Raw genomic sequence first — 56,438 nt, forward strand, 5'->3', positions numbered from 1 at the left:
TCATCATCCGCACGTGGCAGACCGCCGACAAGATGAAGCGCCAGCGCGGTGCGCTCCCCGGCGATGCCACCGGCACGGACAATCTGCGCGCGCGGCGCTACGTGGCGAAATACACGATCAATCCCGCCATCGCTCACGGGATCTCGAAGCACATCGGCTCCGTGGAGCCGGGCAAGCTTGCCGATCTCGTCCTGTGGACGCCGGCCTTTTTCGGGGTGAAGCCCGATCTCGTCCTGAAGGGCGGCAGCATCGCGGCGGCGCCGATGGGCGATCCCAACGCTTCGATCCCGACGCCCCAGCCGGTGCATTACCGCCCGATGTTCGGCGCCTACGGCCGTGCCCCCTTCGCAACCGCCCTCACCTTCGTGTCCGGGGCCGCCGTCGCGGACGGCCTTAGGGAGCGCCTGGGCGTCCAGAAGGAACTGGTGGCGGTCGAGAATGTCCGGGGCGGCATCTCGAAGGCCAGCATGGTGCTGAACGACGCCACGCCGGTCATCGAGGTCGATCCGGAGACCTACGATGTCCGCGCCGATGGCGAACTCTTGGTCTGCGAACCCGCCGAGGTGCTGCCGATGGCGCAGCGCTACTTCCTGTTTTGACGTCGCATCAGGCCGCATGACAGGGGGTTTGACATGACCAAGGCCGCAATCAAACCAGCGCGTGTCCGGAGCAGGTCCCAGATCGACCTATGCAGCTGGGCTTACCAACAGGCTCAGCGTCTGCGTGGGACGAGGTCCCTGGCGCGATGATCCGCGCCACCAAGGTTCTACGCCGCGAGTGCCTCGCGGGCGGCGACATCATCGATCGGGTCGTCCTCGACCATGGCGACCGCCATCGGCGGCGGGTGGCCATGCGGGGCATCGGTGGGCTCCGGTTCCTGCTCGACCTGCCCGAACCCACCGTCCTCGAGGATGGCGACGCCCTCATACTCGAGGATGGCCGCCTGGTCTGGGTCGAGGCGGCCGCGGAGCATCTGCTGGAAATCCGGGCGCCGAACGACCACGCCCTCAAGCGCCTGATCTGGCACATCGGCAATCGGCACATCCCGGCTGAGATCGGAGCAGACACCATCTGGATCGCCGACGATCATGTCCTCGCCGCGATGGTCAGGGGCCTCGGCGGCACTGCGACAGAGGTGAAACGGCCGTTCCAGCCCGAGGGCGGGGCTTATTCGGGCGGCCACGATCATGCCCACGGCCATCATCATTCCCATGCCGCCGGCTGAAGTCCCGGATGCACTCCGGCTGATGGCATGGCTGTCGCCCGGCTATCCGGTTGGCAGCTACGCATATTCGCACGGCCTGGAATGGGCTGTCGAAGCCGGTGACATCCGCGACGAGGTGAGTCTCTTGGACTGGCTTGGGGATGTCTGCGCGCATGGCTCGCTGCGCAACGACCTGATCCTGGTCCGCCATGGCCATCAAGCCGCGCAGATCGAGGATGGGGAGGGGCTGGCTGCGCTGAACGCGCTCGCTCTGGCGCTAGCCCCTTCGCGCGAACTGCACCTTGAGACGAGCCAGCAGGGCCGCAGCTTTCTGGACGCCACGCTGGGCGCCTGGCCCTGCGCGACGCTCTCAGCCCTCGCGCCGCATCTGCCCGGCCCGGTCGCCTATCCCGTGGCGGTCGGCGCCTCGGCCGGGGCACACGGCCTGGCGCCCGGGCCGACGCTCGCGGCCTATGGGCTCGCCTTCGTGCAGAACCTCGTCTCGGCCGCGCTGCGGGCGGCGCCGGTGGGCCAAGCGGCCGGTACGCGGGTCATCGCCGCCCTCGCGCCACGGCTCACGAGGCTTGCGGCTGACGCCGAAGACGCGAGCCTTGAGGCCCTCGGCGCGGCGACTTTCCGTCTCGATCTCGGCTCGTTCCGGCACGAGACCCAGTATTCCCGCATCTTCCGATCCTGAAGGCGCAGCATGACCTCATCGAATGGCCCACTCCGCGTCGGTATTGGCGGACCTGTCGGATCCGGCAAGACGGCCCTGATGGAGCAGCTCTGCAAGCGTTTCCGGGACCGCTACGAGATCTGCGCAATCACCAACGACATCTACACCAAGGAGGACGCGCGGATCCTGACCGTGGCCGGTGCGCTTCCTGAAGAGCGCATCCTCGGTGTCGAGACTGGCGGCTGTCCGCATACAGCGATCCGCGAGGACGCCTCGATCAACCTCGCGGCCGTGGCCGAGATGAGCCGCCGCTTCCCGAAGCTCGATCTGGTGCTGATCGAATCCGGCGGCGACAACCTCGCCGCAACCTTCTCGCCCGAACTCGCCGACATCACCCTGTATGTAATCGATGTCGCCGGGGGTGAGAAGATCCCCCGCAAGGGCGGCCCAGGCATCACCCGATCGGACCTGCTGATCGTCAACAAGACCGACCTCGCGCCGCTGGTCGGGGCGGATCTGTCGGTCATGGAGGCGGACACGCAGCGGATGCGCGGCGTGCGTCCTTACGTCTTCGCGTCCCTGCGCGACGGCGCCGGCGCCGACACCGTGGCGCGGTTCATCGAGGAGGCGGGAGGCCTGGGATCCGGCCGCTAGCGGCCGGCATCGGCGGAGCGCGACCGGAGGGGTACAATGCGCGGCACGCCCATCAAAGCGTCCAGCCGATTCATCCGGGCGTTAAAGTCGCGGAGTGCGGTGTCGCGTGTCTTGAGGGCGGCGTTGAGCGGAGGCTTCGCGGGTGCTCTGGCCGGTCGGGCCTCGGCAACCGGGACAGCCAGAAAAGCGGCCAGGGACAGCAGGGTCAGCGTTCGGGCCATGGGTGAAATGCCTCACCATCTGCCGTATCTGTGACGGTCCTCACCGTCATAGGATCGGCCGAGCCTTAGCCGTGTGCGGCAACGCACGATTCGGTGATCGATACGGCCGCCGGTCTGCGACCGACAGCCGGGCAAGACGGACTCCAGCCGAAGTCATGCAGGCCTCTGGGTCGTGAAGCGCCGTGGCAACGGCACAAGCCGTTCCAGACGGACGCGACGGTAATCCACCTGCGGCTTCCAGGCCGCGTTCCGTTGACGCTGCATGGGCCCGTGGAATCGCCGGTGCCCCGCTGAGATCCCTCAGCACCGTGAAGTCCCTTCGGCTTGCATGTTCGCCGAAGACGGCGTCACCCTTTTTGCCGACGCGCCGTCAGCCAGGAGGCGACCAGCACCGCTACGCTCACGAGCCCGACCAGCAGCGTTGAGGCGGCGTTGATCTCGGGATTCACGCCCAGACGGACGCGGCTGTAGAGGCGCATCGGCAACGTGGTCGAGCCCGGCCCCGAGACGAAGCTCGCGATCACCAGATCGTCGAGCGACAGGGTGAAGGCGAGGAGCGCGCCGGCAACGACAGCCGGGGCGAGCAGCGGCAACGTGATGGTCGTCAGCACCCGGATCGGTGCGGCGCCGAGATCGGCGGCGGCTTCCTCCAGCGAGCGGTCGAGCCCGCGCAGGCGGGCAGCCACCACCACGGCCACGAAGCCGGTGCAGAAGGTGGCGTGCGCGATCACGATGGTGAGCAGGCTGCGGTCGAGGCCGATACCGATGAACATCAGCAGCAGCGATAGGCCAATCATCACCTCCGGCATCACCATCGGGCCGAGCACGAGGCCGGTGAAGAGCGCCCGGCCCCGGAAGCGGCGTTGCCGCTCCAGCACCAGCGCCGCCAGCGTGCCCAGCACCGTCGCGATCAGGCTGGTCAGAACCGCGACCTTCAGCGAGACCCAGGCGGAGGCGAGCAGGGGCGCGTCAGCCAGCAGGGCCCCGTACCATTGGGTCGAGAACCCGCCCCAGACGGTGACCAGCGGCGAGGCGTTGAAGGAGTAGCCGATCAACACGAGGATCGGCGCGTAGAGGAAGGCAAGCCCGGCGACCAGGGCGGTGCGTGTCACCCAGGTCACGGTCGTTCCTCGCCGGTCTGCAAGCTGTCGCGGAACAGCACGACCGGGACGATGACGATGGCGAGGATCAGGACGGCGACCGCCGAGGCCAGCGGCCAGTCGCGGTTCGAGAAGAACTCACTCCAGAGCACGCGGCCGAGCATCAGGGTCTCGGAGCTGCCGAGCAGATCCGGGATGATGAACTCACCGACCATCGGGATGAAGCACAGCGTAGCGCCCGCTACGATTCCCGGCAGGCTGAGCGGCAGCGTGACAGTCCAGAACACCCGCGTCGGTGAGGCGCCGAGGTCGGCGGCGGCGTCCCGCAGGGTGGGGTCGAGGCGATTCATCACCGCGTAGAGCGGCAGCACCATGAAGGGCAGGTAGGCGTAGACGAGGCCGATCATCACCGCCGCGTCGGTGTTGAGAATGTTGAGCGGCTGGGCCGTCACCCCGAGGCGGAGCAGCACGAGGTTGAGCAAGCCTTCCGGCTTCAGGATCGCGATCCAGGCGTAGACGCGGATCAGAAAGCTCGTCCAGAACGGGACCACGACGAGTGCGACCAGCGAGGGCTGCCAGCGCGTCGGTGCCCGGGCCAAGGCGTAGGCCAGCGGCGTGCCGACCGCCACGAGGATGACGCTCGCAAACGCCGCATAGCCCAACGAGCCGAGGGCGGCATCGCGGTAGAACGGGTCAGCGTACAGGGTGGCGTAGTTGTCGAGGTTCAGGGCTTCGAGGAAGCTGGACCAGCCGTCGAGGCCGCCCCGCCAGTCGAGCACCGGCAGGTAGGGCGGTATGGCGGTGGCCGGCTCGGACAGGCTGATCTTCAGCGTGATCGCGAAGGGCAGCAGGAAGAAGGCCGCCAGCCACAAGAAGGGCGGCAGGCGGATCAGCCGGTCGAACGGGGTGCGCGGCGGTCCGCTCATGCCGGCAAGATCGCGGCCGTCTCGGCTGCGAACCCGACATGGATCTGCGATCCGGCCGGTATGTCGTCGGTCGGGCGCCCACTGGCGCGCAGGATCGATCCATCGGGCAGGCGGAGCGTCCGACGCAGGCGATCACCGAGGAACGTCGTCTCTGCGACCGTGGCGGGGAGCCCCGAAGCGCCGATCACCAGATCCTCCGGCCGCACCGCCACCACCACCGGCGCCCCATCGGCCATGGCCGACGCGACGATCCCGCGAACCGGTCCGTATGCGGTCTCCACGGTGCGGATCCCGCCTGCCTCTCCCGGGTCAAGCCGCCCCGGAATGAGATTCACATCACCCAGAAGCCCCGCCACGTAGCGGTTTGCCGGCCGCCTGTAGAGTTCGGATGGCGGTCCGACCTGGACCAAGCGTCCCGCCTCCATGACACCGATCCGGTCGGCCAGCATCATCGCCTCCTCCGGATCATGGGTCACGACCACGAAGGCTGTGCCCAGGCGGCGCTGCACGGCGCGCAACTCGCCCTGCGTCTCCTCGCGCAGGCCCCGGTCGAGGGCGCCGAGGGGTTCGTCGAGGAGGAGCAGCTTCGGTTCCCGGGCGAGCGCCCGGGCCAGCGCCACGCGCTGCCGCTGACCGCCCGAGAGCGTTTCGGGTCGGCGATCACCGAATCCCTCGAGGCGCACGAGCCGGAGCAGATCCGAAACCCGCGCGGTGGCGGCCGTCTTGTCCAATCCCCTGAGACCGTAGCCAATATTTCGCGCCACACTCATGTGCGGGAACAGCGCGTAGGACTGAAACATCATGTTCACCGGCCGTCGATGCGGCGGCAATCCGGTGAGATCCTGGTCCCCGAGCTGGATCCGACCAGCGCTCGGCCGCTCGAACCCCGCGATCATGCGCAACAGGGTGCTCTTGCCGCAGCCGGACGGTCCGAGCAGGCAGAAGAACTCGCCGGGTTGGAGGTCAAGCGTCACCGCATCGACGGCGCGGTGCGTGCCATAGCTTTTGGTCAGGCCGTCGAGGCTCAGGCGCGGCGGCGTGCCCGACAAGGGATCAGGAATCCTCGCGCAGCGCCTCGGCGACGCGCGCTTCGAGGAGATCCGGACGGCGCAGGACGAGGGCACCCCGCGTCCGGTCGACCAGCCCCTCGGCCGCCATCGCGGTGAACTCCCGGGTGACCTGCTCCCGCCGGCAACCGATCCGCGCCGCGAGCACGTGGTGATAGGGCGGCGGCGAGACGACCCGCTCGCCCGAGGCGCCGGTCCGCGGCACCGAAAGGCGCAGCAACTCAGCGTAGAGGCGGTGCTTCAGATCGAGCAGTGCGTGCTCCATGAGCCGGGTGTTCAGCTCGCGCACGCGCTTGGCCAGGAGGCGGAACAGACGGTCGGCGATAGCCTCGGAGGCGAACACCATCTGCCGGAACACCGAAGCCGGCACCACGCAGACCTCGCCGCGGGTCAGCGCCGTGACGTTGGCCGAGCGTCCGATTCCGTCGATCGCGGCCAGCTCGCCGAAGAACGCGCCGCCGCGCATCTCGCCGAGGATTACTTCCTTGCCGGACTGGGTCCGGTTCAGGATCCGGACCTCGCCGGAGGCGATGAAATAGACGTCCGTGGAGATGTCGTCGAAGTCGACCAACACCTCGTTCTCGTCGAAGCGGCGCCAGTGGCAACGGGATTCGTAGGCGCTGAGCTCGATGCCCGGATCCTTGAAGAAGGGAATCGTTCCCAGCCGCGCCATCCGTACGGTTCCCTCAACGCCTCTCCGGCCTTCATACCTGCCCAACGGGGTGCCGGCCGCAGATCTGGGGACGGGGGCAGCCCGGACACCGCCTCAGCGGCGTTCCGACCTCGGGCCAGCGTGATCGTGACCGGCACGGGCTAGCCGGTCAAGCCGGGCGGGCGTGAACAGGAGTTTATTAGCGTGAATCAAGATATCTGGGCTAAACGCCGAAGCCGTCGCAGCGGGCGATTCCGATACACCACGCCTTGTCGATCACACGCCTCAATCCCGACGATACCGCCTCTGCGACGCTGCTCCAGGCCGCCCGGCTCCAGGCCACGCTGGCGATGCCGTTCGAGCGGTCCGGGCGGAGCCTTCATTCCGGTCGGCATGCCACGGTCCGCGTCTGCCCGGCGCCGGCGGATCACGGCATCGTCTTCCGCCGGCGCGTGAAGAACGCGTGCGTCATCGACGTGCCGGCCCTCTGGCAATACCGCGAATCGCAGCCCCTCTCCTCAGCGCTCCGGCACGAGGGCATTCTAGTGCGAACCATCGAGCACCTGATGGCGTCTTTGAGCGCCCTCCGGATCGACAATGCGCTCATCGAGATCGACGCCGACGAATTGCCGATTTTCGACGGCAGCGCCACGCCCTGGTGCGAGGCGATCCGGGCCGCCGGGCGCAGCGAGCAACCTTACGGCTGCCGGCTCATCCGGGTGCTGCGCGCCGTCTCGGTGACGAATGGCCGGCGGCACCTTCGGATCGAGCCCGGCGTGGGGCTTCACCTGACCGGACACATCGAGCTCGCGCATATCGGGCCGGTGGACTGGTCGGGCGCCGTCACGCCCGAGACGTTCGAGCGCGAGATCGCGCCGTCGCGCAGCTTCGGTCGTTACATGCGCGCCATGGGCGGCCGGCTCTTCGGCTACGTGACGGGGCGTGATTTCCTTCAGGGCGTCTCGCCGCGTTCGGCCGCCCTCCTCGTGCGCGATCGCGTCATCGGTGGGATGCGCGTTCCCGGCGAGCCGGTGCGCCACCGCTTGCTCGATCTGATCGGCGACCTCGCCCTGACGGGCCATCCGGTCGAGGGTCGGGTCACCGCCTTCCATACCGGGCACGAACTGAATCACGCCCTCGTGGCGGCGCTGATGCGCGACCCGACAGCCTGGGAGCTGGTCTGACCGGCGATGTCGCCGACCCGGACGTCAGGCCGTGGCGTGCCGCGGCATGTCGCAGGCGCTGGCGACGGCCGCGAAGGCACGCACGAGGTCGCCGTCGAGCTTCGGACCCATGGCCTTCAGGATCGCGTAGGCTTCCCGGGCGGGCTTCGGAGCTTTGTAGGGCCGCGCCTCGATCAGGGCCGCGAAGATGTCGGAGATCGTGATCAGCCGCACGAGGTCCGGAATCTCCTGGCCACGCAGGCCGTCGGGATAACCCGAACCGTCGAGGTATTCATGATGCGACCGCACAACCGCCAGGGTCAGCGGATCGTAATTGCCGTTTATCAGCATAGCGTGGCCGATGACGGGATGGCGATCCATCTCACGGCGTTCCTCCGGCGTGAGCGGGGCCGGCTTGTTCAGGATGGCGCGCGCGATCTTGGCCTTGCCGATGTCATGCAACAACGCGCCTTTGACGAGGTATCGTGAATCGGTCTCGTTGAGCCCGAGGGTCCGCGCGAAATCTGCGGCGAGACCGCCAACACTCAGGCAGTGGCGATGCGTGTTGTCATCGAAACTCGCGACCACGGCGAGCCAGTCGCGGATCTTGGTCTCGCGGATCGCTTGATTGACCAGCGTGGCACCGGATTCGAGGGTCGCGACATTCGGCGGTCCGTCGGCGCGGAAGATGGTGGCGAAGACCTCCCGGGCCGCCGCCGCCTGGTTGTGCAGATCGCCGCGGATCGGCGGACGCGCGGCGCCGCCCTCCTTCCGCAGACCGGCGACGACATTCAGAAGCTGGGCGTTCGCCGCGGAGGCCGGAAGAACCCGCGTGGCACCGAGGGCCGTCGCCTGGATCTCACCGCGGTCGAGACTGCCATGAATGAGGGCGAGGAACGGCGTATCGGGGCCGCGTGCGATCGCCAGGGCATGCCGCAGGCGCCGTACGGATTCCGAGGTGAGCGCGCTGACGTCGCTGATGATCAGAGCGGCGCCGGCAAGCGGGGCGTCGTCGCCGTAGAGATCGTGCAGCTGCACAGTCTCATCCGCGCCGAGATTGCGCACGAGACGTTCGCCGCGGTCCATGTCGTCGGTGAGGATCAAAGTCCGGCGCGAGACTTGGCTCATTTCAATCCCCGGCTGACGCCGTGTCGAGCATCTATAGCGCGACCAACGCCCCCGATGGGGGCAGATTGCTTTCCGGCTGCGCCCGCGGACGGGCGAAAGCCGAATCCAGTCGCTGTTGTACCAGCACGACGCCTGAAAGTGCGTCGGGAATGATGCGATTTCGTTAAAGCGCAGTCTCGCGGTGCTGCTCCAGGCGCTTGGGTCACAGGGCGGACCGTCCCAGGTGCGGCGCGCTGATCGATCGGCGCGCGACGCTTGCCTCTCGGCCTGCGGACGGCCAGAACGCCGCCATGCTCCGCGTCAACGACCTCACCTACCGCATCGGCGACCGTCTGATTCTCGATTCGGCGAACTTCACGATTCCAGAAGGCGCACGCGTCGGCCTCGTCGGTCGCAACGGCGCCGGCAAGACGACTTTGTTCAAGGCCATCCTCGGCGAGTTGCCGGTGGACGCGAAGGCGGTCTCGTTGCCCAGGGGGATGCGAATCGGCGCGGTCGCGCAGGAGGCTCCGGCCGGCCCGGAGACGCTGCACGCCGTCGTGCTCGCGGCCGATACCGAGCGCGCCCGACTGATGGCGGAGGCCGAGACCGCCGATGGTCTCCGCCGCGCCGAGATCGAGACGCGGCTGGTCGATATCGGCGCCCATTCGGCGCCGGCCCGTGCCGCCGCCATCCTGCACGGGCTCGGCTTCGACGCCGCCGCGCAGGCGCGCCCCTGCTCGGATTTTTCCGGCGGCTGGCGCATGCGGGTGGCGCTGGCCGCGGTGCTGTTCTCGGAGCCGGACCTCCTGCTCCTCGACGAGCCGACCAACTATCTCGACATCGAAGGGACGCTCTGGCTCTACGACTACCTCGAGCGGTACCCGCGCACCGCGATTATCATCAGCCACGACCGTGACCTGCTCGACACCAGCGTCGACCACATCCTGCACCTCGACCGCGGCAAGCTTGCGATCTACCGCGGCGGCTACACCAGCTTCGCCAAGCAGCTCTCCGAGAAGCGCGTTCTCCAGGCCAAGGCGAAGGCCAAGCAGGACGTCGAGCGGGCGCATCTCCAGAGCTTCATCGACCGGTTCAAGGCCAAGGCCACCAAGGCGCGCCAAGCCCAGTCGCGGATGAAGCGCCTCGCCAAGATGGAGCCAATCGCGGCCTTGCTCGAAGATGACGTGCCGGTGATCCATTTGCCGAGCCCCGAGAAGCCCCTGTCGCCGCCGATCGTCGCGATGGAGCGGGTGAAGGCCGGCTATGGCGACCGGGTCGTGTTGACGGGTCTCGATCTCAGCCTCGCCCCGGACGACCGGGTGGCGCTGCTCGGCGCCAACGGCAACGGAAAGTCGACCTTCTGCAAGCTGATCGGCGGACGCCTCGGTCCGGTTGCCGGCGAGGTGAAACGCTCCTCCAAGATGGAGGTCGCCTATTTTGCCCAGCACCAGCTCGACGAGTTGCGCCCCACAGAGAGCGCCTACGCGCATGTCCGGACCCTGATGCCCGACGTGCCCGAGGCGAAGGTCCGCGCCGCCACCGCCCGCCTCGGCTTCGGTGCCAACAAGGCCGATACGCCCGTCGAGAAACTTTCCGGCGGCGAGAAAGCGCGGTTGCTGATGGGGTTGGCGGCCTTTCACGGACCGCATCTTCTGATCCTCGACGAGCCCACCAACCACCTCGACATCGAGAGCCGGCAGGCGCTGGTCGAGGCGATCAACGACTACGAGGGCGCCGTCATCCTGGTCTCGCACGACCGCTTTCTCGTGGAGGCTTGCGCTGACCGGCTGTGGCTGGTGGCGGACGGCACGGTGAAAACCTTCGACGGCGATATGGACGATTACCGCCGGTTCGTCCTGTCCGGTCCGGACCGCGAGGCCGAGCGCGAGGCGGAGCCGTCGGGCGGCCAGAAGGCGGAGGCGCGCCGGGCCGGTGTCGAACGCCGCGCGGCCCTGGCGCCCCTGCGCAAGCGCTTGGAAGCCATCGAGGCGCGGATGGCGAAGCTGACCGCGGCCATCCAGAAAATCGACGCCGCCCTGGAGGACGGCTCCGCCTTCCGGGAGAACGCCGCCAAGGCCGGCGAGATCGCCAAGATGCGCGCCGATGCGGCGAGCGCGCTGGCCGCCGCCGAGGAGGAGTGGCTTGCCGTAAGCACCGAGATCGAGGCTGCCTGAGCGCCGCTACAGGCAGGCTTCGAGGGCGCGCTCCAGGATGTCCACGCCAAGATCGATCTCGTCAGCGGTTGCGTTGAGCGGTGGCGCGATGCGGAACACGCCGCCCATGCCGGGCAGCTGGACGATGTTCATGCTGAGGCCGAACTCCAGACACCGCCGGGTGATCGCATCCCCCAGTTCCGGCGCCGGGCTTTTCGTGGCGCGGTCGGACACGATCTCGACGCCTTGAAGCAGTCCGCGCCCGCGCAGGTCGCCGATGCAGGCAAATCGCTGCTGAAGGGCGCGTAACCGCGCGGCCAGCTGGGCGCCGCGTTCGTCGGCTTGAGCCACCAAGCCATCGCGCGCGACGATCTCCAACACCTTCAAGCCGACGGCCGCTGGAAGCGGATCGGAGACGTGCGTGGTGTAAAACAGGAACCCGCGCTCGTGGCAGCGGTCCTCGATCTCCGGCGTGGTCAGGACCGCCGCGAGCGGAAGGCCCGCGCCCAGCGTCTTCGAGAGCGTCAGGACGTCCGGGATTACCCCGTCGCGCTCGCAGGCGAACATCAGGCCCGTGCGGCCGATCCCGGTCTGCGCTTCGTCGAGGATCAGCAGCATGCCGCGCGCGACGCACTTGTCCTTCAGCGCCGCGAGGTAGCCCGGCGGCAAATCGATGATGCCGCCCGAACTCAGGATCAGCTCCGCCAGGAAGGCCGCAAGATTGCCGGTCGATTGCCGGTCAATCAGAGCGAAGGCGTAATCCAGTTCGGTCCGCCAATCTGGAACACCATCCTTCTCGAAGACCGGCCGGTAGGCGTTCGGCGCCGGAATCGCGAAGGATCCGGTCGGAGCCGGGCCATAGCCCTTCCGACCGGCACTGTAGGTCGCCGAGGCGGCCCCCGCGGTCATCCCGTGCCACGACTGGGCGAAGCTCACCACCTCCCAGCCGCCCGTAGCCAGCTTGGCCATGCGCAAGGCGGCCTCGTTGGCCTCTGCTCCGGTGGTCAGCAACAGGACCCGTTCGAGCGCACCGGGCGCGAGCCGGGCGAGTTCCGTGGCGAGGTCGACGACCGGCCGGGTCAGCATCCCGCTGAACAGGTGATCGAGTTGGCCGACATGCTGGGCGACCACCGCGGCGATCTCGGGATGGCCGTGGCCCAGGATGGCACTCATCTGGCCGGAGGTGAAATCGAGGATCTTCCGCCCGTCGGCGTCGTAGACGAAACTGCCCTCCGCGCGCTCGATGATCACCGGCGCGAACGTGCCGCCGTAGCGGATCAGATGCCGGCGTGCCCGCATCCAGAAATCCGGATCGTCGTTCCGCGTCATGGTCGCTCCAGCTCGCCGCCCGCCATGGTACGGCAGCCCTCGACCTCATGGCAGCTTATAGTTCTGAAGGGAGCCTTCAGGGATCGTGATGGCACGCAGCCTCGACATCGACCTCCTGCGAAGCTTCGCAAGCGTTGCAGAGACGGGCGCGCTCAGCCGTGCCGCGGGCCGTATCGGCCGCAGCCAAGCGGCGCTCAGCATGCAGATGAAGCGGCTAGAGAATGCGGTCGGGCAACCGCTCCTCGTGCGCACAGGCCGTGGCGTCGTCCTGACCGTGCAGGGCGAGCGCCTGCTGGTCCATGCCCGGCGGATCCTGGCCTCGCATGACGACGCCCTCGTGGAACTCTCCGGCGGGAGCCTGAGCGGAAGCCTGCGGTTTGGTTGTCCGGACGATTACGCACAGGCTTTCCTACCGACGCTGCTGCGTGGCTTCGCGCAGCATCACCCAGCGGCGGCCATCGAGGTCGTCTGCGCAGCGACGCCGCGCCTTCAGGCACAATTCGAGCGCGGCGGCCTCGATCTGGCCCTCGTGTCGGTGCCGCTCGCTGCAGAGCGCGCTATCCTGCGGCGCGAGAATCTTGTCTGGGTCGTGCCGCGCGACACAACCTCATCCTGGGCCGATCCCGTCCCTTTGGCCCTGGGCGATCCGGACACGCTCGATCATCGCGCAGCCCTTACCGCGCTCGAACGATCCCGGCGTAGCTACCGCATCGCCTATGCGAGCGGCAGCCTGTCCGGTCTCCTTGCCGTGGTTCGATCCGGCCAGGCGGTTGCCGTCCTCACCCGTTCCGCCGTCCCGGCCGACCTCCGGATCCTGACGCCTGCCAGCGGGTTGCCGGCGCTGGAACGGATCGGCGTGACCCTCCGGATCGAGCAACGCCATGCCACGCCCTTGGCGCGCGCTTTCGCACGTCATGTCGAAACAATCCTACCGGCGTTGTAGACCTGCGCCGATCACACCTTCGCGCCCGATTCGGGATCGTGACGATGCGCACTGGGTTCACCCTCTTCGTCTCGAGCCTGCTCGTTGGGCCAGAACAGCAGGGTCTCCTCATTGTCCACCGGGATCCACTTGATGTGGGTATGGGGGTGCGTCTCGCTGAAGGCTCTGTAATTGTCCGTGTTGCACACCAGATAGATATTGCTTGCCGCGAGAGGCGTACTTGCCGCTGCCAGAGTTTCACCCGTCTCCGGCCTGATATGCGTATTTGCAGGCGTGAGAGTACGGTATCTCCGCTTGGGAATATCCGGGAACGCCGCATTCCAAGCCGCGATCACCCGCGGCGTATCGTATTGAACGACCGTATCGGTCCCGACCTTCCGGGTGGGGATGTGATCCAGTCGAACATCCTCGTTCCAGGTGCGAATCGAGGCGCTGACCGCCTTCGTCGGCTCCGGCGAAACCACGGGGGCGGTCGCTACGACCGCTGCCGTCTCCGCGACGTGGGTGGCGCGAAGATACCGCGTGTCAAAGTCGGCAGCGCTGACCGCTTGCGCCTTCAGGCCTGCCAGTGAAAGCACGGCGTCGGCCGTTTCGGGTGTCAACGTGTAGATCGACCGGGGATCGAGGGCCGTCCGTTCAACCGGCGAAACGGCCTTCGACGTTGCCAGTGTCGCCGCGTCAGCATGCGGCGTTTTCTGCGCGGCTGCTGCGACCGCGGCCATCGACGGTACGTAATCCATGTCCCATTCTCCTACCGTAGAGTCGATTGGAAACCTGCAACCTCCCCACATGATGCTGTGTCGGTACTTGTTGCTACCGTCCCGATCTGAGTTCGACTGTCATGTCGCGGGCATTTTCGAAAACATAGAGATTCTATCAGTTCGCGCTGGCCAGCATGAACTTCCGCGCCAGGGCAATAATAAGTCGTCGCGCGGCAAGAAGACGTCGCGCTCGATAGAATAGTCTGACGGAACAGAGTTGGAAGTTGCTGCCGCGCAGATCTTGAGACGGACTTTTGACCGGAAGCCGAGAGGGCGGCGCTAAAGTCCCGCTGCAGATCTGCGGACGTGCATTGACGCCCTCACCCTTGGCCACCCGGCGGTCATCATGCCCGCGGGCAATGCGTCCTAGAGCTTCATGCTCTATCGGTCGTAGGATGTACGTCCGACCGCAGGCATGTCAATGATGTGCCCAGCCTAAAAAGCGCCATTCCAGCAAGAAATTGTCCGCTCAAGGATGGAATTTACTCTGTGTTGCGCCTCAATGACCGTGTCGAAGTCCCGATCACGGACGCCCATCACCGATGCGATATCAGCGCCGTAGGAATATCGTTCCTTCGATTAACGATTTAAGATGCTGCGCCGAATTCGACATCAGTTTTACGCAGGGAAAAGCGCCCAGACAAAGCTTCAGTGCCGCGCACGATTGCAGCGCGGCCCTGAGCCGTCATTGCCGCAAGCGCTGTCGCATATCCGGTCAGGCCCGGATCACCTGCGCCGGCTGCTTACGCCCGCGGCCGAGGCCGAGCACGAGCAGGCACCCCAGCCCTGAGAGGACGACCAGGGGCAGGAGCCCCAGGGGATAGCTGCCCGTGGCGTCCTTGATGACGCCGAGCAGATAGGTGCCCACGAAGCCGCCAATATTGCCGATGGCGTTGATCTGCGCGATGCCCGCCGCAGCCGTGCCGGCCGAGAGCCATTCCGTGGAGAGCGCCCAGAACGGGCCCTTCACCGTGTAGGTGGCCGTCACCGCCAAGCACAGGATCAGGATCGTCGGAACCAGCTGCGTGGTGGCGATCGAGGCGGCAAGACTCAGTGCCAGCAGTCCCAGCGGAAGCGCCGTGTGCCAGACACGTTCACGGTTCCGATCCGAGGAGCGTCCCCAGAGGATCATCAGCACGGAGGCGACGCCGAACGGGATTGAATTGAGCAGGCCCGTCTGGATGTTGGACAATCCGAAGGACTTGATGATCTGCGGCTGCCACAGGGACAGGCATTGGCTCGCGCCCGAGGCGCCCGCATAGATCAGCGAAGCGGCGAGCACGTAGCGATTCCGCATGACTTCCCAAACCGAGAGATGCCGAGCCGGTGCGGCCCCGCCCCGCACAACGGAGGCGCGTTCAGCGGCGAGCCGCTCCTGAAGCCATGCGCTCTGCTGCGGCGTCAGCCAGCGCGCCGAGCCGGGGCCATCCGGCAGAAGGAAGAACGCAGCAAAGCCGAGCAGGACGGCCGGCGCCGCTTCCAGGACGAACAACCACTGCCAGCCGCGCAATCCCATCATGCCGTCGGTGTTGAGGATCGCGGCGGAGATCGGCGAGCCGAGGAAGCTCGAGATCGGAATCGCCACCATGAAGACCGCCACGATCCGCCCCCGGTAGGCGCGCGGGAACCAGTAGGTCAGGTACAGGATCACGCCCGGGAAGAAGCCCGCCTCGGAGGCACCCAACAGCAGCCGCACCGCGTAGAAGGAATACGGCCCCACCACGAACGCCATGGCGGCCGAGACCAGCCCCCAGGTGATCATGATCCGGGCGATCCAGATCCGTGCGCCGAACCGTTCCATGGCAAGGTTGCTCGGTACCTCGCACAGCACGTACGAGACGTAGAACAGGCCGCCTCCGAGCCCGAATTGCGCCGCCGACAGCCCGATGTCATGGTTCATCTGCAGCGCCGCGAAGCCGGCATTCACCCGATCGACGAAGGCCACGAAGTAGGCCAGCATCAGGAACGGCAGGATCCACCACGTCACCCGCTGCAGCGTCGCCCGCTCGATCTCCGGGATCACTTCCGGAAGTTGCGTCGGGGCCATGCGCATTCTCCTCGCCTCGGCGTAAGGCATGAGGCAGCCGCGAGACACAGGCCAGCCATAGCGGGCGACAGCGCCGCGCGTCTGTCATTCACCGCCCCGCGTGACGGGATTAAACCTGAACTTCAGGCGCGGCGTGAGCCCTACCGCGGGTCGCGGTTTGCCCACGGGTGACGGACGTGCGAGAGAAGCCGCATGTTGACCGTCGATAGCCTCTGGCGGATGCGGCACCGCCTCGCGCAGTTCCGTAAGAAGCAGACCGGATCGCCGCGGATCCTCGTCATCGGCGTGTGCCAGGCCGGCTCGATCGCCAAGGCGATGCGCTATCTCCTGCCGGACGGGCGGGTGGATTTCGTTTCGGCGTTCACGGCGGCGCGCCGGTTCCCTCGCCTCGCCGATCTGATGGCGCATGCGGACGGGTACGATCACGTCTTCTCCAGCATCTACCTGCCCCGCTTCAAGGGCGGCGGCACGATCGACACCCTGCGCACGCACCCCAAGGTGCGGCTGATCCCGACGATCGTATTCAGTGCCTACCATCCGGATCTCGTCCATGTCGGCGTGCAGGACGCCGTCACGTTGAACGGTCTGATTTCCGGACCGATGGGGCATTCGCATTCGGCGATCACGCTCTACGCCTACCTAGCCGGGTTCTCGCAGGCGCAGGCCCTGCGCCTGTTCGCCGAACCCGTCTTCGAGCGGTTGGGCTATTACGATCTCTGGGATGAGTCGGTGGCGTACCTGCGGGGGCTCGGCCGGCAGGCGGATTACGACCTCGACACGCACCTGACGCGCTGGGCGCGGCGCGGCTGCTTCATGCACTCGATCAATCACACGAAGCTCTACGTCGTGACCGATCTCGCCCGGGGCCTGCTGTCGAAGGCCGGGATCCCGTTCGAGGAATGCGACCTCGACGCCTTCCTCCCAGACGACCTCGGCGGCCAGGGAAGCTGGCCGGTCTATCCGGAGATCGCGCAGCATTACGGGATTCCCGGCAGTGCCCTGTTCTTCAAGGCCGAGACCCGGCGCTCCGGGCCGGCCCGCACGATGAGCCGCGCGGAGTTCGTCGCGGCCTCGTACGCGAATTACGACCGGCGAGAGCGCGATCTCCTCGTCTCTCAGCGCGTCCAGACTTGGCGCAACGATCCGCCCACCGTCGATTTCCTGCGCGAGGCGGCGGGCCGGAGCGATGCGCCGGTCCGGCCGACGACGCGGGTGCCCTCCGTGAGCTCCGGCAGCTTGGCCGGCCACGCCTCGTAGGACCTCCCCTCAGCTCCAAACCGGAACACCGCGTCTCGGCACTTCCCGCCGCTGCCCGCGTTATCGCGCGACGCCCGAACCGGCGTGCCCGATACGAGGTGCCCCGATGACCCTTCCGCCCCGGCACCGCGCCGGCCGCCCCGCGGCTGCCGCCGCCTTGACGCTCGCCGGCTCGGCCGCGGGCCTGCTCGCCTGGAGCCGGCTGGGCGTTGACCATCGCACGCCGCTCCCGCCGGCCCTGCCGGGGCGCCGCGAAGACATCGCGACGCGCCGTGCCGGCGCGCTCTCGTTCTACGCCTCGGCGGAGACCGAGGGTGTGCCGCTCCTGTTGATCCACTCGATCAACGCGGCGGCCAACGCCTACGAGGTCCGTCCGCTCTACCTCCATTTCCGGACATCGCGGCCTGTCTACGCCCTGGACCTGCCCGGCTTCGGCTTCTCGGAACGGTCGCGCCGTCGCTACACGCCACGTCTGATGGTGGAGGCGATCCACGCCATGGTGAAGGAAATCCGGCGGCGCCACGGGCCGGTGCCGCTCGACGCCATGGCGCTGTCCCTATCCGCTTCTTACCTCGCGCGGGCGAGCCTCGAGCGGTCCGACGCCTATCGCAGCCTCGCCCTGATCAGCCCCACGGGCTTCGATCGACAGCTCTCGGGCGAAGGCCCGCCGGACGGCCATCGGGGGCGGGACTGGCTCCTCCGGCTCCTCGACCGGCCGCCCTTCGGCCGGCCCCTGTTCGACGCGTTGGTCACGCGACCGAGCATGCGCTTCTTCCTACAGAAGACCTTCGGCTCGCCCGACATCGACGAGGATCTTCTGAACTACGACTACGCCTCGGCGCATCAGCCCGGAGCCGAGCACGCGCCCTGGGGCTTCGTGTCGGGACACCTCTTCCCCACCGATACCACACGCCTCTACGAGCGGCTGCGCCTCCCCGTCTGGATGGTCCACGGCGAGCGCGGCGACTTCGTCGATTACCGGCTCGTCCCGCGGGTCGCGGGCCGCCCGAACTGGCGGATCGAGACGCTGCCGACCGGGGCGTTTCCGCATTTCGAGCAGCCGGGGACGGTCGTGACGGCTTACGCGGCGTTCCTCGCCAGCATCACGGGAAATTCGGCCAAGCGGCCAGCGTGATCCGGTCGAGAGGGCGGCCCCGACTGTCGATCGGGCGTGCTCGCCCGGGGAGGAGAGCGCCATCACGTCCAATCCGGAGTTTGCGCCGGCAGGCGCATCAGGCTCAAGACCGGGACGCTGAGACTGGAGACCGTAACGATCAGAATGTGCGCTCCCTGGTGTCGGCGGCCGAACGTGCGCAGCGACGCGCATCCGAAACGCGCATCCAGGCAGTGGACCATCCGGGTCACCACCCATAGAGTCCCAGTCTTCGCACGACGCGACGCCTGTGTTTTGGACACCGATGATCGATCTGACCCTCGAAGCCGCCCGCACCATCGTCGAGACTGCGCTCCGGGAGGCCAGAACCCGCAGCCTCAAGCCCCTGGCCGTCGTGGTCTACGACGCCCGCGGGGCGCTGAAATCCGTCTCGGTCGAGGATGGCACATCCCTGCGCCGGGCGGAGATCGCCTGCGGCAAAGCCAACGGCGCGCTGGCTCTGGGGCTTGGCTCCCGGGCGATCCACGCACGCGCGGAAGCGCAGCCCTATTTCGTCGCGGCCGTGACCCATCTCGCCGGCCCCGCCGCCTTGGTACCGGTACCCGGCGGCGTCCTGATCCGCACTGGCGAGGGCCGTCTTCTCGGCGCGGTCGGGATCTCGGGGGACACGTCCGACAACGACGAAATCTGCGCGGTCGCCGGGATCGAGGCGGCCGGGCTCGTTCCGGAGACCGGCGCCTGACCATGCGCCTGCGCCGGCGCGACTGGCTCGCCGGCGCTGCCGCGCTCGCCACCGTGCGGCCGGCCGCGGCGGCGGAGCCGATCTACCACCGCGGCAACGATGCCGACCCGGAGACGCTCGATCCGCACCGCTCCTCGACGGTGGCGGAGGCGCAGATCCTGCGCGATCTCTGCGACGGGCTCCTCACCTACGACAACCAAGGCACGATCATACCCGGCGCCGCGAAGGCCTGGACCATCTCGGAGGACGGCCTGACCCTGCATTTCGACCTCCGGCCCGATGGGCGCTGGTCGAACGGCGAGCCGGTTACCGGGGAGGATTTCGTGTTCTCGCTGCGCCGGATCCTCGACCCGGCCACAGGCGCGAAATACGCCGAGATCCTGTTCCCGATCCTGAACGCCGCCGCGATCAATCGCGGCGAGAAGCCTGTGAATGTGCTCGGCGTGACCGCGGACGGTCCGCTTGCGCTGACGATCACCCTCGAACAGCCGACGCCCTACATCCTGGAACTCCTCACCCATCAGACCGCGCTTCCCGTGCATCGGGCCTCGGTGGAACGCTACGGCGAATCGTTCACCCGGCCGGGTAATCTCGTTACCAATGGACCCTACCGGCTCACCGACACGGTTCCGGGCGGCGCGGTCCGGCTGGAGGCCAATCCGCATCATCCCGACGCGGCCTCCGTCGCGATCCGGCGGGTCGATTTCCTGCCCACGCCCGACATGGCGGCGGCCGTGCGCCGCTACGCCGCCGGAGAACTCGACTCGCTCTCCGATCTGCCCGCCGACCAGATCGCCGACCTGCGCCGCCGGTTCGGAAGCCAAGTCGTGCTCGGGCCCTCGCTCGGATTGGCGGCCCTCGCAGTGAACACGCGCAAGGCGCCGTTTTCGGACCGGCGGGTCCGTCAGGCCCTGTCGCTCGTGATCGACCGGGAATACCTCGCCGCTGGCCTGAACGGTGGCACCATGAGCCCCGCCTATTCCCTGTGCCCGCCCGGCCTCGACAATTACCGGACCCCGCCCGAGACCGCGGGACGCTCAGGACTGCCGATCGACCACGAGGAGGAGGCGCGCCGTCTGCTGGCGGAGGCCGGCTTCGGTCCGGACCGGCCGCTCACGGTCGAGTACCGATTCAACGTCAGCGACAACAACCGGATTGTCGCGGTGGCGATCGGCGAGATGTGGCGGGACCTCGGGGTCGTGACCCGGTACGTCTACACCGACGCCAAGACGCATTTCGCCTATCTGCGCGACGGCGGCGACTTCGATGTCGCCCGCATGAGCTGGATCGCCGACTATGCCGATCCGCAGAACTTCCTGTTCCTGCTCCAGAGCGGAAACGACGGTCTCAACGCCGGCCACTGGTCGGATCCGGCCTACGACGCGCTCCTGGCCCAGGCCGCCGCCGAGCGTGATCTCAGCCGCCGGGCCGACCTGCTCTACGACGCCGAGGCGATCGCGCTGCGCGAACTGCCCTGGATCCCGCTGATGCACTACCGCTCGAAGGCGCTGATCGCCCCGCGGCTGCACGGCTACCACCCGAATGTGCGCAATGCCGCGCCGACGCGGTTCCTGAGGCTCGACGCGTGATCCGCTTCATCCTGCGGCGCATCGCCCAGTCGATCCCGACGCTGCTCGCCGTCGTGACCGTCAGCTTCTTCCTGATGCGGCTCGCCCCCGGCGGCCCGTTCGACCTCGAACGACCCCTGGCCCCCGCCGCCCTGGAGAACCTGCGGCGGGTCTATGGCCTCGACCGGCCGCTGCTCGCGCAGTTCGGCAGCTATCTGGCCGCGCTCGCGCGGGGCGATCTCGGGCCGTCCTTCTCGTTCCGCGATCGGAGCGTGCTCGACCTGATCGCCCGGGGACTGCCGGTCTCAGGGGTGCTCGGCGGCCTGGCGCTGCTTGTGGCCACGAGCCTCGGTGTCGGGCTCGGGATCGCGGCGGCCCTTCGGCGCGGCGGTGCAGTCGATCGCCTCCTCGGAATCGGCGCGGCGCTGACCCTGTCGCTGCCGAGCTTCGTGGTTGCGCCGCTCCTCCAGATCGCCTTCGGGCTCAGCCTGCGCTGGCTGCCGCTGAGCGGCTGGGCCGACGGGGCGCCGAGCCACCTCGTGTTGCCAGTCATCACCCTGGCCCTGCCGCAGGTCGGCGCCCTCGCGCGACTGACCCGGACCTCGCTCGCGGAGGTGCTGCGAACGCAGCCGGTGCGGACCATGCGCAGCCTCGGCCTGCCGCCGCTGCGCGTTACCCGGCATGCGCTAAGGGGCGCGCTGCTGCCGGTGGTCGCCTATCTCGGCCCGCTCGCCGCGTCGCTGCTCACCGGATCCGTGGTGGTCGAGACGATCTTCGGTCTGCCCGGGATCGGTCGCTACTTCGTCGAGGGAGCGCTCAACAGGGATTATACCCTCGTGATGGGGACGGTCCTGCTGGTCGCCGGGCTGGTGATCGCCCTCAACCTCGCGGCAGACCTCGCCTGCGCGTGGCTCGATCCCCGTCTCCGGGTGGCGGCTTGAGCGGGGCCGTCGCCACGGCGGGACCCGCCCGACGCACCCTGGCGCGACTCGCCCGCATGCGCACAGCGCTGGCGGCCCTCACCGTACTGATGCTGATCGCTCTGGCCTGTCTCGCCGGTCCCGCGCTCACAGGCCATGATCCCGACCGCGCCTACCCGGACCTGCGCCAATTGCCGGCGGGCCTCGCGGCGCAGCCCGATGCCTCGCATCTGGGGCCGGCGCTGGAACGCTTGGCATTCCGGATGCGGGTGCACCTCGACGCAACGGCACGCGAAGGCGACACCCTGCGCCTCACCCTCGCCTCCGACGCAGGCGTGGACCGGCGCAGCCTCGTCTACCTGCCGCGTTCCGGGCTGTTCGGCCAGCCCGCCGTGCAGGAGGAGCGCGACGGCGGTCGCAGCCTCGTGGTCACGGTGCAGGTCCGGCGCCTGCATTTCCTTTTCGGCACCGACGTGCAGGGGCGCGATCTGCTCACACGCTGCCTCGCAGCCGGCCGCATCTCCCTGGCGATCGGCCTCGCCGCGAGCCTCGTGGCCCTGCTGATCGGCGTCGCCTACGGTGCCACGGCGGGCTTCCTGGGCGGGGCGATCGACGCCACCATGATGCGTTGCGTGGACGTGCTCTACGCCCTGCCGTTCGTCTTCTTCGTCATCCTGCTGCTGGTGTTCTTCCGCCCGAGCCTGACGCTGATGCTGGTGGCGATCGCGGCCGTGGAATGGCTCGATATGGCCCGCGTGGTGCGCGCCCAGACCCTCTCGCTGCGCGAGCGCGACTTCGTCCGTGCGGCGCGGGCGCTGGGTGTCAGGGCGCCCGGCATCATCGCGCGCCACATCGTGCCCAATACCCTGGGACCGGTCGCCGTCACCGCGACGCTGCTGGTGCCGCAGGTGATCCTGCTGGAAAGCTTCCTGTCGTTCCTCGGCCTCGGCGTGCAGGAGCCGCAGACCAGCTGGGGCGTGCTCGTCGCCGACGGTGCGCGTTCCATCGAGGCCGCGCCTCATATGCTGGCCGCCCCGGCTTTCTTCCTGATCGCAACGTTGGTCGCGCTCAATGTGTTCGGCGACGGCGTTGCGGACGCGCTCGACCCGCAGGCCGGATGAGGCGTCAGCTCAGAATCCGGATCGGCGCGCCGGCCAGCCAAGCCTCGACATCCTCAACGGCCTGGGTGGAGAACGTCCGGTAGTTGTTCCGCGTGACGTAGCCGAGATGCGGCAGCCCCAGCAGGTTGGGCAGCCGGCGGAAGGGATCGTCGGCGGGAAGCGGCTCGGTCTCGAACACGTCGAGGCCGGCGCCGGCAATCCAGCCCTCCCCCAGCGCCCGACGCAGCGCCAGCTGATCGACGATCGGCGCCCGCGATGTATTCACCAGAAGTGCGCTCTTGCGCATCCGGCGCAGCTCGGCCTCGCCCAGCAGACCCCGCGTGCGGTCGCCGAGGACGAGGTGGATGGTCACGACATCGCTCGCCTCCAGCAGCGCCTCCTTCGAGGGCGCCAGCTCGACGCCGGCAGCCGCCGCCCGGTCGGCGTCGAGGTTCGGGCTCCAGGCGATCACCCGCATGCCGAAGGCGCGCCCGATCGTGGCGACCCGCGTTCCGATCTTGCCGAGTCCCATGATGCCGAGGGTCGCCCCAGCGAGGTCGGTCCCGATCGTGCTCTGCCAGGGACCGCCGGTGCGCAGCGCCTGATTTTCCGCCGGGAGATGCCGGGCGAGGCCGAGGATCAAAGCCCAGGTCAGCTCCGTGGGTGGCGTCGGGCTGGACTCCGTTCCGCAGACCGTAATGCCTCTGGCCTGAGCGGCGGCGATGTCGATGGCGAGGTTGCGCGGGCCGCTCGTGACCAGGAGTTCGAGCCGCGGCAGCCGCTCCAGCAGCGCCGCCGGGAACGGCGTGCGCTCCCGCATGATCACCAGGATCTCGGCCTCCGCAATCCGCGCCACGAGGGCATCGCGGTCGGCGATGTGCTCCGAGATGGCCGAGACCATGACCCGGTCGGCGAGCCGCGACCAATCGGCCAGGGAAAGGGCCGCCTGCTGGTAATCATCGAGGATCAGGCAACGGCGCATCTTTCCGGCGTAGGCTTGGCGTGCGGCAGGGTCAATTGCGCCGCACCGACCCGGCTTCGCCCCAATAATTGTCCGCCCGATCCTACGAGCCGGCCAGGGCCGCGAACGCCTCCGCGACGCCAACTGCGCCGGGATCCTGCACCCCCGCGAGATCGGCGGCGGCAAGGTAGCTGGAGCGGCCGGCACCCGCCCGATCCATTCGTGCGGTGGCCTCGGCCCCCGCGCGGGCTGCTTGGGCGGCTGCGACGAGCCCGCGGCTTTTCAAGGCTTCAATGCCGGGAACGAGTGCATCCAGGAGCGTACGATCGCCCAGCTTGGCACCGCCGTAGCTCTGGACCCGCGCGACGCCCTGATCCAGCGCCCCCGGCCAGGCAGCCCCCTCCGCCAGCGCGGCGGCCGCCGCGGCGAAGAAGATCGATCCGAGGACCCCGCTCGATCCGCCAACCGCCCGGCCGATCCGCTCGGCCAATGCCCGAGACAGGGCTGGGGCATCCGCCTGCGGCAGACGGTCAAGATCGGCAAGGACAGCGCGTGCTGCGCCTGCGAAGGTTGTCCCGGCATCGCCGTCGCCAACTTTGGCGTCGAGGGCGTTGAGCCTTTCCTCAACGGCGATCAGCGCATGCGCGACGGCGGCGATCCGACCGGCCGTCACGGCATCATGCGACGGCGTGAAGGTCTCTTCGGTCAGTCCGTCGGGCAGCGGGCGGCAGACCGGCGGCACGACTCTTATGGCGCCGGGCCAGGCCGGCAGCGGGACCGGCTCCGTCAGGGCAGCTTCGAGGTCGTCGTCGAGCGGGCGAATCGAGAGCGAAGCGCCGTGCATGTCGAGGGCCGTCATCAGCGGCGCGGGCCCGATCAGCAGATGAACGCGCTTGCCGAGCTCGGTAGCGAGGACCGCCCGGGTCAGGATCTGCATCTCAAGCGCGGAAGCCGAGCCGAGATTGTTGACAATCAGCGCGAACCGGTCGCCCGCGACCGTTCCGGACAGGCGGTCCGCCATCATCCGGGCCAGATCGCTCGCCGGTGGCAGCGTGATGCGTTCCACCCCGGGCTCACCGTGGATGCCGAGGCCCAGCTCGGCCTGCCCCTCCCCCAACCGCGCGCTACGCGGCGCACCGGGGATCGTACAGGTCGAGACCGCGATACCGAGGGACTTCGCTGAGGCCGCGGCCCGGCGCGCGAGGGCCGCCACATTCTCCAGCGGGGCGCCCGCCTCTGCGGCGTGGCCGGCGACCTTGTGGACGAACAGGGTGCCGGCGATACCGCGGGGCTGCTTGGATTTCGGTAGGGCGATGTCGTCGGACACCATGACGGTCTCGACCTTGTGGCCGAGAGCCCGGGCGCGCTCCGCGGCGAGACCGAAGTTCAGTCGGTCACCCGCGTAGTTCTTGACGACGAGCAGGCACCCGGCGGGACCTGTGACGGCGAGGATTCCGGCCAGAACCGCATCCACGCTCGGCGAAGCGAAGACGTCGCCGCAGACGGCCGCACTCAGCATTCCGAGCCCGACGAAGCCTGCATGGGCCGGCTCGTGACCGGATCCGCCCCCCGACACCACGGCGACCTTCGCGGGATCGATCTTCGCGCGCAGCACCACGCGGATGCCGGGATCGCCGCTGAGCCGGGCGAGGCGTCCGCCGCTCGCGGCGACAAGACCTTCGAGGGCATCGTTGATCAAGCTGGCGCGGGTGTCGATGAAATGGGCCATGGCGTGACCTTCTATGGGGGCGGTCCGCGATTCCTGATAAGCGGCGGCGCCCATTGTCCGCGCAGTCGAGCCCGTGTGGCAACGGTATGCGTCTCGCCGGGCGCCCGGGTCCAGCCGTGCCAGTGCATCCAATCTGCACCCTCTTCCAGGGTGACCGCCTCAGCGGGCCTCGGGGATGGGTTCCGGGAATTGGAGCGCTGGCTGAAGCGCTCCTCCGTGGGCTTCGCTGCACTCCCTCATCTCTGGGTCAAAGCGAAGACATGGGTGGCTGTCGAACTGATGTTCGATCCGGCTTCATTCCTTGACAGCGCCGGTGAGGGCCGAGACATAGTATTCCACGAAAAACGAGTACAGGATCACCAGCGGCAGCGAGCCCAGTAGCGCGCCCGCCATCAGTGAGCCCCACTTGTAGACGTCACCGTCCACGAACTCGCTCACCACGGCGATCGGCACCGTCTTGTTCTGCGTCGAGGACAGGAAGGTCAGGGCGTAGATGAACTCATTCCAGCACAGCGTCAGCGAGAAGATACCGGCCGAGATCAGGCCCGGGAAGGCCAGTGGCAGAATGATCTTCGTGAGGATCTGCCAGCGGCTCGCGCCGTCCATCAGCGCGCATTCCTCCAGCTCGTAGGGAATGGTCTTGAAGTAGCCCATCAGGAGCCACGTCGAGAACGGGATCAGGATGGTCGGATAGGCCAGGATCAGGGCGATCGGCGAGTCGAACAATCCGTAGGCCTGCACGATCGTGGCGAGCGGGATGAACAGGATCGAGGGCGGCACGAGATAGGCGAGGAAGATCGCGGCTCCGACCCAACCGGCGCCGCGGTAGCGGACCCGTACGCAGGCATAGGCGGCCAGCACGCTGGCGAACAGCGAGAGCGCCGTGGCGGCCACCGACACGTACATCGTGTTCCAGAGCCAGCGCGGATACTGCGTCTCGAACAGCAGCTTGTGGATGTGTTTGAACGTGGGATCCACGACCCAGAATGGGTTGAACCGCTCCATGTCGATCAGCTGCTCATCCGGTTTGATGGCGGTGAGCGCCATCCAGTAGAATGGGAACAGCAGCACGATCAGGATGATGGCGAGCGGCAGGTATGTGGTCACGAGCCGCCGGGGCAGCCGCTCGAGATAGGCCATGCCCTCCGAATTGTCGGTGAGCCCGGCGGCCCCGGACGCCACGATGGGCGTGCGGAGCGGGTCGGCATGGGCTGGCGGTGCGGGCGCACTCATCGGTCGGACTCCCCGGCCTGCCAAGCCCTGCGCTGCAGGCCGAACCAAGAAATTCCGATGGCGGCGAGCAGGAACGGCACCATGGCGGTGGCGATCGCCGCCCCCTCCCCCAGCGTCCCCGAGAGGATGCCGCGCTGATACGACAGAGTGGCCATCAGGTGCGTGGCGTTCACCGGTCCGCCGCGGGTCATGGCCCAGATCAGCTGGAAATCCGTAAAGGTGAACAGCACCGAGAAGGTCATCACCACCGCGATGATCGGCGTCAGCAGCGGCAGGGTGATCCGCCAGAAGATCTGCCAGTTCGAGGCGCCGTCGAGCGTCGCGGCCTCGTAGAGCGACGGCGAAACCGTCTGCAAACCGGCGAGCAGCGTGATCGCAATGAAGGGCACGCCGCGCCAGATATTGGCGAAGATCACGCAGGCGCGGGCCATAGCCGGCTCGCCTAGGAAGTCGATATTGCCGTCGATGATGCCGAGATGGCGCAGGGACCACGAGATGATCGAGAACTGGCTGTCAAAGATCCACCAGAACGCAATGGCCGACAGGACGGTCGGCACGACGAAGGGGATCAGCACGATCGACCGGACGATCGCCTTGAACGGCATGTTCTTGTTGAGCAGCAGGGGAAGGTAGAGCCCAACCGCGAACTTTATGGCCGAGGCAACCGCCGTGTACAGGCAGGCGTTGAATACCGAGAGCCAGAACACGTCGTCGTCCCAGAGCCACGCGTAGTTCTCCAGGCCGATGAACACCCCGTCCCGGCCGATCCGCGCATTGGTGAAGGACAGCCAGATGCCCTTGAGCAGGGGATAGGCCAGGAACAGGCCGAGGATCAGCGCGGTCGGCAGCATGAACCAGAAGCCCGCCCAGCCCCGGCTGGCGCGAAGGCGCTGCCAGCCGGAGCGAGTCGGGACCGCGACCGGGGCGGGCTGCGTCAGGGCCGTGTGCGCCATGCTGTCGCCTCTCGCGCCGGGGGTCAGGTGTTCCGGAAGATGCGCTGGGCGGCGCGCTCGGCGTTCTTGATCGCGCCCTTGACGTCCTCGCGGCCGGTGCAATGGCTTGCGAACATGTCGACCACCACGAAATCCGCCAGCACCGCCGCAATCCGCTCGCTCACCGGCGCGAGGCCGCCGGCTGCCAGAGAGCGCCGCCCGGCTTCGGCGAAGACCGCGTTCTTCGGGTCGGCCGTCCAGATCGGATTCTTGGGGTAGTTCGACAGCGGCTCGCACAGGTAGCCCTGCGCCTGCTCGAGCCACGGATTGTAGTTCGACGCCTCCATCATGAAGGCGATGAATGCCTTGCAGGCGTTGGGCGCCTTCGAATACTTGAACGCCAGGATCGGGAAAGCGAGCTGGAACTCGGTCGGCTTGCCCACAGGACCGACCGGCCAGACCGCGTGGTCCATGTCCTCGGCGAGCTTCGGGTTGTCCTTCTTTGCGGCGGCGTAGATCGAGATGCCGTTATTGGTTAGATACAGGTCGCCGGCCAGGAAGGCCTTGTTGTTCGAGCTGTCGTTCCACGAAACGGTGCCGGGCACGAAGGTCTCGTAGAGCGATTTGACGTATTCGAGCGCCTTGGCGGTCTCGGGCGAGTTGATGACGATCTTCTCGTTGGCGTCCACCAAATTGCCGCCATGCGCCCAGAGCGCCCAGTGACACCACGTGTTGCCGTCACCGGTGGCGTGGCCGAGCGCGAAGCCGGCCGGCGTGTTGTTCTTCTTCATGCCGCGGCAGAGTTCGAGGAAGCCGCCGGTATCGGTGGGGAACTTGTCGAACCCGGCCTTCTTCATCGCCGAGATCCGGTAGTTCGGGTATCCGCCGTTGAACGCAACAGGGATCGCGATCCACTTGCCCTTGACCTTGCCGTAGGCCTCCGCGGACGGGAACCACGGGCCATATTTCTTGGCGAGGGACTCGGCGACATCCTCCAGGGGCAGGCATTTGTCGGGGAAGAGCGCCGGGAAGGAGAACAGGCCCCAGACCATGTCGGGCCCCTGGCCGGTATTGGCCGCCACCGACGCCTTGGGCTGAATATCGTCGTAGGATTCGTTGCTGACCGTGATCTTGACGCCGGTCGCCTGCGTGAAGGCATCGACCAGCTTCAGGAAGGCCTCGTCCTCGCTCGGGACGAAGCGCTTCCAGCGCAGGAGCGACAGGCTGGCACCCGGCTCGGGCTTCCATTCAGCGCTCTGAGCCCAGGCCCTGGCGAAGCCGAACAGGTCGCCGCCAGCGGCGAGCGCGGCTGCGCCGGCGAGGATGGCGCGGCGATCGGGACCTTGCATGGGTGGCTTCTCCCTGGATGCGTCTTGTCAGCGGATCTGTCGGCCGACCCGCCGTTTGAGAGTCCGGCAGGCGTTCAGGTCGGCAGCCGACGGCCGGTGGCGGCGTCGAACAGATGCACGCGGTTCGGGCGCAGAAACACGGTCTCGCCCGGACGCTCGGTCACGCGCTCGCGCAGGACGCAGGTAAGATCCTGGCCGACCGCCCGCACGGCCAGCATGGTCTCCGAGCCGGTGGGTTCCACGACGACCACCTCTGCGGCGATCCCATCCGGCGCGAGGTCGAAGTGCTCGGGGCGGATCCCGAGGATCAGCGGCTTCCCTTCAACCCCGGCCGGCGCGTCGGTCAGCGGGACGGTCAGGCCCGTATCGGTGACAAAGGTCAGGCGGCCGTTCGACCGGATCCGGCCCGACAGGAAATTCATGGCCGGCGAGCCGATGAAGCCCGCGACGAACAGATTGTCGGGCCGGTCGTAGAGGTCGAGTGGCGGGCCGATCTGCTCGACGACCCCGTCGTGCATCACCACGATCCGGTCAGCCATGGTCATGGCCTCGATCTGGTCGTGGGTCACGTAGATCGTCGTCGTCTTCAGGCGCTGATGCAGCTCCTTGATCTCGGTGCGCATGGCGACGCGCAGCTTGGCGTCGAGGTTCGAGAGTGGCTCGTCAAACAGGAAGACCTGCGGATCGCGCACGATCGCCCGCCCCATGGCGACGCGCTGGCGCTGCCCGCCGGAGAGCTGGCGGGGATAGCGGTCGAGGAGGTGGGTCAGCCCGAGAATCTGCGCGGCCCGATTGACCCGCAGGTCGATCTCGGAGGCCTGCGCCTTCCGGATGCGCATCGAGAACGCCATGTTCTCGCGCACCGTGAGGTGCGGATAGAGCGCATAGTTCTGGAACACCATCGCGATGTCCCGCTCCTTGGGCGGCACATCGTTCACGACCCGCTCGCCGATGCGGATCTCGCCCCCGGAGATGTTCTCCAGCCCGGCGATCATGCGCAGAAGCGTTGACTTCCCGCAGCCCGACGGGCCGACAAGGATCACGAATTCCCCATCGCGGATGTCAACCGACACGCCGTGGAGGATGTTCGTCGATCCGAAAGCCTTGCGTACCTCGCGGATTCCCACCGAGGCCATGCTTCCTCCCGATCAAGGCCGCTCTGTCGGCGGCTCTATGAATGCAGTACACGGGAGCGTGAGCGGGAAAGCAAGCCGTCACTTTGGCGATCCTGAAGAATATTCCGGTTCTGTCATTTTGCCGGATAGGAACAGGTGACGAGCGTGGTCGCCGTGAAACACCGCGCAAGCCCCGCACGCGTTCCGGAATGCTATGCCAGCGTCGCCCCGGCCCGGAAGAAGGCCGCGGCTCAGGCGGGAAAGGATGCACCATGTCGTTATCCGGTTTGAACGCGCAGGCGATCCTACCCGTCGACGGGTGCAGCGGCGCCCTTGTCGGCCGGGTCTGGCGGCCGGACGCGCAGGGTCCCAGCGTCGTGGCGATCCGCGCCGATGCGTCGGGCGAGGCGCGGGTGATCGACGTCACGCCCCGCCTGCCGACCGTGAGCGACCTGTGCGAGCAGCGTGATCCGGCCGCCGCCCTGCGCGGAGCCGAGGGCGAGGATCTGGGCAGCCTCGACGCAATCTTGGTTAATACGCCGCCGGACGACCGCGATCCGAATCGGCCCTGGCTCCTCGCCCCTGTCGATCTCCAGGCTCTCAAGGCGGCCGGCGTCACCTTCGCGACCTCCATGCTGGAGCGGGTGATCGAGGAGCGCGCGCGTGGTGACCTTGCCGCCGCAGCGGCGATCCGAGCCGAGGTCGTGCGTCTGGTCGGCCAGGACCTGCGCCGGTTGAAGCCCGGCTCGGCCGAGGCGATGGCGCTCAAGGAGGTGCTGGTCGCGCAGGGCGCCTGGAGCCAGTACCTGGAGGTCGGCATCGGCCCGGATGCCGAGATTTTCACCAAGGCGCAGCCGCTCTCGGCGGTGGGTTGCGGGGCGGATGCGGGCCTGCACCCGGATTCGCACTGGAACAATCCGGAGCCCGAGGTGGCGCTCGCCGTCGCCTCCGATCAGCGGATCGTCGGCGCGACGCTCGCCAACGACGTCAATTTGCGCGACTTCGAGGGGCGCTCAGCGCTGCTCCTCGGCAAGGCCAAGGACAACAACGCCTCCTGCGCGCTGGGGCCGTTCCTGCGGCTGTTCGACGAGACCTTCGATCTCGACACCATCCGGCGCACCACCGTGACGCTGGAGGTGACCGGTCCCGACGGCTTCCGCATGGCGGGCACGTCCCCGCTCGCCGAGATCAGCCGCGATCCCGACGAGCTGGTGGCGGCCCTGATGGGCCACACGCATCAGTACCCGGACGGCGCGCTGCTGCTCCTCGGGACGATGTTCGCGCCGATCCAGGATCGGCACGGGCCCGGTCTCGGCTTCACCCATGTCGAGAACGACAGCGTCGTGGTGGCGAGCCCTGAACTCGGGAGCCTCGTCAACCGCATGCGCCCCTGCGATGCCTGCGAGCCCTGGACCTTCGGGGCTCGCGCCCTGATGCGCAATCTCGCGGCGCGGGGCTTTCTGTGACAGAGCAGCGGGCTCCTGCCCCCAACCGTTCCCGTTGAGATCCCGCCGATGACGCATGCCGCCCTCCTCGACCGCCTCGCCGCGATCGTCGGACCGTCCGGCCTCGTCACCGGCGACGAGTTGCACCAGCGCTCGGCGAACTGGACGCGGCCCACCGAGCCCTGCGCGGCCTTCGCGCTGGTCCGCCCGCGCAGCACCGGTGAGGTGAGTGGCGTATTGGCGGCCTGCCACGCGGCGGGGGTCGCGGTGGTTCCGCGCGGCGGCGCGACCGGCCTCGTCGACGGGACTCTCTGCGCCCCCGACGAGATCACGCTCTCCACCGAGCGCATGACCGGGATCGAGCCGGTGGATCCGCTCGGCATGACCGTCGTGGTCGGCACCGGCGCCACCCTCGAAAGCGTGCAGAACGCGGCCACCGAGAGCGGCCTGTTCTTCCCCCTCGACCTCGGCGCCCGGGGCTCGGCGACCATCGGCGGCGCGATCTCGACCAATGCCGGCGGGTTGCGGGTCCTGCGCTACGGCATGATGCGCGAGATGGTCCTGGGCCTCGAAGCCGTGCTCGCCGACGGTACGGTGGTTTCGTCGATGCGTCCGCTGATCAAGAACAACACCGGGCTCGACCTGAAGCAGCTGTTCATCGGCACCGAGGGGACGCTCGGCATCGTCACGCGGGCGGTCCTGCGGCTGCGCCCTGAGCCGGCCGGGTATGCCACCGCGCTGGTCGCATGCCCGGGCGTTGACGATGGTGCGCGGGTGCTGCGTGCGGCGCAGAGCGCCTTTCAGGGTCGGGTCTCGTCTTTCGAGGGGCTATGGCCGGACTTCTATCGCGTCATGACGGCGCCGGGGCGCGCCACCGCACCGCTCGTCCATGACTATCCGTTCTACGCCATCATTGAGGTGGAGTGCGTTTCGGAGGAATCCGAGCGGTTCCTGGGCCTGCTGGAGGGTCTGATGGGCGAGGGTACGATCCTCGACGCCGTCGTCGCCTCCTCCGAGGAGCAGCGCCGGGGCATGTGGCGCATCCGCGACCGGGTGGAACACCTCAACGCCGACGGGATCGATCGCGCCTTCGACGTCAGCGTGCCGCTGGCGAAGATGGACGGCTACGTGCGCGGTGCGCTGGAACGGCTCGGCGCCATCCCGGGCTGCCGGGCCGTGGTTTACGGCCATATCGGCGACAACAATCTGCACTGGAACACAACGCGCCTCGACGCCGCCGGCAACGCCGCGATCGACGCCGCGATCTATGAGCCGCTGGCTCCCCTCAACGGGTCGGTCTCGGCCGAACACGGGATCGGCCTGGAGAAGCGCGGGAAGCTGCCGCTGTCGCGCTCGCCCGACGAGATTGCGGCGATGCGGCTGATCAAGCGCGCGCTCGATCCGGACAACCGGCTGAATCCCGGCAAGATCTTTTGAGCTTGGCGCGATGACGGTTCGGCTGGCGGTGCGGCTCACGCCCCGCGGCGGGCGCGACGCTGCCGAGGGCTGGGCCCGCGACGAGAAGGGCCAGTCCTACCTGAAGGCCCGCGTCGCCGCGCCGCCGGTGGAGGGCGCCGCCAACGCGGCGCTCGAGAAGCTGATCGCCAAAGCCTTCAAGGTCAGCCGCGGCTCGGTGCGGATCGTGTCGGGCGACCAGAGTCGCCTGAAGATCCTGGAGATCGACGGGATCGGGCAGGCGGATCTGGAGCGAGTGTTCGGCCAGCCCGGCTAACCCGCCGAGCCGTTGCCAACAGCCAGACGCAGCCTCAGAACGCGACCTTGTCGCCCCCCTTCAGCGCCAGCATCTCGCGTGCCTCGTCGGGCGAGGCCACCGCGAGCCCCAGCCCCTCGATGATCGACCGGACCCGTCGGACCTGCGTGGCATTGGTCTCGGCGAGCTTGCCCGGCCCGTCCCAGAGACTGTCCTCCAGCCCGACGCGGACATGTCCACCCATCGCGGCCGCCATGGCGGCGATGTTCATCTGGTTGCGGCCTGCGCCTAGCACCGACCACCGATATTGATCGCCGAACAGTCGATCGGCGGTACGCTTCATGTGCATCACGTCGTCCGGATGCGCGCCGATCCCGCCCTGAAGCCCGAACACCGTCTGGATGAACAGGGGCGCCTGTACGAGGCCGCGATCGAAAAAGTATTTCAGGTTGTAAAGGTGCGCGGTGTCATAGCATTCGAACTCGAATTTCGTGCCGTTCGGCCCGCAGGTCGTCAGGATATGCTCGATCTGGCCGAACGTGTTGCGGAAGATGATGTCCTTGTTGCCGAGGTAGTCCCGCTCCCACTGGTGCTTCAGATCCTTGAACCGGTCCAGCATGCCGAACAGCCCGAAATTCATCGAGCCGAGATTCAGGGAGGCGACCTCCGGCTTGAACGTGGCGGCCGGGCGCACACGCTCCTCGATCGACATGGTCGGTGCGCCGCCGGTCGTGATGTTCACCACACAGGAGGACCGCTGCTTGATCACCGGCAGGAACGGGGCGAAGGCCTCCGGCGATTGATCGGGTTGGCCCGTCTCTGGGTTGCGGGCGTGCAGGTGAACGATGGCCGCCCCGGCCTCGGCGGCCCCAATGGCCGCATCGGCGATTTCTTCCGGGGTGACCGGCAGGTACGGTGACATGCTTGGCGTGTGAATCGCGCCGGTCACCGCGCAGGTGATAATGACTTTCCGCTGTGCGGCCATGATCAATCCTCGTGTGAAGCTTTGTGGGCGCGGAGCGCTGCCAGCCGCGCATCGCGGCGACGCATGCGGGCGGGCAGATCGGTTCTGGCCGGCCATTGGGCGAGGATCGCCTCGGTGGCCGGCGTCTCGTAGACCGAGGGCGGTGCGGGATCAGCTGCAAGGCGCTTGTAGAAATCGGTGTAGCGCATGCAGTAATCGGCGATGCCGCCCGGGGCGTTCAGCTCAATCGTCTCGAACGGGCCCATGAAGCTCCAGCGCAGACCCAGCCCGTCCGAGACGGTGCGGTCGAGGTCCTGCGGGGTCACGTAGCCGTCGGCGACCAGGCGGAACGCCTCCGCCAGCAGCGCACCCTGCAGTCGATTGAGGATGAACCCCTCGATCTCCTTCCGCACGGTGATCGGCACTTGGCCGATCTGCGTGTAGACCGCCCGGGCCCGAGCGAGTGCGTCGGGTGCGGTCCAGGGGGCGCCGGAAATTTCCACCAGCGGGATCAGATGCGGTGGGTTCACCGGGTGGCCGATCAGGCAGCGCGCCCGACCCGGCAGCGCTTCGGTGAACAGGGAACACCGGATCGCCGAGGACGATGAGGCCAAAATGGCCTCGACGGGCGCCTGCGCGTCGAGTTCGGCGAACAGCGCCTGCTTGGCGGCGAGCGTTTCCGGACCGTTTTCCTGGACGAAACCGACCCCTTCCAGGCACTCCGCGAGGCTCGCCGAGGACCGGATTCGGCGCCCGGCGGCGTCCGGTTCGGGGCACAGCCCGTTTCCCGCAAGGACATGAAGCCCCTCGACGCAGAGCGGGAGCGCCGCTTCGGCAACCCCGTCGGCGGCGTCGAACAGGCGCACGTCCCAACCGGCGCGGGCGAAGATCATCGCCCAGGACCGGCCGATCAGACCGACGCCCACGATCGCGACGCTGCCGGTCATGACGGCCCTCCCCGGATCTCATGCAGGCCGGCATGGCTGCTCGGGCGCTGTGATCACAGATCACTAGCGGGATCGATCCGGTTTCGTCTAGTCTCCGGCGATGGAGTCCCTGGCGGCCCTGGCCGACCTCCCGCAGCTGGATCGACGAACCCTCACCGACACCGCCTACGCGGCGCTCGCGGATCTCCTGGCCTCGGGTCGGCTCGCCCCCGGCGATAAGCTGTCCCTGCGCCGGAGCGCGGCGGCTTTCGGGGTCTCGGTCATGCCCGTCCGCGAGGCCGTGAGCCGCCTCGTCGCCGAGGGGGTCCTCGAAGTGGCCCCGGCGCGAATCATCCGCGTGCCGATCATGGGCGCGGAGGCATTTTGGTGCCTCGCCGAAACACGCATCGCCGTCGAAGGCTTCGCGGCCGCCCGCGCCGCGGACCGCCGGACGGAGGCCGAGCTCGACACGATCCGCCAGGTCGAGACGGCGTTCCGGGCCGAGGCGGAATCCCGTGAGCCTGATCGGATCCGGGCCGTCCAGCTTAACCGCGACCTGCACTTCGCTATCTACGGCGCATGCGGTTTGCCGCCGCTTTTGGAGATCATCGGCCGCCTTTGGTTGAAGGCCGGCCCGGTCATCAATCTCGATTTACGCGCCTGCCCGGAGCGCCTGCATCAGGGCTTCGCACTCAAGCGCCACGCCGAAGCCCGCGCTGCGATCGAGGCGCGCGACGGCCCGGCCGCCGCCGCCGCTATTGCCGCCGACATCCGCGCGGCGGCCGACTTCATCCTGTCCCGCGGCACATTGCGGGAGGAGCACGGAAAGGACTGATCATGGATCTTGGACTGGCAGGCTCACGGGTCCTGGTCACCGCAGGCGCCGCGGGGATCGGCCGCGCGATCGTGGACGCGTTCCTGGAGGAAGGTGCGCGGGTCTTCGCTTGTGACATCGACCCGGAAGCCCTGGACAGCCTGCCAGCGGGCGTCGGGCGCATCGTCACCGACGTTGCGGACCGAGCCGCCGTTGCGGCGATGATGGACGCCGCGATCGATCATCTCGGTGGGCTCGACGTGCTCGTGAACAATGCCGGCATCGCCGGTCCGACCGGTCGCGTGGAGGAGATCGCCCCCGAGGAATGGGACCGCTGTCTCACTGTCTGTCTGACAAGCCAGTTCAACTGCGCGCGCCTCGCCGTGCCGCACCTCCGGCAGAGCGCCAACGCCTCAATCGTCAACCTCTCCTCGGCGGCGGGCAAATTCGGCTTCGCCCTGCGTAGCCCCTATGCGGCGGCGAAATGGGGCGTCATCGGCTTCACCAAGTCGCTTGCCATCGAACTGGGCGGCGACGGCATTCGGGTCAACGCAATCCTGCCGGGGCTGGTCGCAGGAGACCGCCAACGGCGGGTGCTTGAGGCGAAGGCGCAGCAGCAGGGCACCAGCTTCGCCGAGATGGAGGCGCGCGCGTTCTCATTCGTCTCGATCAAGGATTACGTCACCGCCCGCCAGCTCGCTGACCAGATCTTGCTGCTCTGCTCTGAGCGGGGCCGGACCATCTCCGGCCAAGCCATTTCGATCGACGGGGATACGCGGATGCTGTCGTGACATCAGGGCCGCCCGGCTCGGTCCGGCCGTCACCGATCCGGTGTCGCTCGGCCAGTATCGCGCCGGATGCGCGCAGGGCGCACGCGGCGATTCCCGAGCGGCTGAATTTTGAATACATTCGCCGTCAGGTGGTTCCGGACCATCGCGGGAGGATGCGGACGTGACGGGAACGAGGGCTCAGACCGCGACCGCGCCGCGGGCAGCGGCGCGGCATGATGCCGGCTTGGCGCGCAGGCTGGCGGAGCAGCTGCAGGGTGAGGCGCGCTTCGATGCCTTCACTCGCGGGCGCTACAGCACCGACGCCTCGATCTACCAGATCATGCCCGCCGGCGTGGTGCTGCCGCGTTCGGCCTCCGACATCGCCGCGACCCTGCGCGTTGCCGGTGAGCATGGCGCGCCGGTGATCCTGCGCGGCGGCGGCACCTCACAGAACGGGCAGCCGATCGGCTCGGGACTGGTGATCGATTGCTCGCGCCACTTCAACGGCGTGCTCGCCTATGATCCGGAGGGCGGCACGATCACGGTCGAACCCGGCATGGTGCTGGAGCGCTTGAACAGCCGCATGAAGGCAGACGGCTGGTTCTTCCCCGTCGAGCCGTCCACGGCGACTCGCTGCACCATCGGCGGCATGGCGGGCAACAATTCCTGCGGCGCCCGCTCCCTCCGCTACGGCAAGATGAGCGACAACGTCCTCTCCCTCAACGCGCTCTTCAATGACGGCGAGGCCTTCACGTTCGGCCTGACCGGCAACGCGGTGACCGGAGTCACCGGATCCGCCCGCGCCGAAACCCTGGCCGAGCGGCTGCGTGCTTTGGCCCACGAGCATCGGGATGAGATCGGACTCCGCTATCCGAAGGTGCAGCGGCGGGTTGGTGGCTACAATCTGGACGCGCTGATCGAGCCGGGCCCGAACCTCGCGCATCTGCTGGTGGGCTCGGAGGGCACACTGGCCGCCACCACGGCGGTGACGCTGAAGCTCTCGCGCCTGCCGACACACCGGGTGATGGGCGTCTGCCATTTCCCGTCGTTCCGCGCCGCGATGGAGACCACGCAGCATATCGTGGCCCTCGATCCGGTGGCGGTCGAGCTGGTGGACAACAACGTCCTCGTGCTCGGCGCCGATATCCCGCTCTTCCGGACGACGCTCGCCGACATCACCCGCGGCAAGCCGAACTGCCTGCTGCTGACGGAATTCGCTGGTGATGATCTCGCCGTTCTCAAGCGTGACCTGAAGCGCCTCAAGGCCTGCCTGGCCGATCACGGCTATCCGGACGCGGTCGTCGAGATCGTGGAGCCGGCCCGGCAGAAAGCCGTCTGGGAGGTGCGGGAGGCCTGCCTCAACATCATGATGTCGATGAAGGGCGACGCCAAACCGGTCTCGTTCATCGAGGATTGCGCGGTGCCGTTGGAGCACCTCGCCGACTACACCGACGCGGTCACGGAGGTCTTCACCAAGCACGGCACCCGCGGCACGTGGTACGCCCACGCCTCGGTGGGTTGCCTGCACGTACGCCCGATCCTGAACATGAAGGAGGGGGGCGACGTCGCGAAGATGCGCGCCATCGCGGAGGAGACCTCCGAGCTGGTGCGTCGCTACAAAGGTTCCTATTCCGGCGAGCACGGCGACGGGATCTCCCGCTCCGAATACATCGCGCCGCTATTCGGTCCGGTCCTGACTTCCGCTTTCGAGACCGTGAAGGACGCCTTCGATCCCGAGAACCGGCTCAATCCCGGCAAGATCGTCCGCCCGCTCACCATGGACGACCGCGCGCTGTTCCGGTTCAAGCCGGATTACGCGGTGACGCAGCCGATGCAGACGGCGCTCGACTGGTCGGATTGGGGCGGCTTCGGCGCCGCGGTGGAGATGTGCAACAACAACGGCACCTGCCGGAAGCTGGCAGGCGGTGCCATGTGCCCGTCCTATCGGGCGACGCGGGAGGAGCAGCACCTCACCCGCGGGCGCGCGAACTCTCTGCGGCTCGCCATCTCCGGACAGCTCGGCAAGGACGCGTTCACCAGCCCGGAGATGAAGCGGACCCTCGACCTCTGCGTCTCCTGCAAGGCCTGCCGGCGGGAATGCCCAACCGGCGTCGATATGGCCAAGATGAAGATCGAGTTCCTGCACCATTACCACGCCCGGCACGGGCTACCGCTGCGCGAGCGGCTGATCGCACAGATGCCGGTCTATGCCGGCGCGGCCGCCAAGCTCGCGCCGCTGCTCAACCTGCGGGACCGGCATCCGGCACTGGCGCGACTCTCTGAAAAGTTTGCCGGTCTCTCGGCCAAGCGGTCGCTGCCGCGCTGGCGCCGGCCCTGGAGCGAGCAGGGGGAGGCTGCTCATCCGGGCGACGTGCAGGGCGATTTTCGCGACATCATCCTGTTCGGCGATACCTTCAACCGCGCCTTCGAGCGCGAGAACCTGGAGGCGGCCGAACGCGTTCTGAGCGCCGCCGGCTATCGCCTGCACCGGGTCTACCCGAACCGCGGCCGACGTCCCCTCTGCTGTGGCCGGACTTGGCTCGCCTCGGGCCAGACCGACCGGGCGCGGCAGGAGGCGCAGCGGACCCTCGACACGTTCCTCCCCTTCATCCGGGCGGGGGCGCGGGTGGTCGGCCTGGAACCGTCCTGCCTTCTTACCTTCCGGGATGAGTTTGGATCTCTCCTGCCGGGACCGGACACTGCGCTCCTCGCCCGGCAATCGCTGCTGTTCGAGGAATTGCTGGCCACCGACCTCGCCGCGGGGCGGATCGAGCTCCCTCTGGCGCATCAGGGGGGCCGCGTGGCCCACCTCCACGGGCATTGCCACCAGAAATCCTTTGGCCTGATGGGCTCGGTGGAAACGGTGCTGCGCGCCGTGCCGGGGCTCGACGTGCGGGTGATCGAGTCGAGCTGCTGCGGCATGGCCGGGGCCTTCGGTTACAGGCCGGAATCGATCGAGACGTCCTTCGCCATGGCCGAGCTGTCGCTGTTCCCGGCGTTGCGGGCCAAGGCGGCCGACGATCTGGTGGTTGCGGACGGGACAAGCTGCCGGCATCAAATCCACGACGGGCTCGGGCTCCGTGCGGAACATGTGGCCCGCATTCTCGATCGGGCGCTCACGCCTCGACACTGAATCGCCGGACACCTACAGAGGGATGACAGGCGCGCTGACCTGCCATGCGTCGGGGGACCATGAACAAGATCGAGGCCGGGATCGGAATCAGCCGCCGCTACCTCCATGACCAAGTGGCGGACCGGATGCGCGAGCTGATCCGATCCGGCGAGATGGAGCCGAAGGCGCGGATCAACGAGGGCGAGCTGACGGAACGCTTCGGCATTTCGCGTACGCCGCTCCGCGAGGCGATCAAAATCCTGGCGACCGAGGGTCTGCTCGAGCTTCTGCCGAATCGCGGTGCGCGCGTGGCCAGCATCTCCGAGACGGAGCTTGAGGAGATGATGGAGGTCATCGCCGGCCTCGAGGCCACCGCCGGCGATCTGGCGTGCCGCACGATCAGCGATGCGGAGATCGACGCCATCGTCACGGACCATGAGGCGATGGTCCTGGCCTGGAAGGCGAGCAACGAGGCTGGCTATTTCAGCCACAACCGCCGCATCCACGAGGCCATCATGGCGGCCAGCCGGAACACGGTGCTGGCCAACATCTACGCCAGCCTGTCGGGACGGATCCAGCGGTCGCGCTACTCCGCGCACCAGACCCCGGACCAGTGGTCCCGCGCGATCGCCGAGCACGAGCGCATGATCGAACTGTTGCGCGCCCGTGACGGCGCCGCGCTCGCCGTACTCCTGCGGGAGCACATCCGCGGGAAAAAGTCGGTGATCGCGGCCAATTACGGTGCCGCCGAGGCGGTTTGAGCGAACAGACCCGCAGCGGGATCGTGACGTCCGCGCTCAAGCGGCGCTCGGCGGACGCAGGCCGGCCACGAGATCGGTGAATCGGTCGCCCTGCACGATCACGTGGCTGCGCAGGGCATCGGCCGCCTGCGTCGCGTCACCGGCTAGGATCGCGGCCACGATGGCTTCGTGCTCAGCGAGCGATTGCGGCACGCGCTGGCGCACGCGCAGTTGCAGGCGGCGATACGGTGCCAGCCTGCGATGGAGCGAGAGAGCCTGATCGGCCAAAAAATCATTGTGGCTCGCCCGGTATACGACGGTGTGGAACACGTAATTCTCGGCGTAATAGGCTTCCGCATCCTCGGTCATCATGGCGTCGCGGCAGCCCGACAGGGCGCCCTGCAAAGCGGCCGCGTCATCAGCTGTGAGGCGCCGGGCCGCAAGCCGCCCGCACGCCGCCTCGATCTCCGCCATGGTCTCGAACATGGCGAGGAGAAGATGCGGCTCGGGCACGCTCACGATTGCGCCCCGCCGCGGCTTCGTTTGAATGAGGCCCGTCGCGGCGAGCTGCAACAGCGCCTCCCGGATCGGCGTCCGCGAGACCCCGAACCGCGCCGCGAGCTGATTCTCGTCGAGGCGCGATCCGAGCGCCAGTTCGCCCGAGACGATTTCGTCCTCGATCCGCTGCTTCAGACGCTGCGCGTGGCTCATCCGCCCCGATCCCCTTCCTGCACGGTGAATCCGCCGGAGCGGGCCCTCCCTCCTCCGCCGACTCTGCAAAAGGCCACGCTGCCGCGTAGGCGCAGCATCGTTCCGGCGCGACACCCAAGGACCCACGAGCGCCCGATCGTTCGTCGGCCCTGCCCCTGCCGTCACCTGCATGGACCAGACGGCGCGCTCTGGACGGCGCGATCAGCGCGCTCGTCCCAGTATGCAGGCCTCATGGAGATGGGCAGACCGGAATGAATCACCGTTCTCAACCGTCTTTGATGGGTTGTGTCACCGACCGTACGGACGACCGGCTGACGGCGCGTTTCGGCTGCCAACACCCGGTATGTTCCGTCGGGCATTATGCTTCCGCATTGACAAAATATACAAGCGGGTCATTCATGCATACATAGAGACGGTGCGCATAATGCACCGCACAACAATGAAGCCGTGTTATTTTGCGGTGCGGGAGAGCATCATGACGCCTACTCGTCGCTCGTTGGTTGCAGCAACACTTGCAGCACCAGCCCTGCTGAGGTTTGGTCTGGGCTCTGCGCAGGCCGCCACGACGTTGAAGCTGTCGCACCAGTTTCCCGGCGGGACCATCGACGAGGGCGATTTCCGCGATCGCATGTGCCGGAAATTCGCCAAAACGGTCGCGGAGCGTTCCAAAGGTGCGATCGAGATCCAGGTCTATCCCGGCTCCTCGCTGATGAAGACGAACGCCCAGTTCGGCGCCATGCGGAAGGGCGCCCTCGACATGTCGCTCTACCCGAGCCCCTATGCGGGCGGCGAGGTGCCCGAAATGAATATCGGGCTGATGCCGGCGCTGGTGACCTCCTACGCGCAGGCGATCGCCTGGAAGAACGCGCCGGTCGGCCGCAAGCTGACCGAGATCCTGGATTCCAAGGGCATCATCCTCGTCTCCTGGGTCTGGCAGGCAGGCGGGGTCGCGAGCCGTGAGCGCCCCCTCGTCAGCCCGGCCGACGCCAAGGGCATGAAGGTCCGCGGCGGTTCGCGCGAAATGGACATGATGATGAAGGAGGCGGGCGCCGCCACCCTCTCGATCCCGTCGAACGAATCCTACGCGGCGATGCAGACCGGCGCCTGCGACGCGGTCATCACCTCCTCGACCAGCCTGATCTCGTTCCGCCTGGAGGAGCTGGCCAAGGCGCTGACCTCGGGCCGGGAACGCTCCTACTGGTTCATGCTCGAACCGATCATGATGTCCAAGATCGTCTTCACCGGTCTGCCGAAGGAGCAGCAGGACCTGATCATGGCGGTGGGCGGTGAACTCGAGGCGTTCGGGCAGGCCGGCGCGAAGGAAGACGATACGCGCGTCGAGGAGATTTTCTCCAAGGCCGGCGCCAAGGTCTCGCAGCTCGACGAGAAGTCCCTGGGTGAATGGCGCGACCTCGCCCGTGGCACGGCCTGGAAGGATTACGCGGCCAAGAACGCCAACTGCGCGGAGCTGCTCAAGCTCGCGGAGCAGGTCGCGTGAGCCACGGCTTCGACGCCGCGACGGCTTCCGCCGAATCCCGAGCCGGCGACGAGCCACGGCTGCCTGGACTGCTGGGCGTCTTCGACCGGGCGATGCGCCTGCTGAACCGGGTGATCCTCGGGATCGGCGGTCTCTGCCTCGTGGCAGCCTGCCTGGTGCTGACCCACAGCGTCGTCGTCCGCTACCTCCTGAAGGAGCCGACCGAGTGGCAGGACGAGATGGCGGTATTCCTGATCATCGGGGCCACCTTCCTGTCGGCCGCCGGGGTTCAGGCCAAGCGCGGCCATGTGGCGATTGAGGCCCTGACGGGCCTGCTGCCGCCGGGTGCCAACCGGGTCCGGCTGCTGCTCGCCGACGTGATCAGCCTCGCCTTCTGCCTGTTCTTCGCGTGGAAGAGCTGGTCCCTCGACCACGAGGCCTGGACCGACGGTCAGGTTTCGCAATCGACATGGGGGCCGCCGCTGTGGATTCCCTACACGCTGATGGCAGCCGGCATGAGCCTGCTGTGCCTGCAATTCGTCCTGCAGATCGCCGAGGCGCTGGCCTACGGGCCGAAGGCCGCCGGCTGGGCGAAACCGAAGATCGGCCTGGGTGCTGATCTCAACCAGACGATCGCGCCGGAGGGGCCGGATCCGATGGGCCGGACGGTCACCGCGAAGGGTCAACGATGAGCACCGCCGCGATCGGCTTCCTCTACGCGGGTGCCACCCTCGGGGCGATGCTGTCGGGCATCCCCATCGCGTTCGCGCTGGGCTTCGTGGCGCTGGCCTTCATGGTGGCGTTCATGCCGGGCGCCTCCCTCGATACGGTGGCGCAGAACGTCTACGAGGAGATGGCCTCGATCACCCTGCTGTCGATCCCGCTCTTCATCCTCAAGGGTGCGGCGATCGGACGGTCCCGGGCAGGCCAGGATCTCTACTCGGCCATGCATGCCTGGATGCACCGCATCCCCGGCGGCTTGGGCATCGCCAACGTCTTCGCCTGCGCGCTGTTCGCCGCCATGGCGGGTTCGAGCCCGGCGACCTGCTCGGCGATCGGCTCAGCCGGTATCCCGGAGATGCGCAAGCGCGGCTACTCGCCGGGCTTCGCGGCCGGGATCATCGCGGCCGGCGGCACGCTGGGCATCCTGCTGCCGCCCTCGATCACCATGATCCTGTACGCGGTGGCCGCGGAGCAATCGCTCGGGCGCCTGTTCCTGGCCGGTATCGGGCCGGGGCTGCTCCTCGTCTCTTTGTTCGCCACGTGGTCGATGATCCGCTTCCGCTCGGAATACGCGACCGCCAAGGCGGCTCTGGAGCGCGGCGGCCCGGCCTCGCCGATCCTGGCGGACGAGCAGTACAGCATGGCGCAGCGCTTCTCGACGCTGCCGCGGGTGCTGCCCTTCGTGGTGCTGCTGACCGGCGTGATGGTGGCGCTCTATGGCGGCTATTCCACGCCTTCGGAGACGGCGGGGCTCGGTGGCTTGCTGGCGCTGGCGCTGATCGCCGCGATCTACGGCGTTTGGCGATTCCGGGACGTCAGCCCGATCCTGACCGCGACGTTGCGCGAATCCACCATGCTGATGCTGATCATCGGCATGTCGCTGCTCTACGCCTACGTGATGAGCTACCTGCACATCTCGCAATCGGCCGCGCAGGCGATCGTGGCGATGCAGCTCTCGCCCTGGGTCCTGCTGGTGACGATCCTGTCGTTGGTGATCGTGCTGGGCTTCTTCCTGCCACCGGTCTCGATCATCCTGATGACGGCACCGATCATCCTGCCGCCCCTCAAGGCCGCCGGGTTCGATCTGGTGTGGTTCGGCGTGGTGATGACCATCACCATGGAGATGGGGCTGATCCACCCGCCGGTGGGGCTCAACATCTTCGTCATCAAGAACATCGCGCCGGATATCCCGCTCTCTGACATCATCTGGGGCACCCTGCCCTTCGTGCTGCTGATGACGGTGGCGATCCTGATCCTGTGCCTCGTGCCGGGGATCGCGATGTGGCTGCCGGATCTGTTGCTGGCGACGACGCGGTAGGCGGCGCAGCGGGTCGCGTCGCCGCCTGCGTCGCGCTATCACCGGGAAATGACCGATCTCCGGACGATCCAGATGCTGCACGCGGCCAACATCATCGCCGAGGATGAGATCGACGCGAGCGTCGAGGCCTTCCTGCAGGGTGTGGTGGCCGAGCCTTACCGGTTCCGAAGTGGCCACCGGGTGAACCTCGTCAAGGCGGTGCGTAGCCACCCCGGGGCGCAGGAATTCGTCGGGCGCGCGAATGTCGGCACGTCGCTGAAGCGCCCCTTCGTCCGAGCGGCGATCCTGCAGGCACGGCCGCTGAAGGAGTGAGCGGGCATCTGGCGTTCGCATAGCTGCCGAGCTGCGGCTCAGTTGAGTGCTTGATGCGATCAAGCCTGCCCCTGCACGAGAAACACCGATGAGCTTCGACTCCGTCCGGGCGTTCTTCGCCGAGAGGGCGCCTGATATCGCCGTCCTCGAACTGGAGACCCGCACCGCGACCGTGGCGGAAGCCGCCGCCGCCCATGGCGTCGCGCCGGCGCAGATCGCCAAGACGCTCTCGCTGCGGATCGGCGATCGGGTCGTCCTGGTTGTGACCCGCGGTGATGCCCGCCTCGACAACAGGAAGGCCAAGGCGGCCCTCGGCGGCAAGGTTCGGATGCTGGATCTCGCCGAGGTCGAGCCCATCACCGGCCATCCGGTCGGCGGCGTCTGCCCGTTCGGCCTGAGCGCGCCCCTGACGGTCTATTGCGACGTCTCGCTCAAGGCGTTCGATGAGGTCGTGCCGGCCGCCGGAAGCCCGCACAGCGCGGTCCGGATCGCCCCGGAGCGGATGGCCGCGCTGACCGCCGCCACCTGGGTAGATATCTGCGCGGCGGCCGGCTGAGCCTCAGCGCCCCGACCAGTTCGGCACGCGCTTGCCGAGGAACGCCTCCATCCCCTCCCGAAAGTCCTGGCTCATGTAGCACATGAGGATCAGGTCATCGCCCGGATGTGCCTCGCCCTCGGCAGGCGTCTCTTCCTCGGCGAGGCGGCGCAGACCTTCCTTGGTCGCCTGCATGGTCAGCGGCGCGTGGCCGGCGAGCAGTTGCGCAAGGGTATCGACTCGCTCGGTGAGCGCGGCCCGATCCTCGACCATCTCGCTGATGAGCCCGATCGCCAGCGCCTCCTCGGCGCCGACGAGGCGCGCGGTGAAGATGATGTCCTTGACCCGTGCGGCGCCGATCAGTCCGGACAGGCGCTTGAGGTTCCCCTGGCTCAGGCAGTTGCCGAGCGTCCGGGCGATCGGGAAGCCGAACCGGGCGTCGCGGGTGGCGATACGGAGGTCGCAGGCGGCCGCGATCGCAGCGCCCCCGCCCGTGCAGGCCCCCGCGATCGCCGCGATGGTCGGCACCCGCAGCCGCTCCAGCGTGCCGAGCACCCGATCCATGAAGCGCTCGTAACCCAGCGCGTCCTCGGCGGTCTTGAAGGCGCGGAACTGCGCAATGTCGGTGCCGGCCGCGAAGGCCTTGTCGCCGGCGCCGGTGATGATCAGCGCCTTCGCGGCCGGGTTCTCGGCGATCGCCTCGCAGCAGGTGATCAGGCCCTGATACATCGCGAAGGTCAGCGCGTTGCGCGCCTGCGGCCGGTTCAGCACGATCCGGGCGATGCCGGCCTCGTCGATGGTGAACAGCAACTCGTCGGTTTCGGGCGTGGCACTCATTGGAACGGTCTCCGGGCGTCGGGTCAGGCGACGGTCTCGCGGACGACGCCCCGCGTGATCAGGCTGTCGATCTCGGTCGGCCCATAGCCGGCTTCAGCCAGGATTGCCCGGGAATGCTCGCCGAGCAACGGGGCCGGCCCGTGGACGCGGCCGGGCGTGTCGGAGAACTTCACCGGCAGGCCCAGCGTCTTCATCCGCCCGACCCGCGGGTGATCGATCTCGACGACCATCTCGCGCGCCCGGGTCTGCGGATCCCGGTGCATCGCGTTCACGTCGAGCACCGGCCCGGCCGGGACGCCGCCGGCCTCGAGCCGGGCCAGCCATTCGGCGGATGCGTGCGCCTTGAAAATCGGCGCCAGCGTCGCGGCGAGTGCCTGCCGGTTGGCCATCCGGTCGCGGTTCAGGACGAAGCGCGGATCCTCGGCCAGGGCGTCGGCGCCGATCGCCTTGAGCAGGCGCAGCCAGTTGGTCTGGTTGGCCGCCCCGATGGTGATCCAGCCGTCCGAAGTCTCGAACGCCTCGTAGGGGGCGTTCAGCGGGTGGGCCGAGCCCATCGGGCCGGGCGCAATCCCGGTCGCCATGGCGATGGCCGATTGCCAGTAGGTGTGGGTGATCCCGGCCTCGAACAGCGAGGTGTCGACTGCCTGTCCCTTCCCGGTCCGAAGCCGGTTGGAATAGGCCGCCAGCACGCCCATCGCGGCGAGGATGCCGGCGGTGATGTCGGTCACCGGCGGCCCGCACTTCATCGGTGGACGGCCCGGCCCCTCCCCGGTCACCGACATGAGGCCGCTCATGCCCTGGGCGACCAGGTCGAACCCGGCGCGGTCGGCATAGGGGCCGGTGCGGCCGAAGCCGGAGAGCGAGCAGTAGACGAGTTCCGGAAACTCCTCACGCAGCGTCTCGTAGCCGATCCCGAGGCGCTCCATCGTTCCGCCGCGGTAATTCTCGATCAGCGCGTCGGCGCCCTTGAGCAGGCGGCGCAGCACCGCGATCCCATCCGGATCCTTCAGATCGAGGCTGATGCCGCGCTTGCCGCGGTTCATCATCATGTAGGCGGCGCTCTCGCCCTCCAGGGCGGGCGGGACAGTGCGGCGGGTATCGTCGCCGTCCATCTTCTCGACCTTGATGACCTCCGCCCCCATATCGGCGAGCATCAGCCTGCAGACCGGGCCGGCCATGATATGCGCGAGTTCGATCACCCGCATGCCGGCGAGCGGGCCGGAACGCCCCGTCATCTCCGTCATGGCAGACCTACTCCCCCGGCTGAACTGTTGCGGCGGATCCGAGCGGGCGCTCGGCCGGCTCAACGAATTCGCGCTCGGGATGCATCGTGAAGGCGAGGCCGGCGCCGAGCAAGCACAGGCCGATCGAGCCGACGAACGGCAAGGTCCAGCTCCCCGTCAGATCGACGATCACACCAAACACGATGGGGGAGATAATCGCCGCCACGGCCGAACCGGTGTTCATCAGGCCGCTGGCGGTGCCGGCATATTTCGGCGCGATGTCCATGGGCACCGACCAGATCGGCCCGATCACGAGTTCCGCGAAGAAGAAGCCCGAGGAGAGGAGCAGCGCGACGAGCGTCAGGTCGCGGGTCATGAACACGCCCGCAAGGCTCGCGGCCGCGCCGAGGAAGCCGACCACGATCACCGAGAGCCGGGCCAGCTTCACCTTGCCGGTGCGGTGCAGGATGAAGTCGCTCATCATGCCACCGACCGTGTCGCCGACCACGCCAGCGAAGAACACCCCCGAGGCGAACAAAGCCGAATTCTTGAGGTCCAGGCTGTAATTTTCCTTGAAGAAGCTCGGGAGCCAGCCGAGGAACAACCACAGGGTCCAACCGTAGCAGAAGTACGTGACCGTGACCGGCAGCATCCGGCGGGTCAACGCACCCCACGGCACGGATTGCTTCGCTCCGACCTTGCGCGGCGGGGGCAATGTCTCGAGTTCGGCCTGGGTGATCGCCGGATGGTCGGAGGGGTCGTCGCGGAAATAGGTGTACCAGATCGCCACCCAGACGAAGCTGAGTGCGCCCAGGATCACGAAGCTGGTGCGCCACCCGAAGTGCCAGATCAGGAAGGCGACGATCGGCGGCGCCACGGCGTTGCCCAGCCGGCTGAACGCGTGCGTGATACCTTGGGCGAAGCCGCGTTTGCCGGGCGCCGTCCAATTCTGCATGGCGCGGGTGGCAGTCGGGAAGGTCGCGCCCTCGCCGAAGCCGAGCAGCACGCGCGCCATGAACAGGCTCGCGATCCCGCCGACCATACCGGTCAGGATCGTGGCGGTCGCCCAGATCACGCCGCAGGCCAGCAAGGTGCGCCGGGCACCGAACTTGTCGCCGACCGAGCCGCCGATCACTTGGAAGATCGCATAAGGGTAGGCGAAGGCCGACAGGATCAGGCCGAAATCGGTCTTCGACATGCCGAAATCGCGCATGATCTCGGCGCCAGCCGTGGCGATATTCACCCGGTCCAGATAGGTGATGAAGTACATCACGCAGAGCAGGCCGAGCACGCCGTTTGTGGCGCTGAAGCGCTTCGACATCGACCGTTCCTTCCCATCGGGGCGCCGCCGCTGACGACCGCCTGGTGCCTCAACCTGCGGTTGGGCACTCTCTCGTAATGCATTATTCAAACGCTTCGGGAGCCGAATGGCAACCGGGAATTATGCTTGTCCGAGGCCCGGTGATGGGGCTCCGACGAAAACGGGGGCCGCGAGGGCCCCCGTTTGAGGTCAATTGATCTGTCTCGGCTCGGAGCCCTGCCCGATCGCGTTGCAATCGCGCGGGGCGCGACGCTGTTGTTGCGCGGTGCGCTCTTGCGCGGAGCCGGTGTCCACTCCGGCGGACAGAGCTCTAAGCGGTTGCCGGCCGCAGCTGCTCAGTCTGCCCGTCAGGGGCCGCACCCATCGCCTTGCCGCGCGGCCCGACCCAGTTGCCGACCCACTTGCGCTGCCACAGGGCGAGGCAGCCCAGCACGACGGCCGTGAAGGCGGCATAGCCGATGAAGCCGAGCGAGAACGAGCCGGTATATTGCTTCGACAGGCCCATGACGTTCGGCAGAATCGCGCCGCCGAGCGCCCCGATCTCGCCAATCATCGAACCGGCCACCGCGGTGTTCGCCGGCCAGCGCAGGGGCACAAGCTGGAACAGCGCGCCGTTGCCGGCGCCGAGCGCCGCGAAGCAGAGCATGAACAGAAGCGTCGTCAGCGCCAGCGACGGAGTCGCGGTCAGCGACAGGAAGGTCGCGATGGCACCGAGCAGCACCACCGACAGAACCGCGATCCCGCCCATTCGGTCGGCGAAATAGCCGCCGACGATCCGGATGCCCGAGCCCATGAAGGCCGCCAGCATGGTCAGCCGCCCGGCCTCGACCTTCGTCACGGCGAACTGTTCGTAGAAGAAGGTCGGCAGGAAGTTCGACAGGCCGACGAAGCCGCCGAAGGTGATGACGTAGATCAGCGAGAACGCCCAGCCGTCCTTCGTGAACAGGCAGGAGATGTGCTCCTTGAACGACTGGTGCTCGTTATCCGGCGGCTCCTTGGCCAGGACGATCATGACCACCAGCGGCAACAACATGACGAGGCCCGCGAAGGCGTAGGTCGTCTGCCAGCCATAGGCCTGCGCCAGAGGCGGGGCGAACAGCACGGCCAGAACGGTGCCGGAATTGCCGGCGCCGGCGATGCCCATGGCGAGCCCCTTATGCTCCGGCGGGAACCAACCGGAGCCGAGCGACAGCGCCACACCGAAGGACGCGCCCGCGATACCGAGCAGCACGCCCATGGCCAGCACGTCGTTGTAGGAGGAGACGAACAGATAGCCGTAGGCCATCGCGAGCATGATCACGCTCATCTCGACGATCGCAGCGTTCTTCCGGCCGATATACTGAGCCAGGACGCCCAGCGGGAAACGCATCAGCGCACCCGCCAGAATTGGCAGCGAGATCATGAAGCCGGTCTGAGCCGGTGTCAGCTTGTAGGTCTCGGTGATGAACGGGCCCATGGCGCCGTTCAGGACCCAGATCGCGAAGCAGAAATCGAAGTAGAGGAATGCGGCGAACAGCGTCGGGGGGTGACCCGACTTCATCACGGTCTTGAAGCTGGCCATTGCGGGTGCTCGTCATAGAAAGGCGAACCGTCACGCGGTCGCTCATGCCGGGGATCCGGACTCACACCGTCCGCTGTCTGGAGCGTCGTTGCTCCGCCGCCGCAGCAGGCGCGGCGCAGTCGTCTAAGCAGCAAGCGTGCCAGTTCAGAGAAGCCCGAAATCGGGTCGCTTGCTGGAGCGGACGCGGTACGGCCGCTGTCTGACCCGCCACCGCCTCCCGGAATGGCTGCGTCAGCGGCCTCGAAGGAGCGCTCCAGGAATCGCGCAGCCGATCGAAGGATTCCTTCGAGACCTGCGCCTCGCTCCGGTCGTTCAGGATGAGGGGGTGAACGAGATCGCGGGACCAGTCTGCCGAACATTCCTCTTCGTGCCGCGCCCGGTCGCGCCGAGCCGGCGGCACCCCTGAGCGGCAGGTCGCGCGTTCAGCCGAGGCTGCCGCTGATCGAGGCAATGCTGCCGAGCAAACAGGCGGCAGAGGGCGGTTGTGTCGATGCGGTGCGGGGCGATTGCTGCATGTGGGCCACACAAGCGTGAAGAACGCGGCCGTGACGGCCCGTGATGTGCCCGCACAGGTTGCCGGCAACTTGGCGCCGAAGCGCGATATTTGCTAAGCCACGGGATGAGCTGAGCCATGTCTTCGTGCAGGCCGGCTCGATTGCGCACCTGGACGTGTCCGGGCGTCGCCGCCGAGGAATTTTAAACCATGCCCGCCCCGATCCGTCGCCTACTCCTGGCCGGCTTCGCCGTTCTCGCCGTCGCGTCCGCCGCTCACGCCCAGGGCCGCGGCCCGGTCGGCGAGGCTGGCATCGATGGGTTCGGTGATGACGGGCAGCTCTACCAGGACCAGAACGGCGCGTATTACGTGCGCCGGGGCGGCCGCTACCTGCCGTATGCCGGCCGCACCGACTTCGTGCGCCCTGTCGCGCCGCGTCAGGCCGTGCAGCCCCAGCCTCCGGCAGCCTCCGCTTCGTTCGGTGATGAGCCGGTCGCGCCGGCTCGCCCGGGCACTGCCGCCACCGCCGAGGGTCTGTCGCCCCTGGAGGCCGCCAAGGCGAAGGCGGTGTTGCGCGCCCCCGACAACGACCCGATTGACTACGCCAAGATCTACGGGCCGGTCAGCGACGACGTGTTCCCAATCCAGGCGTTCAATTACAAGAAGATGAACCCGGCGTTCCTGCGCCAGGAGATCGCCTATCACGGACCCTACGAGCCCGGGACGATCATCGTGGATCCCCGCGCGCACCAGCTTACCCTGGTCCAGGAGGGCGGCCGGGCCCGCCGCTACGGCGTGGGCGTGGGCAAGCAGGGCTTCTCATGGTCGGGCAGCGCCACGGTCAACTCGAAGCAGGCGTGGCCCGACTGGTATCCGCCCAAGGAGATGATCGCCCGCAGTCCGAAGCTCGCGAGCGAGGTGGACAAGCTGCAGAGCGGTCTCGGCGTCTCGGGCGGCCTGCGCAACCCGCTCGGTGCCCGGGCCATGTATCTCTGGCAGGGCAACAAGGACACGCTGTTCCGCATTCACGGCACCCTCGAGCCCTACTCCATCGGCAAGAGCGTGTCCTCCGGCTGCATCCGGATGATCAATCAGGACGCCATCGACCTGTTCAGCCGCGTCACGGTCGGCACCAAGGTGGTGGTGCTGAACGGCGGCGGCACGGCCGAGGCTTCTGCGAACCCGCCCGCGCAGCGGGGCCGCTCGGCGGACAGCCGCCTCTGAAGCGGGGCGTCACCCCGGAGGGCCACCGGCTCTTCGGGGTGATACGAAGGCCCGAGGCCCTGCCGCTTCCCCGGGCGGGTGGAGCGTCAGTGGAACCGGCGCCGGCCCGTATCCGGGCATCTTCATCCACACCGGTCCGCCCGATATCCCGAAAGGGCGGCCTCTTGAGACCTCAGGTCAACCCGCGCCGATGCTCCCCCAGGATGCGGCGCACGGTGCCGGCCTCGGATCGATAGACCACCGTCTCGGTCTGAATCCGGTCCGGCCGGAAGCGGACACCGCGCAGCAGCGCGCCGTCGGTGACGCCGGTGGCCGCCACGATCACGTCGCCGCTCGCCAGATCGGTGAGATCGTATTTCCGGTCGAGATCTACGATGCCCATCTCGGTGGCCCGGCGGCGGCGCTCGGGCGTGTCGAGGATAAGGCGACCCTGCATCTGGCCGCCGATGCACCGCATCGCCGCCGCCGCGAGCACGCCCTCCGGCGCTGCGCCAATCCCGAGATAGAGATCGATCCCGGTCTCCTCCGGACTCGCCGTGAAGATGATTCCGGCGATGTCTCCATCCGAGATCAGGCGAACCGCGGCCCCGGCCTCCCGCACCTCAGCCACAAGCGCCGCGTGACGGGGCCGGTCCAGGATCAGCGCGGTGATCTGCTGCGGATGAACACCCTTGGCCCGGGCAAGCGCACGGACATTGTCGATTGGACTCGCATCGAGATCGACGAGACCGGGCGGATAGCCCGGGCCAATGGCGATCTTCTGCATGTAAACGTCTGGCGCAGCGAGCAGCGAACCGCGCTCGGCCATCGCCATGACGGCAATCGCCCCGGGCATGTCCTTGGCGCAGAGCGTCGTGCCTTCGAGCGGATCGACGGCGATGTCGACCTCTGGGCCCTCGCCGCGTCCCAGCCGCTCACCGATGAACAGCATCGGGGCTTCGTCGCGCTCGCCCTCCCCGATGACCACCGTGCCGCGGACTGGCAGGCTGTTGAGTTCATCGCGCATGGCATCGACCGCAGCCTGATCGGCAGCCTTCTCGTCACCCTTGCCGCGCAGCCGCGCCGCCGCGATGGCGGCCCGCTCGGTCACGCGGGCGAGTTCCAAGGCGAGCATGCGCGGGACCCCGCGCGAAGCGGGTTTCAGAGCGTCGGCCATCGTTTCCTGCCTATGTCCCGGTCCGATCTTTTGTCGGATCCCGATGTAAACGCCTATCGGCGATCGACGTTCAGCCTAAGCTCCGTTTAAGGCGGGCCCATAATCTAGATTACATCTGCGTATCTCGCACGGGATCGTTTCGCGAGGCTGGCCGATCTTCCTCAACGACCTTCGAGTCTCGCGCGGTCAAGCCTTGTCGACCGCGGGACGCGGTCACTCGCGTTCGATCCGGATCACCTGCGGCGGCTCGGCGAGCAGCCCAACCGCGTCGATCGCATCGAGGGCGTCGCGGATGCTGCCCTCGGTGGCCGCGTAGGTGATCAGGACGAGCGGCACGGGTCGGCCCGAGCGCCCGCGCGGATCCGAGCCACCACCCTCGGTGCGACGCTGCAGGATGCTCTCCAGGGAGATCTCCCGCTCGGCCATCCGCTGCGCGACGCCGGCGGCCACGCCCGGCCGATCGTGGACCGTGAGCCGGATGTAGTAGCCACCCTCGTGGCGCTGCATCTCGACGCGTTCGCTGGCGCGCATCGTGGCGGCGGGGATGCCGAAGGTCGGGCGCACGATCCCGCGCGCCACGTCGGCGATATCAGCCACGACCGCAGAGGCCGTCGCCTCGCCGCCGGCGCCGGGGCCGATCAGGGTCAGTTCGCCGACAGCGTCGGCGTCGATGGTCACCGCGTTGGTGACGCCCATGACCTGCGCGATCGCCGAGGATTTCGGCACCATGGTGGGGTGCACCCGCTGCTCGATCCCGGCCTCGGTCAGCTGCGCCACGCCGAGCAGCTTGATCCGGTAGCCGAGTTCATCGGCCATGCGCAGGTCGAGGGGCTGAACGCGGGAAATTCCCTCGACCGACACGCCCTCGGCGTCGACTGCGGTGCCGAAGGCGAGGCTCGTCAGGATCGCGAGCTTGTGGGCCGTGTCGAAGCCCTCGACGTCGAAGGTTGGATCCGCTTCGGCATAGCCCAGCGCCTGCGCGTCCTTGAGGCAAGCCTCGAAAGTCAGGCCCTCGCGCTCCATCCGGCTCAGGATGTAGTTGCAGGTGCCGTTGAGGATTCCGTAGACGCGGCTGACGGCGTTGCCGGGTAGCCCCTCGCGAAGGGTCTTGATCACGGGGATTCCACCGGCCACCGCCGCCTCGAAGGCCAGTGCGACGCTGCGCGCCTCTGCGAGCGCCGCGAGCGACGCACCGTGACGGGCGAGAAGGGCCTTGTTGGCGGTCACCACGGGCTTGCCGGAGTCGAGCGCCGCCTCGACGACCGCCTTCGCGACGCCTTCCGCCCCGCCGATCAGCTCCACCACGCCGTCGACGCTGCCCGATCGCGCCAGCGCAACCGGATCGTCGAACCAGTCCATGCCCGCCGTATCGAGGCCGCGGTCGCGGCTCCGGTCGCGGGACGAGATTGCGGTGACCCGGATATCGAGTCCCGCCGCGGCCAGCGCCGCCCGGCGGCGTTCCACCATCCGGACCACGGACGCACCGACGGTGCCGAGCCCGGCGATCCCGAGGCGAAAACTCACTGTCATGACCTGTTCCGTGCCCGGGCCACCGCGAGGAACCCGGCGCCCGATGCCGCGAACTTCTGCAAGAAAATCGCCCGCGCCGCAAGGAAATGGCCCCGTACGAGGGCGCGCCTCAACCTGCGGTTTCCCGATGCCGGATGGCAGTCGCCACCAGAGCGTAGAGGACCACGGCATTCAGGATGTGCCAGAGCGGATGCGTTCCGATCGGCAGGACCGTGCAGGCCGCTCGATCGAGGGTGCGTGCGGTAAGTGAAATCAGGAAGACCGCGCCGATCCCAGCGAGTCGCTGCCCGGTGCGGGGGAGACGGGCCTCCGGCCGGCGGAAGGTCGCAGCGGCCATCCCGAACAGCGCGAGCAGCGCCGGGACGTAGTCGATCGACCCGTTGGTCGCCGTCGAGACGTCGCGCCCGCACAGGCTATCGAGGGCGGGCTTGAGGATGAAGCCGAATCCGGCGAAACCCGCGGTGGCCGCGCCGACGCCCACTGGCCGCAAGCCCAGATACCGGCCCAGCGCCAGCGCAAAATAAGCATTGATGAACAATGCGATCGGGATCACGTCGGCCAGCATCGCCCAGTAGACCGCCAGCGTGTGGAACAGGAAGGAGCCGAACCCGACGATCGCGATCAGGCCAGCCAGAGAGAGACCTGCGCGGTCCGGTGGCTCCGCCCGCGCGGCACGGCGTGCCGCAGCGACGGACGCGACGAGGAACGCCCCATTGGACAGCGCATTGACCGGTTCTGCCCAGTATCCAGCGCTGGCCCGCTCGCAATAGGCCCTCACCGGCTCGAACCAATCCATCCGGAACTCCCTGGACGCCCGGACGGCCGGGCGAATGGCGTGCCGGAGCGGGTGGTCATCCGATCCGCGACCAATCGGCCTTGCCAGCGCGACGCGAAGCGCGGATGACGGCGCTGCGACCACCGGATGCGAGGCGATGCGGATCACGACCTGGAACGTCAACTCAATCAAGCAGCGCTTGCCCCACCTCCTGGCCTTCCTCGATGAGGCCAAGCCCGATGTGGTCTGTCTGCAGGAGCTCAAATGTCAGGACGCGGCGTTCCCCCGCGCCGAGGTCGAGGCGGCGGGATACGCGGTCGAGACGTTGGGCCAGAAGGCCTATAACGGTGTCGCCCTGCTGGTCCGCGCGCCGCTCGCGATGGGCGAGATCCGCCGCGGGCTGCCCGGCGATGCAGAGGACGATCAGGCCCGTTACATCGAAGCGCTGATCACCGGCGACGATACGCGCCCGGTGCGGGTCGCCTCGATCTACCTGCCGAACGGCAATCCGGTGGACAGCCCGAAATACCCCTACAAGCTCGCCTTTCTCGAATGGCTGCGGCTCCACGGGCGGGCGCTCATGCAGGATGAGTACGCGGTGGTGCTGGCGGGCGACTACAACGTCATCCCGGAACCCGCCGACGCCGCCGATCCAGAGGCGTGGCGATCCGACGCGCTGTTCCGCCTCAAGAGTCGCATGGCGTTCCGCGCCCTGCTGGCCGAGGGCTATACCG

51 protein-coding genes (1 of these 51 running past the window's edge) are annotated in these 56,438 nt (G+C 67.9%); 27 read left to right on the top strand and 24 right to left on the bottom strand.

Translation table 11 applies throughout. From position 1 onward, the window contains the following. The 4 genes from MKK88_RS04000 to ureG form a co-directional block, all read left to right on the top strand. Window positions 1-599 (top strand): amidohydrolase family protein (locus MKK88_RS04000; RefSeq protein ID WP_243997310.1); only part of this gene is annotated, 599 nt, incomplete at its 5' end. 146 nt (window positions 600-745) lie between these two features. Continuing rightward, window positions 746-1,225 carry an urease accessory protein UreE gene (locus MKK88_RS04005; RefSeq protein WP_243997311.1) on the top strand — a complete coding sequence of 160 codons (480 nt, stop codon included), beginning with the start codon at window positions 746-748 and terminating at the stop codon, window positions 1,223-1,225. Then, complete coding sequence (locus tag MKK88_RS04010) at window positions 1,188-1,901, top strand: urease accessory protein UreF (protein ID WP_243997312.1); 714 nt, start codon at window positions 1,188-1,190, stop codon at window positions 1,899-1,901. Before MKK88_RS04005 ends, MKK88_RS04010 begins: the two co-directional genes overlap by 38 nt. A 9-nt stretch (window positions 1,902-1,910) precedes the next feature. Next, entirely contained in the window at window positions 1,911-2,534 is a 624-nt protein-coding gene (ureG, locus tag MKK88_RS04015; RefSeq protein WP_243997313.1) for an urease accessory protein UreG, read from the top strand. Window positions 2,535-3,102: 568 nt separating this feature from the next. Here the strand turns inward: ureG and MKK88_RS04020 are convergent. Genes MKK88_RS04020 through MKK88_RS04035 form a run of 4 tightly spaced genes read right to left on the bottom strand, consistent with a single transcriptional unit; the run spans window position 3,103 to window position 6,521 of the window. Then, window positions 3,103-3,876, bottom strand: a complete 774-nt coding sequence (locus MKK88_RS04020) for an ABC transporter permease (protein ID WP_243997314.1) — start codon at window positions 3,874-3,876, stop codon at window positions 3,103-3,105. Further along, complete coding sequence (locus MKK88_RS04025) at window positions 3,873-4,781, bottom strand: ABC transporter permease (protein WP_243997315.1); 909 nt, start codon at window positions 4,779-4,781, stop codon at window positions 3,873-3,875. Before MKK88_RS04025 ends, MKK88_RS04020 begins: the two co-directional genes overlap by 4 nt. After that, window positions 4,778-5,830, bottom strand: a complete 1,053-nt coding sequence (locus MKK88_RS04030) for an ABC transporter ATP-binding protein (RefSeq protein WP_243997316.1) — start codon at window positions 5,828-5,830, stop codon at window positions 4,778-4,780. The genes MKK88_RS04025 and MKK88_RS04030 overlap by 4 nt, the downstream gene beginning before the upstream one ends. Before the next feature lie 4 nt (window positions 5,831-5,834). Beyond that, window positions 5,835-6,521, bottom strand: a complete 687-nt coding sequence (locus tag MKK88_RS04035) for a Crp/Fnr family transcriptional regulator (RefSeq protein ID WP_160534294.1) — start codon at window positions 6,519-6,521, stop codon at window positions 5,835-5,837. Window positions 6,522-6,769: 248 nt separating this feature from the next. Here MKK88_RS04035 and MKK88_RS04040 point away from each other — a divergent pair, with 248 nt between their 5' ends. Next, window positions 6,770-7,684, top strand: coding sequence for a UDP-3-O-acyl-N-acetylglucosamine deacetylase (locus tag MKK88_RS04040; protein ID WP_243997317.1), 915 nt, complete (start codon window positions 6,770-6,772; stop codon window positions 7,682-7,684). A gap of 24 nt (window positions 7,685-7,708) precedes the next feature. On the opposite strand, the gene MKK88_RS04045 is transcribed toward MKK88_RS04040, so the two are convergent. Beyond that, entirely contained in the window at window positions 7,709-8,791 is a 1,083-nt protein-coding gene (locus MKK88_RS04045; RefSeq protein WP_243997318.1) for an HD-GYP domain-containing protein, read from the bottom strand. A gap of 290 nt (window positions 8,792-9,081) precedes the next feature. Here MKK88_RS04045 and MKK88_RS04050 point away from each other — a divergent pair, with 290 nt between their 5' ends. Further along, complete coding sequence (locus tag MKK88_RS04050) at window positions 9,082-10,947, top strand: ABC-F family ATP-binding cassette domain-containing protein (RefSeq protein ID WP_243997319.1); 1,866 nt, start codon at window positions 9,082-9,084, stop codon at window positions 10,945-10,947. Window positions 10,948-10,953: 6 nt separating this feature from the next. Here the strand turns inward: MKK88_RS04050 and MKK88_RS04055 are convergent, their stop codons facing one another. Beyond that, window positions 10,954-12,255 (bottom strand): aspartate aminotransferase family protein, encoded by a 1,302-nt coding sequence (locus tag MKK88_RS04055; protein WP_243997320.1) that lies wholly within the window; start codon window positions 12,253-12,255, stop codon window positions 10,954-10,956. Window positions 12,256-12,343: 88 nt separating this feature from the next. Between MKK88_RS04055 and MKK88_RS04060 the strand changes: the two genes are divergently transcribed. Then, window positions 12,344-13,198, top strand: a complete 855-nt coding sequence (locus MKK88_RS04060; RefSeq protein WP_243997321.1) for a LysR family transcriptional regulator — start codon at window positions 12,344-12,346, stop codon at window positions 13,196-13,198. An 11-nt stretch (window positions 13,199-13,209) separates the two neighbouring features. Here the strand turns inward: MKK88_RS04060 and MKK88_RS04065 are convergent, their stop codons facing one another. Beyond that, window positions 13,210-13,938 (bottom strand): hypothetical protein, encoded by a 729-nt coding sequence (locus MKK88_RS04065; RefSeq protein WP_243997322.1) that lies wholly within the window; start codon window positions 13,936-13,938, stop codon window positions 13,210-13,212. A 736-nt stretch (window positions 13,939-14,674) separates the two neighbouring features. Then, window positions 14,675-16,006: an MFS transporter gene (locus tag MKK88_RS04070; RefSeq protein ID WP_243997323.1), complete on the bottom strand. Its 1,332-nt coding sequence runs from the start codon at window positions 16,004-16,006 to the stop codon at window positions 14,675-14,677. A 192-nt stretch (window positions 16,007-16,198) separates the two neighbouring features. On the opposite strand from MKK88_RS04070, the gene MKK88_RS04075 reads away from it, so the two are divergent. The 6 genes from MKK88_RS04075 (at window position 16,199) to MKK88_RS04100 (ending at window position 22,728) form a co-directional block, all read left to right on the top strand. Then, complete coding sequence (locus tag MKK88_RS04075; RefSeq protein ID WP_243997324.1) at window positions 16,199-17,263, top strand: WcbI family polysaccharide biosynthesis putative acetyltransferase; 1,065 nt, start codon at window positions 16,199-16,201, stop codon at window positions 17,261-17,263. Window positions 17,264-17,369: 106 nt separating this feature from the next. Continuing rightward, the gene (locus tag MKK88_RS04080; protein WP_243997325.1) at window positions 17,370-18,398 is read left to right on the top strand and encodes an alpha/beta fold hydrolase; all 1,029 of its coding nucleotides are present in this window, start codon (window positions 17,370-17,372) and stop codon (window positions 18,396-18,398) included. A gap of 283 nt (window positions 18,399-18,681) precedes the next feature. Next, complete coding sequence (locus MKK88_RS04085) at window positions 18,682-19,119, top strand: GlcG/HbpS family heme-binding protein (RefSeq protein ID WP_243997326.1); 438 nt, start codon at window positions 18,682-18,684, stop codon at window positions 19,117-19,119. A gap of 2 nt (window positions 19,120-19,121) precedes the next feature. Further along, window positions 19,122-20,708 carry a peptide ABC transporter substrate-binding protein gene (locus MKK88_RS04090; RefSeq protein WP_243997327.1) on the top strand — a complete coding sequence of 529 codons (1,587 nt, stop codon included), beginning with the start codon at window positions 19,122-19,124 and terminating at the stop codon, window positions 20,706-20,708. Then, window positions 20,705-21,628 carry an ABC transporter permease gene (locus tag MKK88_RS04095; RefSeq protein WP_243997328.1) on the top strand — a complete coding sequence of 308 codons (924 nt, stop codon included), beginning with the start codon at window positions 20,705-20,707 and terminating at the stop codon, window positions 21,626-21,628. The genes MKK88_RS04090 and MKK88_RS04095 overlap by 4 nt, the downstream gene beginning before the upstream one ends. After that, window positions 21,625-22,728: an ABC transporter permease gene (locus tag MKK88_RS04100; protein ID WP_409566615.1), complete on the top strand. Its 1,104-nt coding sequence runs from the start codon at window positions 21,625-21,627 to the stop codon at window positions 22,726-22,728. Before MKK88_RS04095 ends, MKK88_RS04100 begins: the two co-directional genes overlap by 4 nt. Before the next feature lie 4 nt (window positions 22,729-22,732). On the opposite strand, the gene MKK88_RS04105 is transcribed toward MKK88_RS04100, so the two are convergent. The 6 genes from MKK88_RS04105 to MKK88_RS04130 form a co-directional block, all read right to left on the bottom strand. Beyond that, window positions 22,733-23,689: a D-2-hydroxyacid dehydrogenase family protein gene (locus tag MKK88_RS04105; RefSeq protein ID WP_243997330.1), complete on the bottom strand. Its 957-nt coding sequence runs from the start codon at window positions 23,687-23,689 to the stop codon at window positions 22,733-22,735. Between the two features lie 82 nt (window positions 23,690-23,771). Then, window positions 23,772-25,397, bottom strand: coding sequence for a dihydroxyacetone kinase subunit DhaK (locus MKK88_RS04110; RefSeq protein ID WP_243997331.1), 1,626 nt, complete (start codon window positions 25,395-25,397; stop codon window positions 23,772-23,774). 294 nt (window positions 25,398-25,691) lie between these two features. Then, window positions 25,692-26,630 (bottom strand): carbohydrate ABC transporter permease, encoded by a 939-nt coding sequence (locus tag MKK88_RS04115; RefSeq protein WP_243997332.1) that lies wholly within the window; start codon window positions 26,628-26,630, stop codon window positions 25,692-25,694. Further along, window positions 26,627-27,583 (bottom strand): carbohydrate ABC transporter permease, encoded by a 957-nt coding sequence (locus MKK88_RS04120; protein WP_243997333.1) that lies wholly within the window; start codon window positions 27,581-27,583, stop codon window positions 26,627-26,629. Before MKK88_RS04120 ends, MKK88_RS04115 begins: the two co-directional genes overlap by 4 nt. Window positions 27,584-27,606: 23 nt before the next feature. Next, entirely contained in the window at window positions 27,607-28,911 is a 1,305-nt protein-coding gene (locus tag MKK88_RS04125) for an ABC transporter substrate-binding protein (protein ID WP_243997334.1), read from the bottom strand. 74 nt (window positions 28,912-28,985) lie between these two features. Then, window positions 28,986-30,047 carry an ABC transporter ATP-binding protein gene (locus MKK88_RS04130; RefSeq protein WP_243997335.1) on the bottom strand — a complete coding sequence of 354 codons (1,062 nt, stop codon included), beginning with the start codon at window positions 30,045-30,047 and terminating at the stop codon, window positions 28,986-28,988. Window positions 30,048-30,298: 251 nt separating this feature from the next. On the opposite strand from MKK88_RS04130, the gene MKK88_RS04135 reads away from it, so the two are divergent. From MKK88_RS04135 to MKK88_RS04145, 3 genes are read left to right on the top strand one after another with little or no spacing between them, the layout of a single operon-like run. Continuing rightward, window positions 30,299-31,492, top strand: a complete 1,194-nt coding sequence (locus tag MKK88_RS04135) for a fumarylacetoacetate hydrolase family protein (protein ID WP_243997336.1) — start codon at window positions 30,299-30,301, stop codon at window positions 31,490-31,492. 48 nt (window positions 31,493-31,540) lie between these two features. After that, window positions 31,541-32,908, top strand: coding sequence for an FAD-binding oxidoreductase (locus MKK88_RS04140; protein WP_243997337.1), 1,368 nt, complete (start codon window positions 31,541-31,543; stop codon window positions 32,906-32,908). A gap of 10 nt (window positions 32,909-32,918) precedes the next feature. Continuing rightward, window positions 32,919-33,203: a DUF167 domain-containing protein gene (locus tag MKK88_RS04145; protein ID WP_243997338.1), complete on the top strand. Its 285-nt coding sequence runs from the start codon at window positions 32,919-32,921 to the stop codon at window positions 33,201-33,203. A 34-nt stretch (window positions 33,204-33,237) separates the two neighbouring features. Here the strand turns inward: MKK88_RS04145 and MKK88_RS04150 are convergent, their stop codons facing one another. Further along, entirely contained in the window at window positions 33,238-34,167 is a 930-nt protein-coding gene (locus MKK88_RS04150; RefSeq protein ID WP_243997339.1) for a 3-keto-5-aminohexanoate cleavage protein, read from the bottom strand. A 2-nt stretch (window positions 34,168-34,169) separates the two neighbouring features. Next, window positions 34,170-35,093 carry a 3-hydroxyacyl-CoA dehydrogenase gene (locus MKK88_RS04155; RefSeq protein ID WP_243997340.1) on the bottom strand — a complete coding sequence of 308 codons (924 nt, stop codon included), beginning with the start codon at window positions 35,091-35,093 and terminating at the stop codon, window positions 34,170-34,172. A gap of 100 nt (window positions 35,094-35,193) precedes the next feature. Between MKK88_RS04155 and MKK88_RS04160 the strand changes: the two genes are divergently transcribed. The 4 genes from MKK88_RS04160 to MKK88_RS04175 all read left to right on the top strand — a co-directional run bounded on the left by MKK88_RS04160 (window position 35,194) and on the right by MKK88_RS04175 (window position 40,529). Beyond that, window positions 35,194-35,907 carry a GntR family transcriptional regulator gene (locus MKK88_RS04160; RefSeq protein ID WP_243997341.1) on the top strand — a complete coding sequence of 238 codons (714 nt, stop codon included), beginning with the start codon at window positions 35,194-35,196 and terminating at the stop codon, window positions 35,905-35,907. A 2-nt stretch (window positions 35,908-35,909) separates the two neighbouring features. Then, window positions 35,910-36,677: an SDR family oxidoreductase gene (locus MKK88_RS04165; RefSeq protein WP_243997342.1), complete on the top strand. Its 768-nt coding sequence runs from the start codon at window positions 35,910-35,912 to the stop codon at window positions 36,675-36,677. A 160-nt stretch (window positions 36,678-36,837) separates the two neighbouring features. After that, window positions 36,838-39,789, top strand: a complete 2,952-nt coding sequence (locus tag MKK88_RS04170; RefSeq protein ID WP_243997343.1) for an FAD-binding and (Fe-S)-binding domain-containing protein — start codon at window positions 36,838-36,840, stop codon at window positions 39,787-39,789. 59 nt (window positions 39,790-39,848) lie between these two features. Further along, entirely contained in the window at window positions 39,849-40,529 is a 681-nt protein-coding gene (locus MKK88_RS04175) for a GntR family transcriptional regulator (protein ID WP_243997344.1), read from the top strand. 36 nt (window positions 40,530-40,565) lie between these two features. Here MKK88_RS04175 and MKK88_RS04180 read toward each other — a convergent pair whose 3' ends face one another. After that, window positions 40,566-41,219: a GntR family transcriptional regulator gene (locus MKK88_RS04180; protein ID WP_243997345.1), complete on the bottom strand. Its 654-nt coding sequence runs from the start codon at window positions 41,217-41,219 to the stop codon at window positions 40,566-40,568. A gap of 475 nt (window positions 41,220-41,694) precedes the next feature. On the opposite strand from MKK88_RS04180, the gene dctP reads away from it, so the two are divergent. From dctP to MKK88_RS04205, 5 genes are all read left to right on the top strand, one after another. After that, window positions 41,695-42,717: a TRAP transporter substrate-binding protein DctP gene (gene dctP, locus MKK88_RS04185; RefSeq protein ID WP_243997346.1), complete on the top strand. Its 1,023-nt coding sequence runs from the start codon at window positions 41,695-41,697 to the stop codon at window positions 42,715-42,717. After that, on the top strand, window positions 42,714-43,388 hold the full coding sequence (locus MKK88_RS04190; protein ID WP_243997347.1) for a TRAP transporter small permease: 675 nt from the start codon (window positions 42,714-42,716) through the stop codon (window positions 43,386-43,388). Before dctP ends, MKK88_RS04190 begins: the two co-directional genes overlap by 4 nt. Next, window positions 43,385-44,737 (top strand): TRAP transporter large permease, encoded by a 1,353-nt coding sequence (locus MKK88_RS04195; RefSeq protein WP_243997348.1) that lies wholly within the window; start codon window positions 43,385-43,387, stop codon window positions 44,735-44,737. Before MKK88_RS04190 ends, MKK88_RS04195 begins: the two co-directional genes overlap by 4 nt. A gap of 48 nt (window positions 44,738-44,785) precedes the next feature. Beyond that, entirely contained in the window at window positions 44,786-45,049 is a 264-nt protein-coding gene (locus MKK88_RS04200) for a hypothetical protein (protein ID WP_243997349.1), read from the top strand. Between the two features lie 88 nt (window positions 45,050-45,137). After that, the gene (locus tag MKK88_RS04205; RefSeq protein ID WP_243997350.1) at window positions 45,138-45,605 is read left to right on the top strand and encodes a YbaK/EbsC family protein; all 468 of its coding nucleotides are present in this window, start codon (window positions 45,138-45,140) and stop codon (window positions 45,603-45,605) included. A gap of 3 nt (window positions 45,606-45,608) precedes the next feature. Here the strand turns inward: MKK88_RS04205 and MKK88_RS04210 are convergent, their stop codons facing one another. The 4 genes from MKK88_RS04210 to MKK88_RS04225 all read right to left on the bottom strand — a co-directional run bounded on the left by MKK88_RS04210 (window position 45,609) and on the right by MKK88_RS04225 (window position 50,526). Next, entirely contained in the window at window positions 45,609-46,421 is an 813-nt protein-coding gene (locus MKK88_RS04210; protein WP_243997351.1) for an enoyl-CoA hydratase/isomerase family protein, read from the bottom strand. Between the two features lie 23 nt (window positions 46,422-46,444). Then, window positions 46,445-47,665: a CaiB/BaiF CoA transferase family protein gene (locus MKK88_RS04215; protein ID WP_243997352.1), complete on the bottom strand. Its 1,221-nt coding sequence runs from the start codon at window positions 47,663-47,665 to the stop codon at window positions 46,445-46,447. A gap of 7 nt (window positions 47,666-47,672) precedes the next feature. Beyond that, window positions 47,673-48,965 carry an MFS transporter gene (locus MKK88_RS04220; protein WP_243997353.1) on the bottom strand — a complete coding sequence of 431 codons (1,293 nt, stop codon included), beginning with the start codon at window positions 48,963-48,965 and terminating at the stop codon, window positions 47,673-47,675. 310 nt (window positions 48,966-49,275) lie between these two features. Next, on the bottom strand, window positions 49,276-50,526 hold the full coding sequence (locus tag MKK88_RS04225) for a nitrate/nitrite transporter (RefSeq protein ID WP_243997354.1): 1,251 nt from the start codon (window positions 50,524-50,526) through the stop codon (window positions 49,276-49,278). Between the two features lie 703 nt (window positions 50,527-51,229). Here MKK88_RS04225 and MKK88_RS04230 point away from each other — a divergent pair. Next, complete coding sequence (locus tag MKK88_RS04230; protein ID WP_243997355.1) at window positions 51,230-52,243, top strand: L,D-transpeptidase; 1,014 nt, start codon at window positions 51,230-51,232, stop codon at window positions 52,241-52,243. Window positions 52,244-52,415: 172 nt separating this feature from the next. On the opposite strand, the gene glpX is transcribed toward MKK88_RS04230, so the two are convergent. The 3 genes from glpX to MKK88_RS04245 all read right to left on the bottom strand — a co-directional run bounded on the left by glpX (window position 52,416) and on the right by MKK88_RS04245 (window position 55,725). After that, complete coding sequence (glpX, locus tag MKK88_RS04235; protein WP_243997356.1) at window positions 52,416-53,399, bottom strand: class II fructose-bisphosphatase; 984 nt, start codon at window positions 53,397-53,399, stop codon at window positions 52,416-52,418. Between the two features lie 213 nt (window positions 53,400-53,612). After that, complete coding sequence (locus MKK88_RS04240) at window positions 53,613-54,929, bottom strand: homoserine dehydrogenase (protein WP_243997357.1); 1,317 nt, start codon at window positions 54,927-54,929, stop codon at window positions 53,613-53,615. Window positions 54,930-55,038: 109 nt separating this feature from the next. Beyond that, complete coding sequence (locus MKK88_RS04245; RefSeq protein WP_243997358.1) at window positions 55,039-55,725, bottom strand: ceramidase domain-containing protein; 687 nt, start codon at window positions 55,723-55,725, stop codon at window positions 55,039-55,041. A 136-nt stretch (window positions 55,726-55,861) separates the two neighbouring features. Here MKK88_RS04245 and xth point away from each other — a divergent pair, with 136 nt between their 5' ends. Beyond that, window positions 55,862-56,438 carry the 5' portion of an exodeoxyribonuclease III gene (gene xth / locus MKK88_RS04250; RefSeq protein WP_243997359.1) on the top strand. The gene runs 218 nt beyond the window's last position, so 577 of the gene's 795 nt are visible here — the first part of the coding sequence; its start codon is at window positions 55,862-55,864; the stop codon falls past the right edge of the window.

It is taken from the genome of Methylobacterium sp. E-005 (assembly GCF_022829725.1).
In the GTDB taxonomy this organism is placed as follows: domain Bacteria; phylum Pseudomonadota; class Alphaproteobacteria; order Rhizobiales; family Beijerinckiaceae; genus Methylobacterium.

What these genes read in the sequence shown, in the direction of transcription:
- MKK88_RS04005 (WP_243997311.1), top strand. Translation starts at nt 746, where the DNA reads ATGATCCGCGCCACCAAGGTTCTACGCCGCGAGTGCCTCGCGGGCGGC.
- MKK88_RS04010 (WP_243997312.1), top strand. Translation starts at nt 1,188, where the DNA reads ATGCCCACGGCCATCATCATTCCCATGCCGCCGGCTGAAGTCCCGGAT.
- ureG (WP_243997313.1), top strand. Translation starts at nt 1,911, where the DNA reads ATGACCTCATCGAATGGCCCACTCCGCGTCGGTATTGGCGGACCTGTC.
- MKK88_RS04025 (WP_243997315.1), bottom strand. Translation starts at nt 4,781, where the DNA reads ATGAGCGGACCGCCGCGCACCCCGTTCGACCGGCTGATCCGCCTGCCG.
- MKK88_RS04035 (WP_160534294.1), bottom strand. Translation starts at nt 6,521, where the DNA reads ATGGCGCGGCTGGGAACGATTCCCTTCTTCAAGGATCCGGGCATCGAG.
- MKK88_RS04045 (WP_243997318.1), bottom strand. Translation starts at nt 8,791, where the DNA reads ATGAGCCAAGTCTCGCGCCGGACTTTGATCCTCACCGACGACATGGAC.
- MKK88_RS04050 (WP_243997319.1), top strand. Translation starts at nt 9,082, where the DNA reads ATGCTCCGCGTCAACGACCTCACCTACCGCATCGGCGACCGTCTGATT.
- MKK88_RS04055 (WP_243997320.1), bottom strand. Translation starts at nt 12,255, where the DNA reads ATGACGCGGAACGACGATCCGGATTTCTGGATGCGGGCACGCCGGCAT.
- MKK88_RS04060 (WP_243997321.1), top strand. Translation starts at nt 12,344, where the DNA reads ATGGCACGCAGCCTCGACATCGACCTCCTGCGAAGCTTCGCAAGCGTT.
- MKK88_RS04065 (WP_243997322.1), bottom strand. Translation starts at nt 13,938, where the DNA reads ATGGATTACGTACCGTCGATGGCCGCGGTCGCAGCAGCCGCGCAGAAA.
- MKK88_RS04070 (WP_243997323.1), bottom strand. Translation starts at nt 16,006, where the DNA reads ATGGCCCCGACGCAACTTCCGGAAGTGATCCCGGAGATCGAGCGGGCG.
- MKK88_RS04075 (WP_243997324.1), top strand. Translation starts at nt 16,199, where the DNA reads ATGTTGACCGTCGATAGCCTCTGGCGGATGCGGCACCGCCTCGCGCAG.
- MKK88_RS04080 (WP_243997325.1), top strand. Translation starts at nt 17,370, where the DNA reads ATGACCCTTCCGCCCCGGCACCGCGCCGGCCGCCCCGCGGCTGCCGCC.
- MKK88_RS04085 (WP_243997326.1), top strand. Translation starts at nt 18,682, where the DNA reads ATGATCGATCTGACCCTCGAAGCCGCCCGCACCATCGTCGAGACTGCG.
- MKK88_RS04090 (WP_243997327.1), top strand. Translation starts at nt 19,122, where the DNA reads ATGCGCCTGCGCCGGCGCGACTGGCTCGCCGGCGCTGCCGCGCTCGCC.
- MKK88_RS04105 (WP_243997330.1), bottom strand. Translation starts at nt 23,689, where the DNA reads ATGCGCCGTTGCCTGATCCTCGATGATTACCAGCAGGCGGCCCTTTCC.
- MKK88_RS04110 (WP_243997331.1), bottom strand. Translation starts at nt 25,397, where the DNA reads ATGGCCCATTTCATCGACACCCGCGCCAGCTTGATCAACGATGCCCTC.
- MKK88_RS04115 (WP_243997332.1), bottom strand. Translation starts at nt 26,630, where the DNA reads ATGAGTGCGCCCGCACCGCCAGCCCATGCCGACCCGCTCCGCACGCCC.
- MKK88_RS04120 (WP_243997333.1), bottom strand. Translation starts at nt 27,583, where the DNA reads ATGGCGCACACGGCCCTGACGCAGCCCGCCCCGGTCGCGGTCCCGACT.
- MKK88_RS04125 (WP_243997334.1), bottom strand. Translation starts at nt 28,911, where the DNA reads ATGCAAGGTCCCGATCGCCGCGCCATCCTCGCCGGCGCAGCCGCGCTC.
- MKK88_RS04130 (WP_243997335.1), bottom strand. Translation starts at nt 30,047, where the DNA reads ATGGCCTCGGTGGGAATCCGCGAGGTACGCAAGGCTTTCGGATCGACG.
- MKK88_RS04135 (WP_243997336.1), top strand. Translation starts at nt 30,299, where the DNA reads ATGTCGTTATCCGGTTTGAACGCGCAGGCGATCCTACCCGTCGACGGG.
- MKK88_RS04140 (WP_243997337.1), top strand. Translation starts at nt 31,541, where the DNA reads ATGACGCATGCCGCCCTCCTCGACCGCCTCGCCGCGATCGTCGGACCG.
- MKK88_RS04145 (WP_243997338.1), top strand. Translation starts at nt 32,919, where the DNA reads ATGACGGTTCGGCTGGCGGTGCGGCTCACGCCCCGCGGCGGGCGCGAC.
- MKK88_RS04150 (WP_243997339.1), bottom strand. Translation starts at nt 34,167, where the DNA reads ATGGCCGCACAGCGGAAAGTCATTATCACCTGCGCGGTGACCGGCGCG.
- MKK88_RS04155 (WP_243997340.1), bottom strand. Translation starts at nt 35,093, where the DNA reads ATGACCGGCAGCGTCGCGATCGTGGGCGTCGGTCTGATCGGCCGGTCC.
- MKK88_RS04160 (WP_243997341.1), top strand. Translation starts at nt 35,194, where the DNA reads ATGGAGTCCCTGGCGGCCCTGGCCGACCTCCCGCAGCTGGATCGACGA.
- MKK88_RS04165 (WP_243997342.1), top strand. Translation starts at nt 35,910, where the DNA reads ATGGATCTTGGACTGGCAGGCTCACGGGTCCTGGTCACCGCAGGCGCC.
- MKK88_RS04175 (WP_243997344.1), top strand. Translation starts at nt 39,849, where the DNA reads ATGAACAAGATCGAGGCCGGGATCGGAATCAGCCGCCGCTACCTCCAT.
- MKK88_RS04180 (WP_243997345.1), bottom strand. Translation starts at nt 41,219, where the DNA reads ATGAGCCACGCGCAGCGTCTGAAGCAGCGGATCGAGGACGAAATCGTC.
- dctP (WP_243997346.1), top strand. Translation starts at nt 41,695, where the DNA reads ATGACGCCTACTCGTCGCTCGTTGGTTGCAGCAACACTTGCAGCACCA.
- MKK88_RS04195 (WP_243997348.1), top strand. Translation starts at nt 43,385, where the DNA reads ATGAGCACCGCCGCGATCGGCTTCCTCTACGCGGGTGCCACCCTCGGG.
- MKK88_RS04200 (WP_243997349.1), top strand. Translation starts at nt 44,786, where the DNA reads ATGACCGATCTCCGGACGATCCAGATGCTGCACGCGGCCAACATCATC.
- MKK88_RS04205 (WP_243997350.1), top strand. Translation starts at nt 45,138, where the DNA reads ATGAGCTTCGACTCCGTCCGGGCGTTCTTCGCCGAGAGGGCGCCTGAT.
- MKK88_RS04210 (WP_243997351.1), bottom strand. Translation starts at nt 46,421, where the DNA reads ATGAGTGCCACGCCCGAAACCGACGAGTTGCTGTTCACCATCGACGAG.
- MKK88_RS04215 (WP_243997352.1), bottom strand. Translation starts at nt 47,665, where the DNA reads ATGACGGAGATGACGGGGCGTTCCGGCCCGCTCGCCGGCATGCGGGTG.
- MKK88_RS04220 (WP_243997353.1), bottom strand. Translation starts at nt 48,965, where the DNA reads ATGTCGAAGCGCTTCAGCGCCACAAACGGCGTGCTCGGCCTGCTCTGC.
- MKK88_RS04225 (WP_243997354.1), bottom strand. Translation starts at nt 50,526, where the DNA reads ATGGCCAGCTTCAAGACCGTGATGAAGTCGGGTCACCCCCCGACGCTG.
- MKK88_RS04230 (WP_243997355.1), top strand. Translation starts at nt 51,230, where the DNA reads ATGCCCGCCCCGATCCGTCGCCTACTCCTGGCCGGCTTCGCCGTTCTC.
- glpX (WP_243997356.1), bottom strand. Translation starts at nt 53,399, where the DNA reads ATGGCCGACGCTCTGAAACCCGCTTCGCGCGGGGTCCCGCGCATGCTC.
- MKK88_RS04240 (WP_243997357.1), bottom strand. Translation starts at nt 54,929, where the DNA reads ATGACAGTGAGTTTTCGCCTCGGGATCGCCGGGCTCGGCACCGTCGGT.
- MKK88_RS04245 (WP_243997358.1), bottom strand. Translation starts at nt 55,725, where the DNA reads ATGGATTGGTTCGAGCCGGTGAGGGCCTATTGCGAGCGGGCCAGCGCT.